Source organism: Streptomyces sp. NPDC003038 (assembly GCF_040611115.1).
In the GTDB taxonomy this organism is placed as follows: domain Bacteria; phylum Actinomycetota; class Actinomycetes; order Streptomycetales; family Streptomycetaceae; genus Streptomyces.
On the sequence record NZ_JBEXNN010000007.1, the window covers coordinates 169,661 to 226,650 of the forward strand.

Annotated in this window: 53 protein-coding genes and 3 pseudogenes (2 of these 56 running past the window's edge); 31 read left to right on the forward strand and 25 right to left on the reverse strand. The window is 70.4% G+C overall.

Annotated elements, in window-relative coordinates:
• Positions 1-524, forward strand: partial view of a creatininase family protein gene (locus ABZX75_RS11790; protein WP_355410002.1) — the 3' portion only. It extends 187 nt beyond the left edge of the window; 524 of the gene's 711 nt are visible here — the last part of the coding sequence; its start codon lies beyond the left edge, outside the window; the stop codon is at positions 522-524.
• A gap of 439 nt (positions 525-963) precedes the next feature.
• Here the strand turns inward: ABZX75_RS11790 and ABZX75_RS11795 are convergent, their stop codons facing one another.
• From ABZX75_RS11795 to ABZX75_RS11840, 10 genes are all read right to left on the reverse strand, one after another.
• Positions 964-2,700 carry a TraM recognition domain-containing protein gene (locus tag ABZX75_RS11795; RefSeq protein WP_355410003.1) on the reverse strand — a complete coding sequence of 579 codons (1,737 nt, stop codon included), beginning with the start codon at positions 2,698-2,700 and terminating at the stop codon, positions 964-966.
• A 2-nt stretch (positions 2,701-2,702) separates the two neighbouring features.
• Complete coding sequence (locus ABZX75_RS11800; RefSeq protein ID WP_355410004.1) at positions 2,703-4,166, reverse strand: PQQ-binding-like beta-propeller repeat protein; 1,464 nt, start codon at positions 4,164-4,166, stop codon at positions 2,703-2,705.
• Between the two features lie 15 nt (positions 4,167-4,181).
• Positions 4,182-6,293: a peptidoglycan DD-metalloendopeptidase family protein gene (locus ABZX75_RS11805; RefSeq protein WP_355410005.1), complete on the reverse strand. Its 2,112-nt coding sequence runs from the start codon at positions 6,291-6,293 to the stop codon at positions 4,182-4,184.
• A gap of 6 nt (positions 6,294-6,299) precedes the next feature.
• On the reverse strand, positions 6,300-6,980 hold the full coding sequence (locus tag ABZX75_RS11810) for a hypothetical protein (protein WP_355410006.1): 681 nt from the start codon (positions 6,978-6,980) through the stop codon (positions 6,300-6,302).
• 193 nt (positions 6,981-7,173) lie between these two features.
• The gene (locus tag ABZX75_RS11815; protein ID WP_355410007.1) at positions 7,174-7,563 is read right to left on the reverse strand and encodes a DUF4913 domain-containing protein; all 390 of its coding nucleotides are present in this window, start codon (positions 7,561-7,563) and stop codon (positions 7,174-7,176) included.
• Between the two features lie 91 nt (positions 7,564-7,654).
• On the reverse strand, positions 7,655-8,674 hold the full coding sequence (locus ABZX75_RS11820) for a hypothetical protein (RefSeq protein WP_355410008.1): 1,020 nt from the start codon (positions 8,672-8,674) through the stop codon (positions 7,655-7,657).
• Entirely contained in the window at positions 8,671-9,300 is a 630-nt protein-coding gene (locus ABZX75_RS11825) for a hypothetical protein (RefSeq protein WP_355410009.1), read from the reverse strand. The genes ABZX75_RS11820 and ABZX75_RS11825 overlap by 4 nt, the downstream gene beginning before the upstream one ends.
• Positions 9,301-9,359: 59 nt before the next feature.
• A complete protein-coding gene (locus ABZX75_RS11830; protein WP_355410010.1) occupies positions 9,360-10,085 on the reverse strand; it encodes a hypothetical protein in 726 nt (241 codons plus the stop codon).
• A 284-nt stretch (positions 10,086-10,369) separates the two neighbouring features.
• Positions 10,370-10,993 carry a hypothetical protein gene (locus ABZX75_RS11835; RefSeq protein ID WP_355410011.1) on the reverse strand — a complete coding sequence of 208 codons (624 nt, stop codon included), beginning with the start codon at positions 10,991-10,993 and terminating at the stop codon, positions 10,370-10,372.
• A 49-nt stretch (positions 10,994-11,042) separates the two neighbouring features.
• Entirely contained in the window at positions 11,043-11,471 is a 429-nt protein-coding gene (locus ABZX75_RS11840; RefSeq protein ID WP_355410012.1) for a hypothetical protein, read from the reverse strand.
• Positions 11,472-11,738: 267 nt separating this feature from the next.
• Here ABZX75_RS11840 and ABZX75_RS11845 point away from each other — a divergent pair, with 267 nt between their 5' ends.
• The 13 genes and pseudogenes from ABZX75_RS11845 (at position 11,739) to ABZX75_RS11905 (ending at position 25,258) form a co-directional block, all read left to right on the forward strand.
• On the forward strand, positions 11,739-13,514 hold the full coding sequence (locus tag ABZX75_RS11845) for a conjugal transfer protein (RefSeq protein ID WP_355410013.1): 1,776 nt from the start codon (positions 11,739-11,741) through the stop codon (positions 13,512-13,514).
• 58 nt (positions 13,515-13,572) lie between these two features.
• Complete coding sequence (locus ABZX75_RS11850; protein WP_355410014.1) at positions 13,573-13,842, forward strand: hypothetical protein; 270 nt, start codon at positions 13,573-13,575, stop codon at positions 13,840-13,842.
• 81 nt (positions 13,843-13,923) lie between these two features.
• Complete coding sequence (locus ABZX75_RS11855) at positions 13,924-14,547, forward strand: hypothetical protein (protein WP_355410015.1); 624 nt, start codon at positions 13,924-13,926, stop codon at positions 14,545-14,547.
• A 7-nt stretch (positions 14,548-14,554) separates the two neighbouring features.
• Positions 14,555-17,530: an ATP-binding protein gene (locus tag ABZX75_RS11860; RefSeq protein ID WP_355410016.1), complete on the forward strand. Its 2,976-nt coding sequence runs from the start codon at positions 14,555-14,557 to the stop codon at positions 17,528-17,530.
• Between the two features lie 53 nt (positions 17,531-17,583).
• On the forward strand, positions 17,584-18,114 hold the full coding sequence (locus tag ABZX75_RS11865) for a hypothetical protein (RefSeq protein WP_355410017.1): 531 nt from the start codon (positions 17,584-17,586) through the stop codon (positions 18,112-18,114).
• A 113-nt stretch (positions 18,115-18,227) separates the two neighbouring features.
• On the forward strand, positions 18,228-20,462 hold the full coding sequence (locus tag ABZX75_RS11870; RefSeq protein ID WP_355410018.1) for a hypothetical protein: 2,235 nt from the start codon (positions 18,228-18,230) through the stop codon (positions 20,460-20,462).
• A gap of 12 nt (positions 20,463-20,474) precedes the next feature.
• On the forward strand, positions 20,475-21,113 hold the full coding sequence (locus tag ABZX75_RS11875; RefSeq protein WP_355410019.1) for a hypothetical protein: 639 nt from the start codon (positions 20,475-20,477) through the stop codon (positions 21,111-21,113).
• Positions 21,110-21,760: a hypothetical protein gene (locus ABZX75_RS11880; protein WP_355410020.1), complete on the forward strand. Its 651-nt coding sequence runs from the start codon at positions 21,110-21,112 to the stop codon at positions 21,758-21,760. Before ABZX75_RS11875 ends, ABZX75_RS11880 begins: the two co-directional genes overlap by 4 nt.
• A 2-nt stretch (positions 21,761-21,762) precedes the next feature.
• A complete protein-coding gene (locus tag ABZX75_RS11885) occupies positions 21,763-22,818 on the forward strand; it encodes a hypothetical protein (RefSeq protein WP_355410021.1) in 1,056 nt (351 codons plus the stop codon).
• Positions 22,815-23,429 carry a hypothetical protein gene (locus ABZX75_RS11890; RefSeq protein WP_355410022.1) on the forward strand — a complete coding sequence of 205 codons (615 nt, stop codon included), beginning with the start codon at positions 22,815-22,817 and terminating at the stop codon, positions 23,427-23,429. Before ABZX75_RS11885 ends, ABZX75_RS11890 begins: the two co-directional genes overlap by 4 nt.
• Positions 23,430-23,555: 126 nt before the next feature.
• Positions 23,556-23,831: pseudogene (locus ABZX75_RS11895) on the forward strand (hypothetical protein); the annotation flags it as partial.
• A 282-nt stretch (positions 23,832-24,113) separates the two neighbouring features.
• Complete coding sequence (locus ABZX75_RS11900) at positions 24,114-24,998, forward strand: hypothetical protein (RefSeq protein ID WP_355410129.1); 885 nt, start codon at positions 24,114-24,116, stop codon at positions 24,996-24,998.
• Between the two features lie 11 nt (positions 24,999-25,009).
• On the forward strand, positions 25,010-25,258 hold the full coding sequence (locus ABZX75_RS11905) for a hypothetical protein (RefSeq protein ID WP_355410023.1): 249 nt from the start codon (positions 25,010-25,012) through the stop codon (positions 25,256-25,258).
• Positions 25,259-25,440: 182 nt separating this feature from the next.
• Here ABZX75_RS11905 and ABZX75_RS11910 read toward each other — a convergent pair whose 3' ends face one another.
• Both ABZX75_RS11910 and ABZX75_RS11915 read right to left on the reverse strand, forming a co-directional pair.
• Positions 25,441-25,641 (reverse strand): Imm49 family immunity protein, encoded by a 201-nt coding sequence (locus tag ABZX75_RS11910; protein WP_355410126.1) that lies wholly within the window; start codon positions 25,639-25,641, stop codon positions 25,441-25,443.
• A gap of 64 nt (positions 25,642-25,705) precedes the next feature.
• Positions 25,706-26,116 (reverse strand): annotated as a pseudogene (locus ABZX75_RS11915) (immunity 49 family protein); the annotation flags it as partial.
• Between ABZX75_RS11915 and ABZX75_RS11920 the strand changes: the two are divergent.
• Positions 26,022-26,276 carry a hypothetical protein gene (locus ABZX75_RS11920; protein ID WP_355410024.1) on the forward strand — a complete coding sequence of 85 codons (255 nt, stop codon included), beginning with the start codon at positions 26,022-26,024 and terminating at the stop codon, positions 26,274-26,276. The pseudogene ABZX75_RS11915 and the gene ABZX75_RS11920 sit on opposite strands and share 95 nt — an antisense overlap.
• 49 nt (positions 26,277-26,325) lie before the next feature.
• Here ABZX75_RS11920 and ABZX75_RS11925 read toward each other — a convergent pair whose 3' ends face one another.
• The 8 genes from ABZX75_RS11925 to ABZX75_RS11960 all read right to left on the reverse strand — a co-directional run bounded on the left by ABZX75_RS11925 (position 26,326) and on the right by ABZX75_RS11960 (position 32,580).
• Complete coding sequence (locus tag ABZX75_RS11925) at positions 26,326-27,177, reverse strand: immunity 49 family protein (RefSeq protein ID WP_355410025.1); 852 nt, start codon at positions 27,175-27,177, stop codon at positions 26,326-26,328.
• A gap of 87 nt (positions 27,178-27,264) precedes the next feature.
• Positions 27,265-28,116, reverse strand: coding sequence for an immunity 49 family protein (locus ABZX75_RS11930; RefSeq protein ID WP_355410026.1), 852 nt, complete (start codon positions 28,114-28,116; stop codon positions 27,265-27,267).
• Between the two features lie 272 nt (positions 28,117-28,388).
• A complete protein-coding gene (locus ABZX75_RS11935) occupies positions 28,389-28,559 on the reverse strand; it encodes a hypothetical protein (RefSeq protein WP_355410027.1) in 171 nt (56 codons plus the stop codon).
• A 65-nt stretch (positions 28,560-28,624) separates the two neighbouring features.
• Entirely contained in the window at positions 28,625-28,996 is a 372-nt protein-coding gene (locus ABZX75_RS11940; RefSeq protein WP_355410028.1) for a hypothetical protein, read from the reverse strand.
• A complete protein-coding gene (locus ABZX75_RS11945; protein ID WP_355410029.1) occupies positions 28,996-31,584 on the reverse strand; it encodes a hypothetical protein in 2,589 nt (862 codons plus the stop codon). Before ABZX75_RS11945 ends, ABZX75_RS11940 begins: the two co-directional genes overlap by 1 nt.
• Entirely contained in the window at positions 31,581-31,823 is a 243-nt protein-coding gene (locus ABZX75_RS11950) for a DUF6507 family protein (RefSeq protein WP_355410030.1), read from the reverse strand. The genes ABZX75_RS11945 and ABZX75_RS11950 overlap by 4 nt, the downstream gene beginning before the upstream one ends.
• A gap of 54 nt (positions 31,824-31,877) precedes the next feature.
• On the reverse strand, positions 31,878-32,108 hold the full coding sequence (locus ABZX75_RS11955; RefSeq protein WP_355410031.1) for a hypothetical protein: 231 nt from the start codon (positions 32,106-32,108) through the stop codon (positions 31,878-31,880).
• A gap of 7 nt (positions 32,109-32,115) precedes the next feature.
• Positions 32,116-32,580 carry a hypothetical protein gene (locus ABZX75_RS11960; RefSeq protein WP_355410032.1) on the reverse strand — a complete coding sequence of 155 codons (465 nt, stop codon included), beginning with the start codon at positions 32,578-32,580 and terminating at the stop codon, positions 32,116-32,118.
• Positions 32,581-32,771: 191 nt separating this feature from the next.
• Here ABZX75_RS11960 and ABZX75_RS11965 point away from each other — a divergent pair, with 191 nt between their 5' ends.
• The 3 genes from ABZX75_RS11965 (at position 32,772) to ABZX75_RS11975 (ending at position 35,256) form a co-directional block, all read left to right on the forward strand.
• On the forward strand, positions 32,772-33,296 hold the full coding sequence (locus ABZX75_RS11965; protein ID WP_355410033.1) for a GNAT family N-acetyltransferase: 525 nt from the start codon (positions 32,772-32,774) through the stop codon (positions 33,294-33,296).
• Between the two features lie 77 nt (positions 33,297-33,373).
• Complete coding sequence (locus tag ABZX75_RS11970; protein ID WP_355410034.1) at positions 33,374-33,901, forward strand: SigE family RNA polymerase sigma factor; 528 nt, start codon at positions 33,374-33,376, stop codon at positions 33,899-33,901.
• Positions 33,902-33,987: 86 nt separating this feature from the next.
• The gene (locus ABZX75_RS11975) at positions 33,988-35,256 is read left to right on the forward strand and encodes a hypothetical protein (protein WP_355410035.1); all 1,269 of its coding nucleotides are present in this window, start codon (positions 33,988-33,990) and stop codon (positions 35,254-35,256) included.
• A gap of 118 nt (positions 35,257-35,374) precedes the next feature.
• Here ABZX75_RS11975 and ABZX75_RS11980 read toward each other — a convergent pair whose 3' ends face one another.
• Both ABZX75_RS11980 and ABZX75_RS11985 read right to left on the reverse strand, forming a co-directional pair.
• Complete coding sequence (locus ABZX75_RS11980) at positions 35,375-37,051, reverse strand: bifunctional 3'-5' exonuclease/DNA polymerase (RefSeq protein WP_355410036.1); 1,677 nt, start codon at positions 37,049-37,051, stop codon at positions 35,375-35,377.
• A gap of 372 nt (positions 37,052-37,423) precedes the next feature.
• Entirely contained in the window at positions 37,424-38,227 is an 804-nt protein-coding gene (locus ABZX75_RS11985) for an NAD(P)H-binding protein (protein ID WP_355410037.1), read from the reverse strand.
• Between the two features lie 91 nt (positions 38,228-38,318).
• Between ABZX75_RS11985 and ABZX75_RS11990 the strand changes: the two genes are divergently transcribed.
• The 4 genes from ABZX75_RS11990 (at position 38,319) to ABZX75_RS12005 (ending at position 42,793) form a co-directional block, all read left to right on the forward strand.
• Entirely contained in the window at positions 38,319-38,798 is a 480-nt protein-coding gene (locus ABZX75_RS11990; RefSeq protein ID WP_355410038.1) for a helix-turn-helix domain-containing protein, read from the forward strand.
• 5 nt (positions 38,799-38,803) lie between these two features.
• Entirely contained in the window at positions 38,804-39,988 is a 1,185-nt protein-coding gene (locus ABZX75_RS11995) for a DUF2786 domain-containing protein (protein ID WP_355410039.1), read from the forward strand.
• Between the two features lie 406 nt (positions 39,989-40,394).
• Positions 40,395-42,440: an FUSC family protein gene (locus ABZX75_RS12000; protein WP_355410040.1), complete on the forward strand. Its 2,046-nt coding sequence runs from the start codon at positions 40,395-40,397 to the stop codon at positions 42,438-42,440.
• Positions 42,441-42,547: 107 nt separating this feature from the next.
• Complete coding sequence (locus tag ABZX75_RS12005) at positions 42,548-42,793, forward strand: DUF397 domain-containing protein (protein WP_355410041.1); 246 nt, start codon at positions 42,548-42,550, stop codon at positions 42,791-42,793.
• A 99-nt stretch (positions 42,794-42,892) separates the two neighbouring features.
• On the opposite strand, the gene ABZX75_RS12010 is transcribed toward ABZX75_RS12005, so the two are convergent.
• Complete coding sequence (locus ABZX75_RS12010) at positions 42,893-43,402, reverse strand: ATP-binding protein (RefSeq protein ID WP_355410042.1); 510 nt, start codon at positions 43,400-43,402, stop codon at positions 42,893-42,895.
• 319 nt (positions 43,403-43,721) lie between these two features.
• Here ABZX75_RS12010 and ABZX75_RS12015 point away from each other — a divergent pair, with 319 nt between their 5' ends.
• The 6 genes and pseudogenes from ABZX75_RS12015 to ABZX75_RS12040 all read left to right on the forward strand — a co-directional run bounded on the left by ABZX75_RS12015 (position 43,722) and on the right by ABZX75_RS12040 (position 50,650).
• Complete coding sequence (locus tag ABZX75_RS12015; RefSeq protein ID WP_355410043.1) at positions 43,722-44,600, forward strand: helix-turn-helix transcriptional regulator; 879 nt, start codon at positions 43,722-43,724, stop codon at positions 44,598-44,600.
• Positions 44,601-44,689: 89 nt separating this feature from the next.
• Positions 44,690-46,147 carry an aldehyde dehydrogenase family protein gene (locus ABZX75_RS12020; RefSeq protein ID WP_355410044.1) on the forward strand — a complete coding sequence of 486 codons (1,458 nt, stop codon included), beginning with the start codon at positions 44,690-44,692 and terminating at the stop codon, positions 46,145-46,147.
• A 73-nt stretch (positions 46,148-46,220) separates the two neighbouring features.
• Positions 46,221-48,302: pseudogene (mrdA, locus tag ABZX75_RS12025) on the forward strand (penicillin-binding protein 2); the annotation flags it as partial.
• A 108-nt stretch (positions 48,303-48,410) separates the two neighbouring features.
• Complete coding sequence (locus ABZX75_RS12030; protein ID WP_355410045.1) at positions 48,411-48,917, forward strand: DinB family protein; 507 nt, start codon at positions 48,411-48,413, stop codon at positions 48,915-48,917.
• A gap of 131 nt (positions 48,918-49,048) precedes the next feature.
• A complete protein-coding gene (locus ABZX75_RS12035) occupies positions 49,049-49,807 on the forward strand; it encodes a MerR family transcriptional regulator (protein ID WP_355410046.1) in 759 nt (252 codons plus the stop codon).
• 129 nt (positions 49,808-49,936) lie between these two features.
• On the forward strand, positions 49,937-50,650 hold the full coding sequence (locus ABZX75_RS12040) for a VTT domain-containing protein (RefSeq protein ID WP_355410047.1): 714 nt from the start codon (positions 49,937-49,939) through the stop codon (positions 50,648-50,650).
• A 123-nt stretch (positions 50,651-50,773) separates the two neighbouring features.
• Here the strand turns inward: ABZX75_RS12040 and ABZX75_RS12045 are convergent, their stop codons facing one another.
• Positions 50,774-52,414, reverse strand: coding sequence for a threonine/serine exporter family protein (locus tag ABZX75_RS12045; RefSeq protein WP_355410048.1), 1,641 nt, complete (start codon positions 52,412-52,414; stop codon positions 50,774-50,776).
• Positions 52,415-52,661: 247 nt separating this feature from the next.
• Positions 52,662-53,156: an inorganic diphosphatase gene (locus ABZX75_RS12050; protein ID WP_008742522.1), complete on the reverse strand. Its 495-nt coding sequence runs from the start codon at positions 53,154-53,156 to the stop codon at positions 52,662-52,664.
• A 163-nt stretch (positions 53,157-53,319) separates the two neighbouring features.
• Between ABZX75_RS12050 and dacB the strand changes: the two genes are divergently transcribed.
• The 3 genes from dacB to tilS all read left to right on the forward strand — a co-directional run.
• On the forward strand, positions 53,320-54,744 hold the full coding sequence (gene dacB / locus ABZX75_RS12055) for a D-alanyl-D-alanine carboxypeptidase/D-alanyl-D-alanine-endopeptidase (protein ID WP_355410049.1): 1,425 nt from the start codon (positions 53,320-53,322) through the stop codon (positions 54,742-54,744).
• 102 nt (positions 54,745-54,846) lie between these two features.
• Complete coding sequence (locus ABZX75_RS12060) at positions 54,847-55,992, forward strand: zinc-dependent metalloprotease (protein WP_355410050.1); 1,146 nt, start codon at positions 54,847-54,849, stop codon at positions 55,990-55,992.
• Between the two features lie 302 nt (positions 55,993-56,294).
• Positions 56,295-56,990 carry the 5' portion of a tRNA lysidine(34) synthetase TilS gene (gene tilS / locus ABZX75_RS12065; RefSeq protein WP_355410051.1) on the forward strand. Its footprint extends 405 nt past the window's final position, so the window shows 696 of its 1,101 coding nt (coding positions 1-696); the start codon lies at positions 56,295-56,297; its stop codon lies off the right edge, out of view.

Sequence of the window (56,990 nt, forward strand, 5' to 3'; positions counted from 1 at the left end):
GCATCGCGTGCAGCCATGAGCACGGCACGTGGGCCGGGACCGTCAGCATCAGCGCACGCACGCTTCACGCGGTGGTCACCGACGTTGCCGCTTCGCTGGAGGCGTCAGGGGTGCGGAAGCTCGTCCTCGTCAACGCCCACGGGGGCAACTACGTGCTCTCGAACATCGTGCAGGAAGCCAACCTCGTCGAGCCGCGCATGAGTCTCTTCCCGCAGAGCAAGGAGTGGAACCGGGCGCGCGAGCACGCTGGCCTGAGCAGCAACGCACATGACGATATGCACGCCGGAGAGATCGAAACCTCGATCCTCCTTCACGCGGAACCGTCTCTGGTCCGCCCGGGCTACGAGACCGCTGACCACGACGCGAGCGACCGGCCGTTCCTGCTCACGCTCGGCATGAAGGCGTACACGACGACTGGGGTCATTGGGTTCCCCTCCCACGCTACGGCGGAGAAGGGCAAGGCCGTGCTGGAGAGCCTGACGACCAGCTTTGCGGATCACCTCGCGGCACTGGGGGAGGGCTGAGCCCGGTCTCAATCGTGGGCTCAGTAGCTCAGGATTCCGTGGTTGTCCGTGGCCGGTTGGTGACGTGCGAAACCTGCTCTGACCTGCTCCGCTGCGCTTGAGGAGGACGCCAGCGGACGGCTGTGGAGCAAGATCGGACAACTCGTAATGCGTAGGTCTCGGGTTCGAATCCCGAAGGCGGCTCTGTAGAAGCCCCAGGACTCACTCGCCGTGACCTGGGGCTTTTGCTATTTTCCGGTCGCCGCACCGGGCGTTGGGCCGGGCGGCCGCAATAAGCGTGCCGCGGACGGCCAACCCGCAGAATCGTCGGCGGTCTCGGTCGCGGTCTCGGACGACGGCGACCGCTGGCTATGCGAGGACGGGACCTGCTCCGGCCGGACGACCCGGTCCACCCGGGCCCGGTCGTCCGGCCGGGCGCTGCGGGGCCGCAGCGCCGTCGTCAGGCGCGGGCGCCCGGGTCGTGCCTGCTCAGGGACGCCTTGACCGCGCGGGCGTACGGGCCCTCCCACCACGGGATCGTCTCCACCAGGACCGGCTTGGTGCCGGAGGCCAGGACGAGCGCCCGGCCGGGGGGCATCGCGCCCAGGTCGGAGACCTTCAGAACGCGGTCGTGGCGTACGGACTCGTTCATGGTGCGGTTGCCGGACCAGCCGCCGGTCTCCGACTCCCGGGTCGTGGTGAACTCGCGCAGCTGGTACTCGCCCGCCAGCTCGGACAGGTCGCCGAGGAAGCGGGTGTCGGAGACGCCGCCGCCGTAGACCCGCACGTTCGCGGCCGACCAGAGCTTCTCCATGCCGCGCTCGCCCCACACTTCGATGCCCTGGGCCCAGGACTGGAGGATCGTCATCAGAATGATGCCGCGCGAGCCGTAGTGCGAGTAGAGGTCGGGCAGGGCGCGCCAGCGGCAGACGTTCGCCGCCTCGTCCAGGACACCGACCAGCGGGCGCGACAGCCGGCCGCCGCGCTGGGTGGTGGCGTACTCCTCGGCGGCCTCGACGACGGCCACGGTCAGGGCGGTCACCAGCGGGCCCGCCGAGTCGCTGCCCTCGCGGGAGAGGGAGTAGAGGGTGGAGTCGCTGCGGACGAAGGCGCGGGGGTCGAACTCCGGACGGTCGTCGTCGGGGGAGGCCGGCGTCACCCACCGGTTGACCTCCGGGTTGATCAGGCAGGACGCCATCTGCTGGGCGACGCCGTAGATGCCGCTGCGCTGCTTGTCCGGGGCGGTGATCACGCCGGCCAGGGAATCGGCCGGCATGAGGTGGCCCGCGGCGCGCAGGATGCGCTCCGGGGTGTCGTCCTTCGGGTTGGCCAGCCAGGTGTAGATCTGGGTGATCGAGGACTTGGCGGTGGCCGCCGCGAGCAGGAGGTTGGCGAGCAGGTCCTGTCCGGCCGGGTCGAAGAACGCGTCGGTGGAGGCATCGGCGTCCCGCGAGCCCGACGCGAAGTGGTCGGCCAGTTTGCGGGCCTTGGCGACATCGGTCACGTACGACAGCGGATTCCACCACCACGCGGGCGGCTCCTGCGCCACCTGCTGCGGGTCGAAGACCCAGACTTGACCGCGCTCCTGGCGCGGGCCGCGGGTGGCATCGACGATGTCCCGCTTGTTGGAGGTGACGAGCACCGCGCCGGGGGCGGCGAGGATCGCGGGGATGGCGCGCCGGGTCGTCTTGCCGGTACGGGGGCCCCAGATGTCGACGTGCATGTCCTCGAAGGAGCCGAACAGCGGTTGCCGTCCCCGCAGCGAACGGCCGATGAAGACGCCGGGCACGTTGCTGTCCACCCCGAGTCGCTCGGCGGTCGCGGCGGCGCCCTTCATGGTGAGCTTGCCGAGCTCCTCGCCCTGGGCGAGATGGCGGGCCGCGCCGTCGACGTCGGGCTTGTTGCGCATGCGCTGGCGGATCCGGTACACGGCGGTCGCGGCCGCGGCGAGCAGCAGCGCCTCAGCGGCCGCGACGGCGTTCGCCGCACCGTGCGGCCACGGGTAGTCGCCCTTGACCAGGGCCACGGCGAAGGAGAAGGGGTTGCCCGGCGGGGCCGGTTCGCCCCCGAAGGACGCACCGAGCCGGGCGGCGAGCCAGGCGCCGCAGAGGAGGGCCAGGACCGAGCCGACGAGGAGGACGATCTCGATCGTCCAGTCCTCGTCGGAGCGGGGCTTCTTCTGCTGTTGGACGGTCATGGTCAGGACTTTCCTTCCGCTGGAGCGGGTGTGGCACGGAAGACGAAGAGACCCTTGTCGTCCCGGAGGATTCCGTATCCGTTGCTGGTGAACTCCGGGATGTCGTCGTACGGAGAGAGGAGCGCCCCGGTACGGGCGTTCAGCGCCTGCCTGCCGTCCGTCTCCGCGTACAGCACCCCGCCGGGCGACTGAGCCATCGGGCGCAGGCTCTTGTCGTCCGTCCTGCGCCACAGTTCGCGTCCGGTCTCCGTGTCCCAGGCCACGACCCCTTCGCCGAACTGGCTGACCGCGGTCTTCCCGTCCGGGGACACGGCGGTGCGGTCCTCGTCCCGAGTGATGTTGAGCGTGATCGAGGGGCCTTCGGTCAGGCGCCGTCCGGTGGCCAGGTCGACGACGGTGATGACCGCCTCGTCGGAGCTGGAGGGGTTCCACAGGAGGATGGCCCGGTCGCCGCTCAGCGGCCGCAGCTGGGCGGTGGCGTGCGTGCCCGGCCGGTTCGCCGCCGCGACCGCCGAGGGTGGTGTCATCTCCCGTGTCGACCAGGCCGTCTTGCCGGTACGGCGGTCGGTGACCACGAGGTAGCCGCCCTTGCCGTCGTAGTCGTCCTTGGTCCCGGTGGCATATCCGAAGCCCGGACCGACCGGCTTCTCGTACGCGTCGGCCTTCGCCACCTCGATGTCGGTGCCGCCACCGATCGGGGCGTACGCGAGCTTCTCGCCCCGGGCGGGGAGCTGGACGAGGCCGTCCAGGACGGGCCGGCGCAGGTGCGCCTCGCCCTTGACGACGGAGCTGCCCAGCTTCTCGCCGGTCGGGCTGTACATCGTGTACACGGCGGCGGACAGATCCTGCTCGCCCGACGCTCCCGTCCCCTTCTGGAGGGAGCGGATCAGCAGGGCGGGGGAGCCGTTCTTCCAGCGGCCGACCGCCGAGGGTTCACCGGTCCCCTCGCCGGTCCCCTCGCCGGAGCCGGAGCCCCCGGAGGCCGAGCCGGAGCTGTTGCCCGAGCCCGAGCCCCCGGACGGGCGCGTCGTGGGCATGACGCTCTCGTACTCCGCGCGCTGCTCGCCCGTCGCCGCATCGAGGAGACGGGTCACGAACCGGCGGGTATCGGCGTCGTCGCTCGCGCCGCGGTGCGGCACTTCCTCCGTGAGCACCACGGCGTCGCCGACCACGCAGCGGACCGCCGCGCCGGACGCGGCCGTACTCTCCGCCGCGCCGGGGCAGTTCGCCGGTGCGTCCCCGCTCGTGTCGCGGGCCCACACGGGCTGCCCGACAAGTCCCGGGTCCGCCTTGCCCCCGTAGACCGGGCCCTTCGCCGGGGCGGAAGTCGTGGGCTCGGCCCCCTCCGGCGCGCGCCCGGAGGGGCCCTTCTCCTCCGGGCCCCCGCAGCCCGTGGCCAGCCCCAGGGCCAGCACGGCGCCGCTCGCGAGCGCGAGCGCGCTGCGCCTGTGCCTGTGCCTGTCCATCAACGTCGCTCTCCTCTACGCATGCTTGTGGCTGCCGTCGCCCTCACCCGCATCGGTGCCCGGAGGGATCGGCACCCGGTACACGCCGGTGATCTCGCCCTGCACGTCCCAGGTGCTGAACTCGACGTTCTTGCCGGCGCGGGGGGCGTGGAGGATCTTCTTGCCGGCCGGGTCCCACACGACGCCCACGTGCTCGGAACCCCTGTTGCTGGGACGGAAGAAGATGATGTCGCCGGGCTGTGCCTTGCTCAGATCGACCTTGGACGCACGGAGCTTGTCCTCCTGGTCGTAGGTGACCGCACCGATGTTGATCTTGCCGCCGCTGGCCTGGTAGTAGATCCACTGCGTATAGCTGGAGCAGTCGAAGGAGACGGGACTGTCGCCCTGCAGTCGCGGGGCACCCCAGACGTACGGCTGACCGATGCCGCGCTGCGCCCAGCGGAGCGCCGCCCGCACCACCGGGTCGTCGGCTCCCGGCAGTACGCCGGTCACGGTGCCGTCCGGGGGAACCGCGGTGCCCTTGCCGTTCTTGGCGCAGTTGGCGTACTCGACGTCTTTGCCCGCGCTGCCGTCGCCGCCGGGAACGGTGCCGTAGTCGGGGTTGGCCGAGACCTTGCCGTTCAGCCAGCCCTCCGGGTCGACCATGCCGGGACCGTTGTCCTGGCCGGGGACGAAGGGGTTGTCGACGCCGGGGATCCGTACCTCCCAGTGGAGGTGCGGGCCGCTCGAATTGCCCGTGCTGCCGACCGTGCCGATCTGGTCGCCTCGCTTGACGCTGCTGCCCTGGGAGACCGAGACGGTGGTCTGGTGCGCGTACAGGGTGATGACGCCGTTCGCGTGCTCGAGGTGCGTTTCGTTTCCGTACGAGCCGCCGCTGCTGACCTTCACCACCTTGCCGTCGGCGGGAGCGTAGATCGGGGTACCGCTTGAAGCCGTCAGGTCGAGCCCGGTGTGGTATCCGAGACTCCAACTGGAACCGGTCTGGCGGTATTTGGCGCCGACCTGATAGGTGCCTTTCTTCAGCGGCCACTGCCAGTCCTTGCCGCCCGCGGGCTGCGGGTCGTCGGGCCTGAGCGGACGGGAGAAGGCGACCGGTTGCAGGCTCGATTGCAGGTTCGGTTGCAGCTTCGGGTGCGTCTTCGGCTGCGCCTGGTTCGACGCGGCCTGGGTCCGCTCGGTGTCGCCACCGTAGGGCGGCGTGGACCAGGGGCGGGGCGAGGACGCCTTGATGCTCAACGCCTCCGTCGGCTGTGCGTCGTTGCCGACGGGAGCGGGAATGTCCGACTGCTTCCCGAGGGTGGGGAAGCCGGGGTTCTTGTCGACGGTCGCCTTCAGGTGCGCGTACCAGCCCTCGATCAGGCTCTTCTCGCCGGTGAGGTTGCCGCGGTACCGGGCCGCCTGCGTGAGGACCACCCGGGGGTAGACGGTGTTGTCCCTCTTCGAACCGGAGTAGTTCAGCAGGGCGTCCCAGGGCTTCGTCTCGACCTTCTTCGCGTGGAGGAAGTTGGCGGCGGCGAACGCCGCGTCGTCGATGTTGTAGAGGTCCTTCTTGCCGTCGTTGTTGCCGTCGTCGCCGTAGTCGTGCCAGGCGTCGTTGCCGAACTGGAGCAGGCCCATGTAGCCCGCGCTGTTCTTGCCGCCGGGCGCGGCGGAGGGGTCCTGGCCGTACTTGGTCTCCTGGTACATCTGCCCGGCGATGATCGTCCAGTCGAGCCCCTCGTAGCGGGCGGCGGCCCGCATCGCGGCCAGCATCATCCGCGGAGGTATCTCGTTGCGGGCCGTCTCGCTGGGCATGTACACCTTGCCGGCCGGCATGATCGGATTGGTGGCCGCCTTGTCGCTGGTGTTGCCCTCGGCCGCGTTCTGGCCGTAGTTACCGCAGGCCGCCTGCGCGGCTCCGCTGCCGAGGCCGCCCACCAGCGCGCTGATCATGATGATGGCGAGGAAGCCGATACCGCCGATCGGCAGCAGGCCGCCGGCGCCGAGGATCAACAGCCATTTGCCGTTGCCCTTCTTCTTGCCACCACCGCCGCCGCCCTGGCCGCCTGCCAACTGAGCGGCCATCTTGGCCGACTTCGCCACCTTGGCAGCCTTTGAAGCGGCCGCCAGTACGGCAGGAGCCACCATCGAGTCTCACTCCCCCGCTTTGTCGGACGCGCCCACGTTGCCCAGGCCGTACAGGTCGAACGCCGAGACCTTCCACGCCCCGCCGTCCTTGCGGGCGCTCACCAGCCAGGAGTTGGTCTCCGTACGCGTCTGCTTGCCGTCCTCTGAACGGACCGCGGTCAGCGAGACCACGCTGGATATCATCCGGCCGCTGCCGCGGACGAGGTCGTCGGCGATCATCGCGTCACGGACCACGGTCGCCTTCCCCACGGACGAGCAGCGGACGGCCTGACAGGTGGCCCAGTCCTTGCCCGTGGGAAGCGCGGTCTGCTGCTTCATCTGCTCGCCCCCGACGGTCAGCGCGATCAGCGGCTGCGCCCAGGCGGCGGTCTGGTCGGTGTGCTTGTACGTGCTCAGGCCCCCCATGTAGGCGGCCATCGCCCGGTGGGCTTCGGCCAGTTCCTCCGGCGTGACGATGGGGGCCACGGAGTCGGAGGCACCTGTCTGCTGCGCGCCGCCACCGCCACCGCGGGGCGTGCCGGCGCCCTTGTCCTGCGCGGCTGTCGCAGGGGCCTTGCCGTCGGACGGGTCCTCGGTGTCGTCGTCTTCGTCGAAGACGGTGAATACCACCAGGGCGCCGATCAGCAGAACGCCCAGTATCGCCAGGGCAAGTACCGCACTTCGCTTGTTCTCGGCAGGTGATTCCACCGTCCCGGGCCTCCCTCAGTCAGGTCGCCCGGACACGTTAGGGGGCGGGAAAGCCGATGGCGCACGCCTTTTCCTCGCGAGGAAAGGCGAGGAAAGCGTGAGGAAACATCCGGGCGATCCAGCCGGGCCCGCTGAGCGAAGCCCGTGCGGAGGGTCGGTGAAGAGGCTTCCTGAAAGCCCTCACCGATCCTGCTCACGCGGAAGGCGCGGCGGGGTCGTACGGATCGACGGGCAGCGGCTCGAAGGGGTAGGCCGTATGCCCGCCCTTGGGCGAACAGGATGCGAACGGACCCATGTCCGCGTCCAGCAGCACCCGCAGATGCGGGTCGGCGTGGTGGAGCCACCAGGTGGACATGCCCAGTGCCGGGTCGTGACGCAGGTGCTCCCAGGCCAACCAGAGCGCGGAGAGCCGGGCGCCCGCCTCGGGGTGCTCCCACCAGCGCGGACACCAGGTGGCGGTCGAGCCGTTCAGGCGGCGCCGCACCATCTGCGACAGGTATTGGGAAACGAAGACGAAGACGTCGGCGAAGTAGAACTCCACCTCTTCGTCGGACGCCTGCTGTGCCTCGGCGCTTGTACTCATGGGTGAGTCCTCCATGCGGGACTGTCGTTCATTGCCAATGGGTGCCGGGTGCCGGGTGCCGGGTGCCCGGTGGCCGGGTGTCGTCAGTTGGTCAGTGCTCGATGCCGACGGCCTTCGGCGCCACCTCGGCGGCCACGGGATTGCTCACGCCGTGGGTGGAGGGACCGCGGGGGGCGGGCAGTGCGGCGGTGGGCCGAACGGTCACACCGGGCAGGAAGGCACTGGCCCGGGCGGGCAGGGTGTGCTGTTTCGGCTCAGGAGCGGCCGGTGCGGTCAGCTCGTCGTAGCTATTGGCCGAGGAGAGCCGGGAGAGCGCGGACGTGTGCGCCTCCCGCAGGTTCTCGGGCACGTCGAGGGCGCCGAGCTTCGCGGCGAAGTCCTTCGGCGAGGTGTTCTGCGCGTCGTAGTCCTCCATCCGCACCTGGCAGCGCAGGGACGCGTTGGCTATCAACGAGTCCACCTCGGGCGGCAGGTGCTCGTGGCGGGGCGCGGGCAGCGGGAACCCGACGTTCTCCTTGCCCACCTTCTCGTGCGCGAGCAGCCGCGGCAGCTCGTCCTTCCCGAGGATGGAGCCGGCCCCGATGTCGGCGCAGAAGGCGACCACCGGCCCTTCGGCCGCTTCGGCGTAGCGCCCCGAAATGGTGGCCCACACCTCCGGGGCAAGGGCGTCGACTTCCGCCGCGTCCAGGGCGAAGTCGTTGACCAGGGCCGCCTTCACGGAGGGCTCCCACAGCTGGTACGAGTCCAGTTGCCGCCCCGCGGGGCTGTCCTCCAGCACCTGGTACGACCGGCTCTCGCCGCAGGCCTGCGCCAGGAAACGGTGGTCCACGACCTGGGGCGCGCCCTCGGGCTGGGACTTCCACGACCAGAACGCACGCGTGATGCCGCGGTCCTGGTTGGTGACGGACCGGTTTGCGGCGACGTCCCGGATGAACGAGGCGATGTCCGGGGTGGCGCGGCCCTCGGCGTGCGCCGTCCGCCAGTCCGCGTAGATGCGGGCGGTCACCGCCTCGGCCTCGGCCGCGGTACGCGGTTTGCCCGCGTGGTCCGCCTCCTGGAGGGAGATCGCGCGGGTGATCTCCTCAAGGGTCGGGGGTGTCGAGTCCGTCATCCAAGGGCTCGCAGGACTTCGACGGGCGGGCGGACCTCCAGGGAGATCGCCGACGCGCCCGGCATGTCCGCGGCCCAGGTGGGGAACGCGATGGACTGGCTCAGCACGACGAACGGCTCGGCCGCACCACCGCTACCCGTGCCGCCCCAGTACGCGAACCGGTACGGGCGGCGGCTCTTCAACCGGAATTCCCGCTCGGGCCAGTAGCCGGGAGCGGGAGGTTCCGGGAAGTCCGCGGTGTCCCAGGAACCGGCCCACGCGGGCGCGTTGAGGACCCCGGTGGCCGCTGCCACGTACTCCGGCCAGGTCTCGGCGGCCAGGTCGAGCACGGCGGGGTTCTCCTCCGCGGCGCCGGCCTTCACCTGCCACCCGTAGTGGGACACGCTCTCGACCGGGTTCCAGAAGCCACCGGACTCGAAGGTCAGCCGGCCGCCCGTGGCCGTGCGAACCACCAGCTGGCGGTCGAACGTCTGCGGCTCCCAGCCGTAGCGCTCGCACCACGCACGGAACCCCGGAGAACCGCCCTGCGGCGGCCCCGCCCATACCGAGGCCCAGTCCACCCGCCGGAGACCCTCCAGCTCGGCGGCCAGGTCCTGGGCGGTGCGGCCGGTCGTCTCGGTCAGCATCCTTTTCTGCTCCTTGCTCGGTACATGGGTGCGCGTCCGCATCGTGGCAGATCCGGTGGTCAGTGCTCGATTCCGGCGGGCTTCGGGGCGATGTGTGGGGCCACCGGCTCGATCGCTCCGTGGCTGGTGAGGCTGGTGCGGGACGCGGGGATGACGCCGTGGCTCACGTTCACGCCGGGAAGGAAGGAATTGGTACGCGCACTCTGCCGCTTCCCCTCGGGGGTCGCTGGGTTCACCTCCTTGTAGCTGTTGGCATTCGACAGCCGGTCCACGATTTGCTTGTGCGCCTCCTTCTGGTCCTCCGGGACGTCGATGGCGTGCAGCTTCATGGCGAATTCCTTAGGGGTCTTCGTGGGGTCGTAGTCCCCCATGAGCAGCTGGCAGCGGACGGGGTCGTTGGCGATGAACGCATCGATATCAGGGGGCAGGTGTTCGTGCCGGGGCATAGGTGTGGCGAACTTGATGCCGTCCTTGCCGACGTTGGACTTCTGGAGGAGCTTCGGCATTTCGGTCTTGCCGAGTACCGAGTCCTCGGTGATGTCGGCGGCGAAGCCGATCACCAGGCCTTCGGTCTCCTCGGCATATCGGTCGGAGAGCGTGTCCCATGCCTGCACGTGGGTGGTGTCGAGTTCCTCCGGTTCGAAGCCGAAGTGTTGGGCGAGGGCGTCCACCACGAATTCGTTGCCGAGGAAGTAACCATTGAGCTGGTGCCCAGCGGGAGTGTCCTCCAGTACTTGGAGGCCGCGCGACTCTCCACAAGCTCGTGCCAGAAAGCGGTTGGGCACGGGCTTGTCCACGCCGTCGAGCTGGGACCGAAAGGACCAGAAGGCACGGTGGGGGCCACGGTCCTCATTGGTGACCGAGTTTGCCCCCGCAAGATTCTCGATGTACTTCAGAAGACCCGGCCCCGGCCCGACCTCGTTCGGTGGGAGCGTCGACAAGTAGTCCCTGTAGAGCCTGCCGGCTATCTCGGCCCCGGCTTGCTGGTCGCCCGGTTCCGCCTCGGCATGTTCCTGCTGGAAGGCAAAGGCCCTGGCTATCTCTTCCGGGGAGGGGGGAGCGTCAGGTCTCACAGCTTTCTCCGTGAGCCTTCGGGGGCGTTCACGGTCAGCCGGATCCGTGAGCCGCCCGGGGTGTCAGTGGTCCACGCTGCGAACGACACCGACTGCACCAGCACGATGAAGGCCTGCCCGGGGTGGTCACCCACCGGCTTCCAGTACGCCATCCGGTAGGGGGTGCGGGTCTCCAGGCGGTATTCACGGTTCTCCCAGAACCCCGGCTCCGGCGGTTCCGGGAAGTCCGGTGCATCCCAGGGACCGTTCCAGACTGCCGGTCCCAGCACGCCTTCGGCTGCCCTGACGAACCCCGGCCACTCTTCGGCCGCGCGGGCCAGGAGACCGGGGTTCTGGGACGCCTCGTCGGCCTTGAGGTGCCACGCCCAGTGGGTCAGCCGCCTGACCGGATCCCAGTTTCCACCTGCTTCGAACGTCCACCTGCCCCCGCCGCGGCTGTGCACCACCAGGTTGCGCTCGGCTGTCTGCGGCTCCCAGCCGTAGCGTTCACACCACTTGCGGAACTCCGGAGAGCCACCCTGGGGCGGGCCTGCCCATACGGAGGCCCAGTCGACTCCGCGCAGGCCTTCCAGCTCGGCGGCCAGGTCCTCGGCGGTGCGGCCCGTCGTCTCCGTCAGCATCGTCTTCAGCTCCTTGATCGGTACGTGCGTTCGTCTCGTGGCAGACGCTTCAGGACAGGATGATCCCGAGGATCAGCAGGCCGACCACCACCGCGCCCATGATGAAGCGGACCTTCGGGTCCTCCCGCTCCCACAGTTCGTGGACCACGGCCCAGCCCGTCATCCGGGCGGCGCGGCCGTCGTGGATGCTCGTGCTCTGGGCCGGATCCTGGCCACCTTGCGGCTCGTCTTCGTCCGGGTCGGGCATCCCGGTCGTCCCCTGCTGGGCCTGGGCCACCAGGACCAGCCCCTCCAGCAGCTCGGGCATCGTGTGCGGGGTGAGGGGGTACGAGACGGTGCCCTGCGGGGTCTGCAGGCAGAGCTTCGACTGCCAGGGGTTGCCGGGCTCGTAGCCGTCGATCCACGCGTGCTGGGCCTCGATCATGGGGCCGGGCACCGCGTCGGCGGGCGCCTGGGGGAGGGCGTACTGGTCGCTCAACTCTCGTCCTTCGCAGGGTCGGGGACGGCTCGGCGCCCGTTGCCCGGGCACAACCGCTCATTCTGGCGGAGCGCCGGGCGGTCCGGCCCGTTCCTGGGCCCCGGGACTCCCGTCCGAGGATTCCTCACTCTTTCCCCGGCTTTCCTCACTCTTTCCCGAAGGGGAAAAGGGCAGAGGCGTTGTCGTCTTCATTTGCCACACTGCCGTTCCGCACCTGGCCTCACCAGGGGCCCGCCAACCGGTCGGCCGGCGGAGGGGATCACACGCGTGGGAGAGACGGACTCGATGACGGACCACAACAGCTCTGCTGGCGGGGTCGGCGGGGGCCAGCCTTCCGGGCAGCGAGGGCAGTTCGGCCCCGCCGGGCACGCCGACGCGCAGCCGCAGCCGCCGCAGCCGCCGCAGGCGCAACAGGCGCAGCCACCGCAGGTGCAGCAGACTCCGCAGTTCCAGCAGCAGGTGTCCGCTCCCTACGGCTATCCGGACGGCCCCGCCGCGCCGCCGCAGCAGTCGCAGCAGTCCTCGGACGCGGCGCGCGCGCAGGTGGCCGCGGCCTGGGTGCGCACCGCCCGGCCCGGCACCGTACCGCCGGGCGAAGCCGCCGTGCCGGTTCTGCCGCCGCGCGTGAACCAGCTGGCCCGCGACTCGAAGAAAGACAGGCGGGACCAGGCGAAGGCCGAGCGCCAGGCCGCTCAGGAAGCCAAGCGGGCCGGACGCAAGGCCGCGTACGAGCAGAAGAAGGCCGAGCGCGAGAACCGCAAGCAAGGCGGCGGCGGCAGCAGGGGCTCCGCGCCCCTGCCCGCCCAGTCCACGGGTGTCCCCACGGCCGCTCAGCCCGCCCCCGCCTCCGCCTCCGCCGCCACCCCGCTCACCGCGGCCGCGCAGCCCAAGACCCCCGTACGCGCCGGTGCCGACGCCGGATTCGACGTGCCGCGCCCCGGCGGGCGGCTGCCCGCCCAGGGCCGGCGTACGCATGTGGCCCTCCGCGCGACGCTGCTGATCACCACGTGCGCCCTCGCGCTGGGTTCCTGTGGCGTCGCGGGCCTGGTCATCGGCAAGTCGTCCACCGCGGTGCAGAGCGCCGACCTCAACGACGAGGACGTTCAGCGGTACCGGCTGACCGAATTTCCGACCCAGGCCGCGGCGACCTTCGCGGAGGAGTACGTGACGCTCTGCATGACGTACTCGCCGCAGACCGCCGACAAGCGCCGTGAGGCCTTGACCCGCTACACCTCGGCGGGCGTGGACCGCGACTGCGGCGTCAGCGGCCAGGGCAGCCAGGGCGTCCGCGAGGCCCAATGGGACGGGACCCTTGAGGAACTCCCCGAGTACGGAGCGAACGGGCGCTACCTGGGCATCCAGGTCAAGCTCTCGACCGGTCGCACCACCACCCTCTCCGTACCGGTGTACGTGAAGGACCTGGCCACCGGGTCGGGCCTGCGCATCGCGGGCAACGTCGGCGAGATGCCGCTGCCTTCGCGCGGGACCGTGCCCGCGGTGAAGCAGGACGAGGAGGTCGTCGACCAGCCGCTCTCCGACCAGCTCAAGGGAAAGGTCCTGCCCGGTTACTTCAAGGCCTGGGCCGCTTCCGACGCGACGGGGCTCACCCGCTTCACCAGCACCGACGCGACCCTGTCGGCGACCACGGGACTGGCCGGCGCACTGGCCGCGCCCGAGGTCCAGGAGGTCGTGGCCCTCGCCCCGGCCGGCAGCGAAAGCGGCAAGCCCGTCACGTACGGGGTGGGCCAGACGGTACTGGCGCGGGTGACGGTCGTCTGGGGCAGCGGCGCGACGCCCGCCGCGCAGGGGACCGGCACCACCCCGGGTCCCACCCCCGCCCCCACCGTGAAGCGCTCCTACCGGGTGACGGTGGTGAACACCGCCCAGGGCTGGTTCATCAAGGACATCCGCGGCGGTGTCCTCGACCCGACGGGCGGAAGCGCGGACGCCGGAGCGACCGGACCCGCCGCCCCGGCCCCGGCCCCCGAGGCGAGTACGCCGGCCGCCGGCCCCGGCGCCCCCGGCGCGGTCAAGACTCCCTGACCGCGACCGACCCATCGACGTATCCCTCCCCACGCACCCTCAGCGAAAGGACAACGCCATGTACCTGGCGGCTACCACCCTCAACGGCATGTTCGGAGAGATCCAGAAGATCCTCCTGGGCATCGGCACCACCGTGGCGATCTGCTCCCTGCTCATCCTCGGCATCCGGATGCTGCTGTCGATGAAGCGCGGCGACGGCATGCGCGAGGCCTTCCAGGGCTTCGGCATCATCGCGCTGGCCGCTCTGATCATCGGCGGCGCGACCGGCCTCGCCGGTCTGCTCATCGACCTGGGCAGCCAGATCGGTGGCGGCGGCGGCAAGAGCTGAGCCCGGGAGCGGCCGGCGCAGACGTCCGGCCCGCACCCGTAACTCACTGCCCGCAACCACGTCAGAGAGGGGGACTGGCTGATGGCACAGGACACACCGGACGGACCCGAGCCGATGGTCGCCTACGACCACACGGATCTGCTCAACCGGCCCAAGCGCATCTGGAACTGGGGCAACATCCCGCTCCCCGGCCTGCTGCTGCCCGCACTGGGCGCGGCCTTCGGCTTCGGTGTCCTGTGGCTGGTGACGCTGCTCTCGCTCTCCGCCTTCCTGCCCTTCCTGGGCATATCGATGCTGACGTCGGTGCTCTACATCGGGCCGCCGGTCGGCGTGTACTTCGTATGGGGGCGGCCGCTGCCCTCCGCCCTCACCCTCAGCCAGCAGCTGGTGGTCTGGGGCGACTACTGGCTCCAGCCCAAGCGCCTGCAGGGGCTGGCCGCCGACCGGGAACCCGAGGAACTGCACTGGCAGGTGATCCTCTGGCAGCCGGGTTCGCAGCGCTGGCAGCGGCAGTACGACGAGGCCCTCGCGATGGCGTCCCGGCACGGTTCCTCGTACGCGGGGCAGCCGTACGCCGCCCAGCCGTACGCAGCGCAGCCGTACGCGGCGCACTCCGGAACCACACACCGTGCAACCGCAGACTCCGCACCCGCTCACTCCGCACCCGCTCACCCCGCACCCGCACACTCCGAGACCGCAGGATGACTCCTTCATGATCATGATGATCCTTCTGGGCGGGGCGGTCGCCTTCTTCGTGATCGCCATGATCATTGCCGCCGCCGGCTCCAAGAAGTCCAAGGGCGGCCAGGGTTCCGGTGGTACGCGGAGCTCGGGCGCCTCCCGGAACCAGGCCCAGGCCGCGCGCCGCGAAGAGATGCGGCTGCCCTACCGCTACGCCGACGACATGATCTTCGTGCACGGCGAGTCGGTGTGGACCGGGCTCGTCCTGCCCACCGCCATCGACGAGTACCTCAACGCCACCGAGCTCCAGGCGATGGCCGAGGGCCCCGCCCGCGGGCTGCTCAACCTCGCCCGCGGTGACCGCAACGTCGAGTGCCACTACCGCAAGGTGTACCGGCCGATCACCGCCCTCGAATGGGCCGACCAGCTCAACACGCTGGCCTGGGACCCGACCGAGAACTACAAGGCGTACAACCTCCGCAAGGCGGAGTACCAGGAGCGCATCGGAGCGACGCGCGAGCGCAACATCCTGCTGGTCAAGCTGGGCTCGCTGAAGCGCGGCTCGAACGGCAGCGGGGTCCTGCCCGGCGGCGACGACCCGGTCGAGGAGCCGGACCTGACCCGCGCCCTGCGCGGCACCGCCGACAAGGCTGCCGCGGGCGCCACCGGCGTTCACGACGAGTACCTGTCGCCGGGCGTACTGGCCCAGTGGACCCAGGTCGCGCGGGAGGTCCACGAGAGCCTGGAGGGTCTGAACGGCGCGCCGCTGGCCCGTGAGGAGCTCGTCTGGCTGATCCGCAAGCCGCTCCACGGCGACCTCGCCGTGCCGCCCGAGCCGGTGCTCGGGTCCCGCTCCTGGGGGCCCGACCAGTTCGACCTGGTCGTCGACTTCTCCGGCGAGAACCACAAGACCCACATCGTGCTGCACCAGTACGACGAGGTCACCGGCGAGCAGCACACCAGCTACACGACGACGCTGGTGGCCGCCAGCTGGCCCACCGAGACCCGCTTCCGGCAGTCCACCGCCTGGGCACGCTACACATCGCAGCACGTCGACTTCCCGGTGGAGATCGACATGCGGTTCACCCTGATCCCGTACCTGAAGTTCAAGGACCGGGCGAAGAAGATCAGCGGCAACCTCGTCGACGAGATGAACGACATGGCCAACTCCGGCCGTTCTCCCGGCACCCAGCTCGCCAACCAGGTCACGCGTGCCCAGAACCTCCTCGACGACGTGGAGGAGCACAAGATGCCGGGCATGGAGGCGCAGATCCGCTTCACCATCTCCGCGCCCGACATCGCCGAACTGGAACGCCGGCGCCGCGTCCTTGAGATGCAGTTCAAGCAGGACCTGAAGGTCACCCTGCTGCGGCCGACCCGCCAGCAGTGGCGGCTGCTCCAGTCCCAGCTGCCGGGCGACGCGCCCAAGCTGCCGATCGCACCGTACCTGCGGCTTCAGGAGGTCGAGCAGCTCGGCGCCGGGCTGCCCACGGCGGGCACCGAGCTCGGTGACAACCCCGAACACCGGTCGGGCAAGCAGCTCGGCTGGGTGGGCAACCTCGTCGGCTGGGCCGGCAAGATGCCCGTCCACTACTCCCTGCACGTCGGCCCGGCCCGCAACGACGGCGGTGGACTCGCCATCGTCGGCGCGTCCGGCGGTGGCAAGTCCTCGCTCGCGCTGCAGAAGTTCTACGAGGAGTCGGAGTCGGGCGTGCGCTGCCTGGTCATCGACCCCAAGACCGACTTCGCGCAGCTCTGCTACTACCTGGCCTTCGGCTCCCAGGTGAACGATCCGGCCTTCGCGCACGACGCGGACACGGGCCTGCTCGGCACCGAGCACAGCCGCTTCCAGCCGGTCAACCCGGAGTTCTGGGCGGAGACCGAGGTCGTCGACCTCCTCAAGGGCCAGGCCGGCGTGCTCGACCCGTGGGTGGTCGCCCGCGACGTCCCCTCGGGCCGGCTGCTCGCCGAGTCGATGCTCCGCGGCTTCCTCGGCGACGAGGACTACCAGCGCGTACGTCTGCCCGTCATCGAGGCGATGGCCACCGTCGTCGGCTGGTACAACTCCGCGATGCGGCAGGCCACCGAACAGGGGCTGACCGCCCGGGAAGCCGAGCTGAAGGTGCCGCGGCCGACGCTGTGGCAGGTCGTCGACGAGGTCGTGAACGCCTACGAGCACGCGGTGTCCAGCGGCGACCGCGAGGCCGTCAAGGAGCTCAAGCTCGCCCAGATGCTCCTCACCGAGCTGCGGACCCTGCCGTACGCGCGACTCGCCTTCGCCGAGAACCCGCAGACGCTGTCCGCGATGCGCAAGCGCCGTACGGTCATCACCCTGCGCGGATTCCAGTCCCCGTCCTCCTCGGACCCGCGCAACTGGAACCCGGCGGAGCGCCTCGCCGCCACCGCGCTGATGGCGGTCGTGGAGCTGGGCAGCCAGATGCTCGACGTCGGCTACGAGAAGAACCCGGTGACGGGGGAGATCGGGCTGCGGCCCAAGGCGCTCTTCGTCGACGAGGCGTACGTCGTCACCGCGACCGAGAGCGGCCGCGACCTGATGCGGCGCGCGCTGAAGCAGGGCCGCTCGTACCTGGCGGTCACCGTCCTGATCACCCAGCAGGCCATCGACCTCGTCCAGATCGAGGACTCCGAGGCCCGCAGCGGTGGCGCCAACCAGATCCACACGGTCTTCGCCTTCAAGCAGAAGTCCGCCCAGGAGGCCTCGCTGGTGGCACCGCTGCTCGGCCGCCCCGAGAACGACGCCAAGGTCATCTCGGCGCTTCAGGAGCTCCGTACCGGCGTCTGCCTGCAGCGTGATGTCGACAAGCGGGTCGGCACGGTCGCCGTGGACCTGGTCTTCAAGGAGATCCTCGCCGCCACGGACACCAACGGCACCACCCGCCCCGCCCGGCAGGGGATCGACCCGCCGCTCAGCGTGTGGGACTGGACCTTCATGCAGGAGGCGGGCCAGGCGGCGGAGGCGGCGGCCGCGGCGGCTTCCGCGACCTGACGCCGCCGCCGCACCCCGAGACCCGTTCCGCACGCCGTACCGAAGGAGACACCATGCGCCTGTCCAGGACCCTCACCGCCGGAGCCGCTCTCGTAGCGCTCGTTTCCCTGACCGGCTGCGGGGGTGGCGGCGATGGCGCGACCGACGACCTCGGCCTGCCGTCTGCCGGTGACATCGCCTCGATCGAAAAGCTCGTCAACCAGTACGCGACGTGCGACAACCTGCGGCCCAGGGATGAGAAGGAAGATCGCTGGGGGACCTTGGCAAAGGACCCTGCCTGGGCCATCAAGGAGCGCGCCCGCTGTGATGACGACAGCAACCAGAACATCACGCTGTTGGCGATCTCCGACATGGCGAAGTTCCAGGCCGCTAACCGCAAGGCGTCTGAGGGCGGCAAGAACAACGAGGCACTGATCGGAAAGAACTTCGCAATCGTGGCGGAGGGCGACGAGACCGGTCAGGCGCTGATGAAGGCCAAGATGCTCATCCTGACCTGCTCGGGCGACTACCCGATCCCGGGCGGTTACAAGCAGCACAAGGGGCTGGCCGAGGGCTGCGTCCTGACCGACTACAACCGCTCGTAGTCACCGACTCCCCACAGCCCCTGTCGCGGAACTCCAGAAGGAAGCCGATGTCCGTGCGCCGTAGCGCAAAGCCACGTGGATCCACCTCCCAAGCCCCGTCTCCACTCGACCGGGTGCGGCGCGCCGGACGCGCCGTCCGGACCGGTGCGTTCCTCGTGCTCGCGCTGCTCGCACTGTCGTTCGCCGTTCCCAACTCGGCGCACGCCATCGACTTCTCCTGCGATTTCACCGGAGACGACACCTACATCCATGACAACCCGGGTGCCAGCGGTGAATCGATCATGCCTGCCGTCAACCAATGGGAAGACAAGGCGAAACGCGCCAAGAACCTCAACGACACGACCGGCATGGTCACCGGCGCGGTCAGGATGCCGGAGGCCCCCGAGCGATACACCTTCTACGAGCTCAACGCCATGCGCGGCCTGAACTGGACCATGACCCACAGGGGCAGGGGTAACGCCTCTGACACCAACGGGACATCGGGCAGCGGCGCCGACCACTGCTCGGTCATGGACCTCGTCAACAACGGCATGGCCAACATGGTGTTCAACGGCACCAAGATCCTCACCCGTACGTCCATCTCGATCAAGGAGCTGGCGTCCAATCCGAGCCCGCTGAGCGGTCTTTACGCGGGTCGCGACAACGTAGTGACGACACTGAAGGACAACGTCTTCATTCCCGCCGTACCGGTCATGATCACGCTCACCGGTCTCTGGGTCTTCACCAAGTGGCGGAAGAACGAAATGCGCGAGGCCTGGTCGGGTGTCGGTTGGGCGTCCCTGACGACCGTTGCCGTCGTCGTACTCCTGACTGGCGGCAACTACGGCAAGGTCATCACCGAGGCGGACACCGGCATCGGCAACTTCAACTCGCTGCTTACCGAGGCGGTGCTCTCGGGGACCGCGGGCCAGATGCAGTCGCCTTGTGATCTGCCCCCGGAGGTCAAGCACAACCGCGGTCTTCGAATATCAAGCTGTGCGATGTACGACACCCTGGCCTTCCGTCCTTGGGCCTTGGGTCAGTTCGGCGAACACGGCACGAACTGCATCTTCAAGAATGGTGCCGGCGAGATCAAGGACGGCGCGTGCGTGCCGAAGAGCGCCGGCACCGACTGCAGCTACGGCAAGGGCGCGCGCTGCGAGGACGTCCGGGTCAAACAGGCGGTGTCGCAGTCCACGACCAACATGGACGAGTTCCCCAGAAAGGGCGAGAAGAAGGAGATCAACAAGGAGGAGGCCGAGTGGATGCCCATCCGCATAGACATGGCGGGAGGAGAGGGCAAGGGCTACCCCGACCGCGACGAATCGGTCGCGGACAAGCACGTCTATCCGGTCGCCTTCGGCGAATGGGCGGGGCAGAACGCCGGGGGCCGCGTCGGGCTCGCCTTCTACTCGTTGATAGCTGCGCTGATCGTCGGCTTGATGGTGATCGTCCTCAGCGCGCTCACCCTGCTGTGGCACGCCGTGACCCTGATCATGATCATCCTGCTGCCATTGGTGGCCACGCTGGGCATCCATCCGTCCCAGCAGAAACTGCTCAAGGGGTGGCTGGAGACGTTCATCCACAGCTTCGTGCTGCGGGCCGGCTTCGGCATCATCCTCAGCGTGCTGCTCGTGCTGTACCAGATGATCCTGCCCGCGAAGATCTCCTTGGGTATGCAGCTGCTGATGCTGCTGTTGGTGACCGTGGCAGTCGTGATGATGCTGAAGAAGCTGCTCTCGGGTAGCTACAGCCCGAAGATCGCGGGCGCGGAGGACGCGCTGGGCGTGGGCGACATGGCGAACTCGGTGAGCAGCAAGCTGGGTGCGCAGGGCCAGCGCCTTGCGGGCAATGCCGCCGCAGGCGCGGGCCGGATGGCGGGGCGGACCGCCGGGCGGATCGGCGGGAACGTCGGCCGGGGCATGGACAAGGTCGTGCTCGGCGGGAAGCTGCAGAAGGGCGGCTGGATCGCTCCGAGCAACACCAAGCGGGGGCAGCGCAAGAGCCAGCAGATGTCGGCGGCTCTCCAGAAGGACCAATACGACAAGCTGCAAGAGCAGTCGGCCGAAGGGGCTGGGGAGCCCGCCGAGAAGGCATCCGCGCCCCGCCGCAGCGGGCGGGTCAGTGCCTCCAACGCACCCGTGCCGCAGCAGGGAACCCCTCCCGCACCTGCGCCGCAGCCCGCCCCCGCGCCTCACCCGGCACCGGCCCCGGCGCCTCAGCCGGCGCCGCGTCCGACCGGGCGGGTCAGCGGTGACGGCGGGCCCCCGCCGCGGGGGGCCGACCCGCGTACCCCGCAGTCGCCGACGCCGCCCACCCCGCCCCACCAGCCTCCGCCGCCGCGCAACGGCGACCGGATGCCCCGCTAGGAGACGCCGACCGTGGCAAGCGTCATCACCGACCACCCACCGCAGGAGCTCGCCGCCGAGCTGGGGGCTCTCCTGCGCGTGGATTGGCGCACGGTATGGGCCGGGAAGCCGGAGGGCGAGGCCGGGCTTGCCGACTGGTGCGCGGGCTTCGGCTGGAAGCCGCTGTGGCTCCAGTCGGGCCTGTGGGTGCGTACGCCCGGAGGCGGCCGCCTGCACCTGGCTTCCTCCGGTGGCCCCGGCCGGCCGGTGACCCGCGCGTCGTACGCCGCCTGGAGGGTCAGGGCGGACTCGACGTCCGAGGACACGGGCGTCATGGCGGTCGCCCTCGACCGTTACGCGACCCACCTCGCCCAGATGACCACCGCGTTGGGCCCGCCCGGCTGGGAGGGCGCCTGGGACAGCCCCGACTTCCCGGCGCCGCCCGCTCCCGGCCGGTGGGGTGACGCCGAGGAACGGCTGGAGCGCAGGGCCCCGTATCGGCTCGCCCAGTGGAAATACTCCAACCCGCTCGCCCCGGTGATCGTGCTCGATCTGTACTGCCGGGCGATGGGCCCGGGCCCGGTCCCGGGCCCGGGTGGTGGGACGATCACTCTGACCTTCCACGGCCCGGCCGATCCCGATCCGGTCGGCGGCCCCGGCTGGCGGCTGTGACGTACGAGACGCGAGAGAGAGACAGCCACATGTCCTTTGAACCGCCGGTGAACCGGACTCCGCAGGAACTGATCACCGAGCTGCGCGGGCTGGCCGACGTGCACTGGGAAACCGTCTGGAACGGCCCGCCCCTGCCCGGAAAGGGCCTGGACATGTGGTGCGCCCAGTTCGGCTGGACGCCCACCCAGTTCGAGTACGTCCTCAATGTCCTCACCGAGACCGGCGGGGTGCTGACGCTGAACGCCAGGGGCGGCAGCTGGGCCCCTGTGCAGAGTGTCCGCCACTGGGTGTGGAGCGATTCGGCAGTCGGCGGCCCGGAAGGTAATCCCCGGCTACTGGCCGAGGCTGATGACGTCTGGCCCATCTACCGCGATGCCGTGTCCTCGGTGCTCGGTGAACCGGCCTGGGACGGCGGCTGGGACTCGGCTGATTTCCCTGACGAGCTCGGGGAGCTTGCCGTTCCGAAGCTAGAGACCCGACTCACACAGAAGCGCCCCTATCGCATCGCCTACTGGGAGCTTGCCGCTCCGGACGGCGCCCTCGCCAGCCTGACCATCACCCCTGCCACGGGTACCGCTGACGGGTCCCGTCACGGAGTGGTCAACATGAGCCTCCGCGTGTATCCGCGTCCTCTGAAGGTCAACTGACAGTGAGCGCGGAACCGATTCCGAAGCACATAGAGGAAGGCGCCCTGCGCCGGGCGCAGGCCCGGGACACGGCATCCAAGGACGCCGCAGGTGACCCGGACTCCGTGACGGCACGCATCACGGCCGCCGCCGAGGCGGCAGGACTGAAGGACAAGCTGGCGAAGGACGGCAAGCTCCTGGAGTCGAAGGAGAAGCAGTACATCGACATGCTGGCCGAGGACAAGGCGAAGCTCACTCCGCCCGACGGGACGAAGCCGATCAGCGCCTTCTGGTCGTACGGCATCGAGCACCCGGACGCGCCGCTGAACGAGTGGGGCGACCCGTTCCTGTCCCAGCGCTTCATCGCGGAAGAGTGGGCGGCCGAGCAGAACGAGACCCATCCAGGTGCGGCACAGACGCTGGAGACGACCCAAGGCGGTCGTGAGCTCGACGACATGTTCCTCTGGGAAGAGGAAGTCATCGAGGCCCTCGGTGGTGAGGGCGCGGGCTTCCAGCCGGGCTATGCCAAGGCCACCTGGGCCAAGATCTCCGAAACATACGCCGGGCTGGCCGAAGGCCGAGTCATCGTGTTCGGGCAGAGCGCCGACACCCGGTCGATCCTCCACCAGCAAGAACTGGGCGCACTCTGTAACAACCCCAACGTCGGCCTGCACAACATCCACTTCGCCTACGAGCCGGATCAGACGTGGCCGGAGGTGACCCGGGCCGAGGCCGGGACCGACGCGGTGCGTGCCGTCGCGCAGTTCGACAACCCGACCCTTCCCCGGTACATCGACCCGAAGGCCTTCGCGGCCGAGGCCCCCGAGGTGCGAAAGGCGCAGATCGACAAGATCACGGAAGTCTTCGCCCCGGGGCAGGCCGAGGCCGAGGCCGTCAAGGCGCCCGAGCTGCAGGCCCCGCCGAAGAGCGTGAGCACCCCGCTCTGGCAGGTGGGCTTCAAGGTCACGCCCACCGCGGCCCAGCCCGCATCCCCCGCACCGGGCGCCGGTACCAGTCCCGCAGCCGCTCCGGCCCTCGCACCCCGCCCCCTCGCCACAGGTATGGACGGTCCGGCATGACCCCTCGCCCTTCCCTCGACTCCGTCCGTCGCTTCCTCCGCCAGGAGCGCGACGACGCGTGGGCCGTGCGGCTGCTCCGCCGGATCGTCTTCGGCCTGGCCGGCGGCTACACCATCTTCGCGCTCGCCTCGACCAGCATGTCCTCGTTCGTCACGATATTCGCGATGCTGGTCCTCGCAGCGCTGCTGTGGCTGCTGCGCCGCCGCGGGCAGTTGCTGCTCGCGCTCGCCTCGACGATCGTCACCGCCGCGGTCGCCGGATACTTCGCGGCCGCGGCCGAGATCGCCACTGGCGGGGCGAGCGGCCTGCTCAGCGGACAGGCCGTGTTCGGGTACTGGGCGCTCGCCGCGATGGCCTTGCTCGGGACCTGGATGGTCAAGGACCACCCCGGCCGCCGCGGCGTCACCGTGGTGATCGCCGACCTCGTCCTCCTCGTGACTTCCGGTGTGGGAACGGTTCTCCCTGCCGCCTCCGTCCCTCTCGGATTCCTCGGCCTGATCCTGGTGCTGGCGGCCCGTGGGGGCGGAATCGCCTCAGCCCGGCGGCGTACCAGGTGGCTGAAGCGCCGTTTCGTGCGACGCGCCGTATCGACTGCCGACACGAACCGTTAGTTGTCTGATGAACCATCACTCCTGCCGCCGACCAGGCACATTACGTCTTTTGAGACAACTTTGCCGTTGCCAACTCGCCTGCTCTAAGGTCCCCGTGAGTCTTGATCGCCTCGGGGGAGTTCTTTTATGGTCACGACAATTCACAGAACGCCGGCGACGTCCGTTCAGGCGGCCAGCGCCTCCACCCTTCTGCCATGCCAGCGACGGCCGGACATCTTCGGTCAGCCGCTGCTCACCAACCCGCCGGCCAGCGTGACCGGCCCCCCGCTCCAGACGCGGAGGCGCCAGGCCCTCACCCACGCGGCCCGGCAGCTCTGCTCCTCCTGCCCCCTGTGGGCTGAATGCCTGCGGGACTCCGTCACCCGGTCCGATCCCGGTGGCTACGCGGCGGCCACCACCCGGCAGGACCGGCGGTGGATGCGCCGACGGATCGGAATCGGCGACGCGGAGGGACGGCTGGCCCCTTGGCCGGACGATGGGGACAGTTCCGTGGACATCGATGTCGTGCTCGACGCGTTCGATGCCCTTCAGGAGCACTGGGCGAGCCGGCCCGCTCTTGCGGCGGCGGCCACGGGGACGCGGGCGGGTCCACGGGTTGACCCCCGAAAAGACAAGGCACACCGCGTCGCGGCAAGTGGACAGCCGTACGTCGGTCAACAGCGAGTCAACACACACGAGGTATCGATGGCGGCCGCGGCAGGCGAACGGATCACTTTCTCGCTCGATGATCCGGCCCGCGCCATACAGAAGGCCGTACTCGGCCCGCTGGTGCGCTCCATGCTGCCCACCCTCGAAGTCACCGAGCAGATCGCGGCGATGCTGGTCCGCATGCCCTCCACGGGGCTCAGGCCCCGCCTCCTCGACGCTTTCCGGGAGGCGCGCCGGTGCCTGGAGGCGTGGCATGCGGCGTCGGGGGACGAAGTCGCGTACCGCGCGGCGGGCAGTGGACTCACCGGATCGGTGAGTGTCGAGCTCGCGACCAGCGACCCGCTCACCGCGCTGCAGCAGGACATTTTCGAGCCCCTGCTGCACCGGCTTGCTGAATCGATTCGCCGCATCGAGGTGCTCACGGCGGTGCTGAGTGCCGCCCCGGACGACAACGCCTCGGACGACAACGCCCCGGGCGGCGAAGCCACAGGCGGCCGTGCCCCGCACGGGCCGGAACTGGCCGCCGTGCACACCGCGCTGTGTGAACTCGGCCTCCACATCGAGCAGTACGACGCCGTCGCGCCGCGGGCTCGGGTCCACGCCTGGCCCCACGACGCCGCTCGGCGTGACACGCCGCTGAGGTCCGTACCCGACACCACTTCCGGGAGCGCGCTCCCGCCTGCCGCGTGGAGCACGCAGAGTCTTCGGCGAGCCGTGGAGCAGGCAGTGACCTCTTTTCCGGGGCCCTTCACCGGCCGGGACGTCCTGCTGGCGCTGCCCCCAGGGGCGTACCACGATCCGGCGAAGTCGGTCAGCAACGCCCTGTCCGCCATGGCCAAGTCCGGCCGCCTCCTGCGCATATCCCGCGGCACGTACGCCGTGGCCTCCCCGCCCTCCGACGTACTCGCCGCGAGTTCCTGAAGGGATCCGCCATGCATCCCACGCATCCCACGCACCCGGTCGCCGAAGTCCGTGTCTTCTCTCACAGCGCGGGCCTGATCGACGGCGTACCCGTGACCGCTCCGCCCTTCGTCGACATTCAGGAGGTCGTCATCGCGATCCTCCAGCAGCGCGCCCAGCAAATGGGCGGCCCGGCCTCGGCGACGATCAGTGACGACCGCTTCGGGGGCGCGATCCGCCTCCTGATCCACCCGGACGGAACCACCGAATCGGCGGAGTGAGAACCGCTCGCCGGCCGCCGGCCGCCGAGCGCCGGGCCCCGCTCCACCGGGCCCGGCCCTCGGTCGTACTCCCGCGTCGCAGTCGGCTCCCGCGTCGTGGTCGGCTCCGGCGTTGTGCCGTGCCGCGGTTGGCCGTCTTCCTCTGCCTTCCCCGCGTGTCGGCCGTGGCGGAGACGAACGGCCTACGCGTCGGACTCGCCCCTCCAGGCGAAATCGAGCAGGGACTCGGGAAGGTAACCGGACTGGGCCTCGACCGGGACGCCGTTGGCCTTCGCCAGGCAGGGGACCGCCAGCGGAGCAATAGCCACGACGCCCTGGATGTTCTGGGTGCGGTCCTCGTCCGCGGTCCAGTACTCCTTGTGCCAGCGCAGGGCGTCGGCCAGGGCCTCGTTTGAAGCCGGCGGGGTCGTTGCGCAGGTAGCGGTAGAGCATCGTGATCGGCGGGTACCGGAGCTTGGTCATCGTCTGCGCGTCGAGGACTCGGGCCTGCTCAGGAGCGCTCAGGTCCACGGCGCGCACCAGGTGCGTGCGCAGGTCGTCGCGGCGGAACCAGAAGCTCTGGAGGGTCTCCACCCAGGCATAGGCGTACTCGTCCAGCGTGCCGCCAAAGTCGCGCAGCAGGGACACCGGGATCCGCACCAGCATGTCGAAGCGGGCCGTTTCCCGGCAGATCAGCGCGAGGCAGAAGGCATCGACCCAGGTACTGGCGTTCAGGTAAAACTGCGGCCCGGTGGTGGCCAGCCGGCGCTCCTCCTGACGGATCTTGCAGGTCACCGTCTCCTGGTCGGTGGAAGCGGCCGCGAAGACCGCCGAGTGCACCTGCATGGCCAGCAGCCAGGATTCCCAGGTCTCCAGCATCACCGCATCCGGGTCCCCGATGCAGCGGACGCGTGCCACGTTCAAGGACGTCGTCAGCGACGCACTCCTGGCGCCGGGCGAGGTCTCGACGGTCTACAGCGAATCGGCCAGGGACTTCTCCATGACGGGAACGACTGTCTCCGTCCCAGCCGTCGGGTAGCTGCCGGGAGACGTTCACGCGGCCTCGATCCACGCGGAGGCGGAGCTCGTCACGTGGGGAATTCGCCGCACCAATTGCGGGTCACGAAGACGGTGGGCAGGTAGTCGGACTCGACCTCGATCGGGATGCCCGCGTCGTGAGCGAAGCAGGTCATGGCGAGCGGCGCGAGGGCGACGAGACCAGAGATCAGCTCCGACCGCCCCTCCTGGGTCCAGTACTCCTGGTGCCACTGCAGGGCGGCCGTGAGGGCACGGTTGAAGCCCGCGTGGTCATCGCGAATGATTCGGTGGAACATTTCCATCGGCGGGTAGAACAGCCGGCCCACCGTCTCCGGGTCCGAAGCGGTTTCGGGGTCGGTCCCGTCGATCGCGGTCACCAGCTTCTGGCCCAGGTCGGGGCCACCGAGCCAGTAGGTTTGGAGGGTGTCGATCCAGGCGTACTCGAACTCCTGGGAGACGCCGCCGTTCTCCCGCAGTAGCGACAGCGGCACCCGGCACAGGGCGGTGATCCGGTCCCGCTCCCGGCACACCACGGCCAGATAGAACGCGGTAAGCCAGGCCGCTGGGGTCACGTAGGGCTGTGGACCAGTGGCTTCGAGCGTGCGGTCCTTGTGTGCGATGCGGCACTGGACGTGGGTCTCGGTCGTGGTCGCCGCGGCGAAAACCGCGGAGCCGACCTGCATCGCGGTCACCCAGGCGTCCCAGGTGCGATAGATCGCACCTCTCGGATCCATCAGGCAGCGCGCCTGGGCAACGATGAACGTACTGTCCAGGGCCTCACCGAGAGCCGTGGAGCGTCCGTCCAGACGGCCGATCCACGCCTCCGCGCTCTCCTCGAGAAAGGCGAGGCCGGCTTCCGCGTTCCCTGTGGGAAAGGGGTGACGGGGGATGATCGCGACCAAAGCATTTCTCCTATAGACCATGCCGGTCGACTATCACGGTCACGGACGGTTCGGTATCCGCTTCTACTGCCTTCTCGCTCTGTGGCATCACGTGTCGAACTCGCCCAGCCAACCACGGGTAAGCAGGTGATGTGGCAGGTAGCCCGATTCCACCTCGATCGGCATTTTGCCGTCGTAGGCGAGGCAGGCGATGGCCAGCGGGGCCAGAGCGAGGTGGCCGGCAGGGTCCGCGGCACGCTTCTCATCGGCGGTCCAGTAGGCCTTGTGGAGTTCCAACGCTTGGACGAGTGCCTCGTTGAAGCCGTCCCGGTTGTGCGTGACGAACCGGTAGAAGAGCTGGATCGGCGGGGCGAGCACGGTCTGCAGGAGACCGCGCGGTGCGATGGCGACATCCGGGTGCGACGTCTCGACGGTCAGGGTCAACTTCTCTACGAGGTCGGGCCCTTGGAGCCAGTACGTCTGGACCGTGTCCACCCAGTGCCGAACGAACTCGTCGTATCCGCTGGATGCGATGCGGTCGAGCGGGACCTGGCACAGTTCGGTCATCCGCTTCTGGTCCCGGCACACCACGGCAAGCCAGAACGTGGTCAGCCACGTTCCGAGGTCGGCGTAGCTCGCCGGTCCGGCGGTCGGCAGGGTGCGCATCTCGCGGTTGATGCGGCACTCCACCGTGCCCTCGTCGATACCCGTGACGGCGAAGACGGCCGAACCCACCTGCAGCGTGTTGACCACCGCCTCCCAGGTCTCCAGATTCGCTGCCTGCTGGTCGACGGTGCATCGCGCTCCCAGATGGAACAGCGCGTTCTTGAAGACCATGGGAAGCGAGTGCGGGTACTGCTCGAGGTCCTGGATGTCCTCGACCAGATCACGGCCGAGTTCCTCAGCCCATTGCTCTTCCTTGAGTCCGGCAGAGTAGTGGCGAGGGACGGTTGTGGTCACGGCAGAGTCCCCTTGGAGATATCGAACCGCTTGTAGTGGTACCCATTCTACTTGAACCCGTTTTGGTCGCCCTTGACGACTACGTGCTCTAGTTTGCCCTGCTTCCAGGCACTGAAAAGCTCCCTGGCCAATCTTGCTCGGAATGTCCTTACCTCGTGACTTCATCTACTCGATCATGTCGAGGAAGTATTCCTGTGAGCCCTGGGACGCTCTGCGCCCGTCTGCGAGGTTGCGGGCGCCGAGCTTTGTGGTAACGCTGCTCTTTGCCTCGACTACGACATAAATCCCATCGGGGCGGCGCCACACCTGATCGAACTGGTCCTGGCGAGGTCTTTCTGGATACCCGACGCCAGCATGTCCGCCACGCTGCTCTTGGTGTCGACGACGAAAACCTTGACGTCGGCACCGGAGTCCGCGAGCTGCCCGATGTTCTGCCACTCCAAGTTCGTGCCCTCGTGCCCGTTATGCGCTCAGCCCTGCCCGACGTTGGAACAGTCGCAGTGTCCCTTCAGCCTTCCGTGAGCGTCCAGGCTCTTGTGGGGCGGCCCGTCTCATCCCACTCATACTCCTCCTTGAGGACGAGCCCGGAATCATCGAAAATCTGCCTCGATTTCAGCACTCCATTGGGATGCCATTCCATAAATTCGCCTCGCGGCCGACCTCGCCGCACGGTCCCTTCAGAGCGCAAGGTCCCGTCCTTGTACCATTCACGCGAAAGGCCGTCCTGGAGACCTGAGACATAGCTGTCCTGACTCACAAGGACCCCGCTCAGGTATTCTATGACTTCACCTGTGTACAACTCTCCCCGGTAAAGCAGGCGCTGTGCGTCATCCATGTCCACGTCGGGGTCATCTACATCGATCTTTCTCAAGGCATCCATCAGGGGATCAAATTCTCCTCACTCGGCGGATATCCCGTAAACCGCTTATTGCTGCTTTCGACCCCCAATAGCATACGGTGACAGTTCGCACAGAACGGCGCAGGGCGTCCGGGAAGGCCTGTCACCTTGTGTGCCGCGAAGGGGAACTCAACCGAGGCCCTCATCTCCGCGAGGACATCGGGGCCATCGGGCAGTCCCTGCCTCGTCCGCATCCACAGTAGCTCGTTCGTCGCCTTGACCTCCGCATGCCCCAGCGGATGGTCCATATCAGGGTGTACCGGGTTGGCCACCAGATCGTCGTACCGGGATTTCAGCGTGGGGTGGAGTTTGTCGAGTGGGATGACGACGTTGGACTTCCCGTTGATTCCCTCGATGACCGTGCCGGTGCGCAAGTCCATGACGGCACCGACACAGGCGCCTGTCTGCTTCCGCGCGAATTTGCCGCTTTCCTTGGCTGCCAAATAAGCGGAAGAGCGTTCCCTGGCGAGGTCGCCGAGGTAATCGGCGACCGGCCTGCCGTCGACATGGGTGATGACATCGCCGGCCTTCGTCACGCGCGGCCCATCGGCGTCGATCTGTTCCAACAGTTTCTGACCACGACCGGGCAGCGGCGCGGTTCCGTTCTCTCCGACATGTGTGTCGGGAGAGAGTGCTTCATGTGGGGTGGCCGCCGAACCTGGCGAATTGTGGTCTGCGGCGGTACGCGGACCTTCATGAATACCGACTTGCTCACCTTGGTGGGGGATGCCCGGCCCGTCATGACCACCGGAGGAGGTGTCGCCGTGGCCGCCGCCACCCGTGGACGGGGTGTCCGTGTGAGTGGGACTACCTGTGGTGGTGGGGTCGGTGTGGCTGTTGTGGATGCCGTTGTCGGCGGTGCCACCGATCGGGTTCCTGTGGCCGGTCGTGGACGGGGTTTCCGTGTGTCCACCGCCGTGGGGGGTGTTGTCCACGCTGTTGCGCGGCATGTTGTCCGGGGCGTGGCCGCCGGGGGTGGTGTCCGGGCGGGCTCCGGGGGTGTGGTCGCTGACGTGGACGGGGTCGGAGATGTCGCTGTCGATGCGGGTGATGTCGTCGCCGCCTCGGCCGCCGACGCCTGCCAGTTCGTGCGCCGGGGCCTTGACCGGGGCGGGGGTGTCCGCCTTCGGGACGTCCGCCTTCGGGGTGTCCACGATGTCGGTCTTGGCGTCCTTGGCGTGCTGGGTGATCGATCCGTTGTGGTCGTAGATGTTGCCCTTGGGGTCCATGAACTGCGACGGGCCGTCCACCGGCAGTTTGACCGTGCCGGGCGGGAAGGTCGTCGTGCCCTCGGGGAGTTTGATGTTGCCGTCGGAGAGCTTGAGCGCGCCCTCCGGGACCACCGCGCCTGAGGGGAGGTGGATCGTCCCGTCGGGCAGTATCTTCCCGCCGTCCGGGAGGGCGATCGCACCGTCCACGTTGATGTTGGGGATCTCGATGTTGCCCAGGCCCTTCAGGCCGGCCATCACATCACCGATCTTCGTGATGCTCGCGCCCGCGCCCTTGAGGATGTACGTCATGGGGTCGACGACCCTGCCGGTCTTGCCCGCCACCGACAGTGCCTTCGCCACCGCGTCGGCCTTGCCCGCACCCGAGACCGCACCGGCCGTGCCACCCGTGGTGATGGTGGTGATCACGTTGAAGGTGACCGCGCCCGCCGCGCGGCCCGGGTTCGAGCCCCACTGGTCCCACGCGAGGAGCGCCTTGCCGGTCTCCTTCATCGCCGTACGGGATTCCCGCAGCCAGGAGGGCAGCTTGTCGGCCGGGGCGGCCATGAACAGCGCTCCCGCGCCCGGGACCGACATGATGGCAAGACCCGTGGCGAGCTTGGCCAGGCCGGTCCAGGACTGCTTGAAGGTGTCCCAGCCCTGGAATCCGACCAGGCCGCCGAGGCCCTTGAGGGTGCCCCACACGCCGTCGACGAAGAAACCCTTGGTGAACTCCCAGGCGTGTTCCCACACCTGCCAGGCAGGAATGGACTCCTCCACCGCGTCGCCCCACGGCAGGGACTTGGACTGCTTGAGCGTCTCGGCGTCGTAGCCGTACATGCCCTCGCCGTGGGAGCCGTCGTCCGTCTTCAGGGGCGTGCCGCCCACCAGGGCGACGATCTTGGCGTGAGCGGCCTTCTCCACGTCCTGGAACTGGGTCCAGACCTCGGCGATCTTGTTGCGGCGCTCGAGGTTCTCATCGATCAGATCGCCGTCCTCACGCCACTTCTCGTCCTTCGCAACCTTCGAACGAAACGTTTCCGCTTCCTTCTTCAGCTGATCCAGCTTCTTCGCGATCGGCTCCGCGTCCCGTGCGTACGTCCCCAGCGCACCCGCGATCGTGCACATGTCCGAGCTCAGCTTCAGACCCAGGTCCGACACCGGCTTCGTCGTCGCGAACAGCTGGTCCGCCTCCGGCGCCTGGTAGAACGCCTGGAGCCCGCCGAAACTGGAGTGGACGTCCGAGGCCACGGTCGAGATCTTCGCCCCGCCCGCCGAGATCGCCTTCACCTTCGCGTCCAGCAACGGGAAGTCCCCCGTGAACACCGGCACCTCAGCCGGATCGACCGGCGCGTCGCTCACTTCTTGCCCCCCGGCTGCTCACGCAGAACTTCAAGGTTCACGGCCCGGGCAGCGTCCTGAGCCGCCTTGGCCTGCTCCAGATCGCCTTCCAGGTACTCGTTGGTCGCCTTCACGGCACCGAGGATGCAGGCCTCGATCCGCTCCGTCATCGACTTGAGTTCCTTCTCCGGCCTTCTCCCGCCGCGCGGTGGACCTGGCGGGCCGCTGAGCCTCCCGGCTGGCGGTTGGCGGCCCGCCACGCCCCGGAAGGCGGCGGCCGCATGCTGTCCGCCGGGACATCGCAGGCCACTCTTCTAGCGGAGGCCCTTCTCCCTTCGGGTGATCCAGGATTGCCACGCCCAGCGGGTGAGTGCTCCGACGGCGACGGACGTGAGGATCGCGCCCCAGTCGATGACGTGGGGCAGGCCGGGGAAGAAGGCGAAGAAGGCGAAGGACGCGGCCGTGCCCGTGACGAACGCGGCGATGCCGGCGCGGCGGCGCCTGGCTTCCCAGGCCGCGTCTTCTTGGGTGTTCTTCGTGGTCATGTGCGGCTCACTTTGTGATGTGGTGGCACTGGCTGACCCGGCGCACGCCGTTGATGTTGAGGTGCGCGCATGCCTTGCCGTAGCGGGGCAGTTTCTGAGGTGCGTTGTCACGCATTGGATTGATCTTGCACTCGGTGTGGGTCTTGCCTCGGGAGGTCCGGTAGGTCTTGCTGTCGGTGTCCGCGTAGGTGAAGTCGATGCGCCAATTGCAGAAACCCGAGTTGAGGGCGCCGACGAAGCCGCAGTCAACGCCGGCGTTCTGGTAGGTGATGTTCTTTCCCTCGCCGCGGATGATGTGGGTGAACATGCAGCCCGTCGGGACCTTCATGGTGACTCCTCCGACCTGGTAGTCGAAGGTGGCGACCGGTGTGGAGCCGATGGCACTGGCGTGCGCCTGACCCGGAGCGAGGAGGCAGAGAACGCCCGTCGTGGCGAGCGCAGTGATGATCCGGGCGGTGAAGCGTGTGCCCATGTCCGTCCCCCTCTGGCGAAGTATCTGTGCAGAACGGAACTGCCGATGCGGACGTGTGGTTGTGGGCAGGAGCACTGTCCACTACGAAGAGTGATCAAGGTCGGCATGCTGACCAGCCCGGTCCGGCGTCGGGTGCGGGGCCTCGTCCACAATGGTCTTCGGCGCGCGGGTGGACGAAGGAGACGGGCTGTATGACGTACGCGAGTGGCAGTGATCGGGTGACGGCGGCGCGGGAGTCGGACGGGTCCCGGGAGCGGGACGGGTCCCGGGTCGTGGTGCGCGTCGCCGGTGAGGCGGACCTCGAGACGGCGGCCGCGCTGTTCCGCGGGTATCTCGACTTCTACGGCGTGGCCGTCGAGGACGCCGACCGTCCGCGCGCCTTCCTGGCGGAGCGGATCGCGAACGGAGAGTCCCTCGTCCTGCTCGCCGACGTGCCGGAGGCCGGGACGGTCGGTTTCGCGCAGGTCTACCGGACCTTCTCCTCCCTCTCCATGCGGCCCGCCTGGATCCTCAACGACCTGTACGTCGCCCCCTCCGGCCGCCGCACCGGCGCCGGCCGGGCGCTGCTGCGCGAGGTGCTGCGCCTGGCCCGCGAGGCCGGGGTGGCGGGCGTGCAGCTGGAGACGGCGTACGACAACCACGTCGCGCAGGGGCTGTACGAGGCGGAGGGGTTCGTCCGCGAGGAGTTCCACCCCTACTTCCACGACCTCGGCTGAAACCGCTTCCCGCCGGGGTGAAACATTCCCGCACCGCCGTCGCGTCAATGGGGTGAGACGGACGCGAGGGGGAGCACATGCGGCAGGGGCGCAGGGACGGGTTCCGTGAGTTCGCGGCGGGCCGGTCGGGGCACCTGTACCGGTCGGCGTGTCTGCTGGCGAGCGGGGACACGCACCTTGCGGAGGACCTGGTGCAGGAGACCCTGGGCCGGATGTACCTGCTCTGGGGGCGGATCTCCCGTATCGACAATCCGGCGGCCTACGCGCAGACGGTGCTGGTTCGGGTCTTCCTCACGCACCAGCGCCGCCGGTCGGCGGGGGAGCGTCCGGTCGGGAAGCTCCCCGACGGTCCGCGGGCGATGTCGGCCCGGGACACCGGAGCGGCCGATCCGGCGCTGCGGCTGACGCTGCTCGATGCGCTGGGCCGGCTGGCCCCGAAGGACCGGGCGGTGCTGGTGCTGCGGTACTGGGAGGACCGCAGCGTCGAGGAGACCGCCGACGCGATGAACGCCAGCTCGGCGGCGGTCCGCACCCGCTGCTCGCGGGCGCTGGCCCGGCTGCGCGAGCAACTGGGCGGCACCCTGGCCGAGTACGCGGAAATCTGACGCCTCCCACCCTTCCCGGCGGGGTCTTCGTCCTCCCGCTCCGTCCTGCCCTTTCCTCAACCATTCAGCGGAAGGTCTGGTTCCCCATGCCCTTTGAAGATGAGCTCGGTGAAGCCCTCCGGCGCGCGGGGGACGGTTTCACGGCCGACCGGCACGCCCTCGCGGACGCCGGTGAACAGCGCGGACGGCGGCTGGTGGCCCGCCGCCGGGCCGCTGTCGTCGGCGGATCGGTGCTGGCCCTCGCCGTGATCGGCACGGTCGGCGTCCATGCCGGCGGCCTGCTCGACGGCGCGGGCGGCTCCGGCGAGGTCAACGTCGCGGCGCCGCCCCCGCTGCCGACCGGCGGCGACGACCCGAAGAAGCCGCGTACGGGCACGGGCGCCGTCTCCGCCGACCAACTGATCGCCGTGTACAAGGAGCTGCTGCCGCGCGGGAAGGTCTCCGAAGCGGAGGCGCGCGGCACGGGCGACCGGCCGGGCCCGATGGTGCACGGCGTGTACGACGACGGGAAGGGCAAGGCGGCCATCGGCGTCGGCCTCTCGCGCACCGACCCGGACGGCACGAACGCCCGGCAGATGCTGCAGTGCCCCGACGAGAACCTCCAGCAGTTCGACGGCTGCACCGTGGAGACGCTGACGGACGGCTCGAAGCTGCTGGTCTACCAGGGCTACGAGTACCCCGACCGGCGCGAGCCCACCAAGCTGTGGCGGGCCACCCTGGTGACGCGGGAGGGCTTCCAGGTCGACGTACAGGAATGGAACGCTCCGGCCGAGAAGGGCGCGCAGGTCTCCCGGCCCCAGCCGCCGCTGACCCCGGCGCAGTTGAAGGCGTTCGCCGTCTCCCCTCTGTGGCACCCGGCACTGAACGACCTGCCGGCCGCGGAGCCGGAGGCGCCCGTTCCCCCTTCTTCGGGACCGGCGGGCGCTGCGGCCGTGGACACGCTGGAGGGGCTGCTGCGCCCGTACGGGATCCCGGTCGCCGCCAAGGGCGGTGAAGGGCCGCGCGGTTACGTCGTACTGGACGACGGCAAGGGGAAGTCGCTGGTCGAGCTGGAGATCCAGACCCGCGCGGGTGGCGGTGACGGAGCCGTGGCCGCTTACCTCACGGCGGACCCGGCCACCGTCACGCTGCCCGACGGCACCAAGATGCTGGCCGGCCAGCGGCCCGGTGAGAAGGGCGGCGCGGGCGTGGTCTGGTGGAGCGTGGACACGCTGCGGCCGAACGGCGTGCGGGTGATCGTCTCGGCGTTCAACGCGAAGAACCAGCAGAGCGCGGCGGCGCGTACGGCGCCCGCGCTGACGATGGAGCAGCTCAAGGCCATCGCGACGCACGGGATGTGGAAGGACTACCAGTAGGTACGGGTAGGGGTACGGGTACGAGAGCAGGCACGGGAGCGGGAGCCGGGCTGTCGGCAGGACGTCCGGAAGGAGGCGGAGCCGGAGCCGGAGCGGGAGCCGGAGCCGGAGCCGGAAGTCATTTGGCGTCCGCGTAGCACTCCACCACCGCCGTGGTGAACGGGAACCGGACCGGGGTGTCGCCGAAGGCGATCCGGCCGGCCCGGTCACCGGCGGCGCGGATCGCCTCCGCGACCGCCTCGGCCTCCTCGGCCGGGCAGTGCACGATCACCTCGTCGTGCTGGAAGAACACCAGCTCGGCCCGCATCCCGGCGGTGGCCTGCCGCAGCGCCGCGAGCAGCAGCAGAGTCCAGTCCGCGGCGCTGCCCTGGACGACGAAGTTACGGGTGAACCGGCCGCGGGCCCGGGTGTTGGTCGAGGCGTAGCTCGGGGTCCAGCCCTCGTCCTGCTGGGGCGCGGGGATGCCCGCCTCCCCGTCGTCGGACTCGCCGGAGGTGACGGGCGGCGGGCAGGTGCGGCCCAACCAGGTCCGTACGAGCCGGCCTTCCTCCCCGGCCCTGGCCGCGTCGTCCACGTACGCGACGGCCCGGGGGAAGCGGCGGCGCAGCGCGGCCAGGTTCTTCAGGCCGTCCCCGGAGGTCTGCCCGTACACGGCGCCCAGAACGGCGAGCTTCGCCTTGTCCCGGTCGCCGGCGAAGCCCTCGCGGGAGACGGCGGTGTAGAGGTCCTCGGGCCGCCCGGCCACCTCCATGAAGGCGGGGTCGCGGGAGATGGCGGCGAGCACGCGCGGCTCCATCTGGTCGGCGTCGGCGACGACGAGCCGCCAGCCGGGGTCGGCCACGACGGCCCGGCGGATCACCTTGGGGATCTGCAGGGCCCCGCCGCCGTTGGTGACCCAGCGGCCGGTGAGGGTGCCGCCCGGGATGAACTCGGGGCGGAACCGGCCGTCGTGGACCCAGTCGGCGAGCCAGCCCCAGCCGTGGGCGGTGTAGATCCGGTAGAGCTTCTTGTACTCGATCAGCGGCCGGACGGCCGGGTGGTCGAGCTCCTGGATCTCCCAGCGACGGGTGGACTTGAGCTTGATCCCGGCCTCCCCGAACGCCTTGATCACATCGGCGGGCAGCTCCGGGCGGACCCGCCGCCCGAACGCCGCCGACACCTGATCGGCCAGCTCGGCCAGTCGCCTGGGCTCCCCGCCGCCGGCATACCGCTCGCCCAGCAGCTCGGTGAGCAGCGCCCGGTGTACGTCGGCCCGCCAGGGCAGGCCCGCGCGGTTCATCTCGGCGGCCACGAGGAAGGCCGCGGACTCGGCGGCGGTGAGCAGCCGCATGCGGTCGGGGTGGGCGGTGGCGTCGAGCCGGCGGGCCTGGTCGGCGTGGACCGCGAGCAACGCCTCCAGGGGCAGCGGCGCGGGCTGCGGGTCGAAGAGCGAGGACTGGCTGCCGGGCTCGGCGGCGCGCTGCGGTGGATCGGCCGGTACGGGGCCACCGGTGAGCCGTGCCCACGCGGCGGCGGCGGAACGCGGTTCGCCGATGCGGCCCTCGTGCCCGAGCAGCAGGAGCTCGGCGTCCTCCACGTCGTAGCACCGCTCGACGCGGACGCCGGCCGCGAGCAGGCGGGGGTAGACGGCGGCGGTGGAGCGCCACACCCACCGCGTGCCGGCGGGCGCGGCGCGCACCGCCGTGGCCGGGTCGCGGACGGTGATCCGGGCGCCGCCCGCGGGGTCCACGGGGGCGGCATGCCACCACCCGTCGCCGTCCTCGGCGAGGGCCCACCGGGGGGTGCGGTCGCTCATGGGTGCGAGTGTCCCACCGGGGTCTGACAGGCCCTTGGCCTCGCCGCCGGTGGTGTGGCGTGCGGGTGGTGGCGTGCGGGTGCGGGGGTGCTCCGGCGCGGCTTGCCCTCAAACGCCGGGCGGGCTGGAAGGCCTGGGGCTCCGCCCCGGGGCCCCGCGCCTCAAGCGCCGGCGGGGCTGGGCGGCCGGGCGGGCTGGAGGGCCCGGGGCTCCGCGCCTCAAGCGCCGGCGGGGCTGGGTGGCCGGGCGGGCTGGAGGGCCTGGGCTCCGCCCCGGGGCCCGCGTCTCAAACGCCGGGCTGGCTGGAAGAGATGGGGGTCCGTCTCCGACCTCGCGGCTCAGACGGCGGGCGGGGTTGGGTCAGGGTCAGGGTCAGGGAGAAATTGAATTCGCGTAGACCGCCAGGGCGGGACGCGGGGCGCGGCCCAGTAGCTGCGGGAGGGTGCCAGCGTCGGGGGTGGCGAGGAAGCCCGCCGCGATGGCCGAGTACGTGCCGACCAGCATGGGTATCTCGAAGGCCGTCGCCCCCGTGCCGGACAGGGCGGTACGGGCCTGCGCCAGGCTGCCCGGGGCGTAGCGGGCGCCGACCGCCGTGGCCAGGTCCGCCCCGCCCAGCGGGCGGTCGCCGACCAGCTCGTAGGTCCGCCCCGCGTGGGCGTCCGGCGCGAGGGACACCCGTACCGCCACCTCGGCGAGGTCCTCACGGGCGACCGCCGCGAGCCGCCCCCCGCCCAGCGGGGCGGTGATCAGTCCGTCCGGGCCCGGTGCGCCCAGCGCGGCCAGCAGCTCCGCGTACAGGCCGTTGCGCAGGACGGTCCAGGCGAGGGAGGAGGCGGCCAGGCGGCGTTCCGTCCAGCGGTGCGGCAGCGCGTAGGGCAGGTGGTCGCCCGCCTCCGTGAGGCTGGTGTAGACGATGTGGCCCACCCCGGCCCGCTCGGCCGCGGTGATCGCCGCCTCGTGCCGCGCGATGACCTGGTCGTCCTCCCCGTAACCGGCGGAGATCAGCAGCAGCGTGTCCACTGCGCGGAAGTCGAGGCTCTCCGGGTCGTCGAAGTCCACCCGTACCTGCCCGGGCCCGGTCGGCTCGCGGGTGCCGAAACGTACGCCCGGCCGGTCCGCCAGCCGCCGTGCGACCAGTGAGCCGAGTCCGCCGGAGGCGCCGGTGATCAAGAGCATGGGAAGTCCTTCGTCCGTGGGCCGGCCGTCGTGGTTGGGTTGCACGGCCATCATGTGCGGATCGGCGCACGGAGCGTAAGGAGGCACATTCATGTCAGTAGGGCACACCGGGATAACCGACCCGGGCCCCGACCCCGACGCCGACGCCGACGCCGTCCCGGGCCCCGACCCCGACCCCGAGCCGGGCCCCGACCCCACTCCCGCCCCCGTCTTGAGCTGCGACGACGACTGCGGCATCCGTGACGTCCTCGACCGGCTCGGCGACAAGTGGTCGGTCCTCGTCGTGGTCGAACTCACCGCCGGGGTCCAGCGGTTCAAGGAGCTCCAGCGCGCCGTGGACGGCATCTCGCAGCGGATGCTGACCCTCACCGTCCGCCGCCTGGAGCGCGACGGACTGGTCACCCGGACCGTGTACCCCACCGTGCCGCCGCAGGTCGAGTACGAGCTGACCGAGCTCGGCCGCAGCCTGAGCCGCGTCGTCCAGGGCCTCGCCGAGTGGTCGCTCGCGCACCGCCCGCAGATCGCGGCCGCCCGCCAGGAGTGGGACGCGAAGGCGGACATGCCAAGCTGAGAAGCGTGAGAGACCTTGCCGAAACCGTCGACCGAGCCTTCGCCGCCGCCCTCTACGCCCAGGACGACGCCGGCCTGGACACCGGCGCCTCGCTGCTCGTCGCCGAGCCGGGGCAGTGGGCCGGGGTCGGGCAGGAACTGCTGGCGCGCGGGGAGGCGTACGTACGGCAGGGCTGGGAGCGCGGCTGGCAGCCGGCCGATGTGCTGCGGCTGGTCCGCCGGGACCTCGACGAGCGGCACGTGCGGATCACCGGGGACCTGATCGCCGCCGAGGCGCGCCGCTACGCCCGGCTGCCCGACCGTTGGACCGGGGCCGAGGTGTGGTGGGACGAGGACACGACGTACGCCGACCGGCTCGCGCAGCGGGAACGGACGGACCGGTTCACGCTGGCCACCGCCGTTCTGGAGGTGCTGCGGCTGCTGATCCGGCTGCCCTCGATCGAACCGGTGGGGCCGCTTCCGGGCGACCCGGCCGAGATCGCGGGTCTTTCGGCGTCCGCGCACATCGAGCCGCGCATGCTGGGCCGGATCCGCGCCCTGCTCGCCAAGGCGGAGGCCACCACCTTCCCGGAGGAGGCGGAGGCGCTCAGCGCCAAGGCCCAGGAGCTGATGGCCCGGCACACGGTGGACGAGGCGCTGCTGGCGGCGCGCGGGGGCGGTTCGGCCCGGCCGCCCGGCGCCTGCCGGATCGGGGTCGAGCCGCCGTACGAGGAGGCCAAGGCGGTGCTGCTGGACGCGGTGGCGACGGCCAACCGCTGCCGGGCGGTGTGGAACAGCGGCTTCGAGTTCTCCACGGTGGTCGGCTTCGAGAGCGACCTGGAGGCGGTGGAGCTGCTGTACACCTCGCTGCTCGTGCAGGGCACGGCGGCGATGACCCGCGCGGAGGCCGCGCAGCGCTCCGGCGGACGCAAGCGGACGAAGACCTTCAGGCAGTCCTTCCTGCTCGCCTACGCCAGTCGGCTCGGTCAGCGGCTCGCCGAGACCGCCGAGCACACGGCGACCGAGGCCCCGGACAACCTGCCGGCCCTGGTGGCCCGCGACGTGGCGGTGACCTCGCGGGCGGAGGAGATGTTCCCGCGGACCACGACCACCCGGCTGCGGGGCGCGACCGACCACGCGGGCTGGGAGCACGGCACGGCCGCCGCCGACCGGGCGCGGATGGGCGGGGAGCGCCGCCGGCCGCTGCCGTAGCCCTGGCCGGGCGTTTGCGGCGGCCCCGGCCCCGGCCCCGGCGCCGGGCGGGCGCGGCGGCCCCGGTGTGGTGGGGTGCGGCGGCCCCGGCGCCGTGCGGTGGGGTGCGGCCGTGCGGGGCGGGTGCGGGTGCGGTGGGATGCGGGCCTCCGGCCCGACCCGACGGGGCTCCGCCCCCCGGGCCCCGCGCCTCAAACGCCGGCGGGGCTGGTTTGGGCGGGGCTCCGCCCCCCGGGCCCGCGCCTCAAACGCCGGCGGGGCTGGGTTTGCCCCCGGGCCCCGTGCCTCAAGCGCCGACGGGGCTGGAACCGCCCCCGCCGGGCCCGGCGGCCGGTTCGGGTGGGGCGGGGTGGCTCACGGCGGGGTAAATGGGGGCGTACCGGGCAGAGCGGATACGCTCGGCGTCATGAGCTGGCCCCGGGCGCTGAAGGACACCGCCCGGTCGGGCATGACGGTGGAGCGGGCTCGCCTGGAACCGCTCATCGCCCTGCGCGCCGCCGTCGGCCTCGCGATCGTCATCGCCGCCGGGCTCGCCCTCCTCGGGCCCGGCTCGGCCGCCAGTTCCGCCTTCGGTGCCTTCACGGCCGCCATCGCCACCTTCCAGAAGAGCTGGCGCCCGCGCCCCGTCCTGGCCCTGGCCTCCGGCCTGACCCTGGCCGTGTCCACCTTCGTCGGCTACCTCGTCGGGTCCTCGCACACCGCGCTCTTCCTCGCCCTGCTCGCCGTCTGGACCTTCGTGGCGAGCCTGATGTGGGCGGCCGGACCCACCGCCGGGATCATCGCCTCGGGCAACGTCGCGATCATGCTGGTCACCGTCACCCTGCCCACCTCCGTGCCCCAGGCCGCCGGGCACGCCGCGATGATCGCCGCCGGCGGGGTGGTCCAGGCCCTGCTCATCGTGGTCTTCCCGGTCCGCCGCTGGGGCGCGCAGCGCGACGCCCTCGCCGACGCGCTCGCCGCCGAGGCGGACTACGCCCGCCGCCTGCGCCACGACCCGGTCGCCCCCTTCGATCCGCAGCCCCTGATGACGGCCCGCGCGGCCGCCACCGTCACCCGCCGCCAGGCCCGCCGGCGCCCCGCCGAGCTGCACGGGGCGCGGGGGCTCGCGGAGCGGATCCGGCCCGTGCTGGCCTTGCTCGCCGACCCGGCCGTCGGGGCCCCCGCCGAGGGACCGGGCCGGGACCGGGTACGGGAACTGCTCGCCGCCGCCGGGTCGGTGCTGGACGCGGCCGCGCGGGTGATCCGGTGCGGGGAACCGGTACGCCTCCCCGCACCGGACCTGGCCGTCCTGAAGTCCCCCGACACTGCTGATCTCCTCACCGGCGCGCCACTTCGGGCCGCGCGCCGTCTCGCCGCCCTGCTGGACGACGTACTGGAGACGGCCGAGCCGGGCTCCGGCCGCACCGCCGATCCCGGTGAGTCGATGCTCCGGCCGACCCTGCCGGGGCTCGTACCGCTGGTCCTGCGAGCGGTGCGGGCCGAACTGCGCCCCGGATCCGCGATCCTTCGCCACGCCCTGCGCGTGACCGCCGTGGCCTGTGCCGGCTACCTGATCGGCCACGCGCTGCCGCTGGGGCACGCGTACTGGGCCCCGATGGCGGCCGTGATGGTGATGCGGCCGGACTTCACGCAGACCTACTCCCGCGCCGTCGCCCGCTTCGGCGGCACCCTCGTCGGGGTCGGCGTCGCCACCGGCATCGTGCAGCTCGCCCGGCCCGGCATGTACCTGTCCGGCTTTCTCGCCGTGGTCAGCGCGGGCCTGATGTACGTCCTGATGCGCACCGGTTACGCCGTCGCGCAGCTCTTCGTCTCCGCTTACGTCGTCTTCCTGCTCGGCATGGGCGGGGTCCGCTGGGAGCAGACCGCGCCCGACCGGGTCGCCCTCACGCTGGTCGGCGGGGTCCTCGCGATGATCGGGTACGCCCTCTACCCGGCCTGGGAGACCCCCCGCCTCCGGACCCGGCTGGCCGACTGGATCGCCGCCGACGGGCGGTACGCGGCTGCCGTGCTCAGCCAGTACGCCGACCCGGGCGGCGCCCGCCGCGCCGATGTACGGGAAGCCCTGCTGGCCGCGCGCGACGCCCGGGTCGCCTGGCAGGAGGCGGTCGACCGGGCCGCGGGGGAGCCGGTGCGCCACCGCGGGCTGTCCCGTGCGGCCGCGGAGGAGGCGGGCGACGCCCTGGCCGCGCTGGGCCGCGCGGCCATACTGCTGGAGGCCCATCTCCCCGACCGCGCGCAGGCCCCGGTGCCGGGCGCGGCCGAGCTGGCGCGGGCGCTGCGCGCCGCCACGGACGCGGGCGCGAAGGCGGTACGGGAGCGTCGCGTCCCGCGCTGGGACGGGGTGCGGGACCTGCTGTCCGACTGGGACGCCCCGGAGTCGGGCGTGCTGCGCGGGGCGGCGGAGCAGCTTCTCGACCCGCTTGACCAGGTGTCCGAGGCCCTTCGCCCCTGAGGGTGACCGGCACAGCACCGCGCGTGCACGTGCATCTGCCCATGCAGGCGCTGAGGAACACAGCTATGATCCGGTGCAGTTGACATCTGCACTATCGGGGGCTTCCTGTGGACCACGCGTACAACGGGATAGCAGCTGCAGAACTCGCTTCCTTGTATGAGCTGACCTGGCAGAAGAGCAGACACAGCAATTCGCAGGGGTCCTGTGTGGAGTTCGCGAAACTGCCCGGCGGCGACGTCGCCATGCGCAACTCGCGCTTTCCGGACGGTCCGGCGCTCGTCTACACGCCGGCCGAGATAGAAGCACTGCTCTTGGGCGTCAAGGACGGCGAGTTCGACCACTTGATCAGCTGATACATCAAGCCGTGCACGTGCACTGGCCGGTACCGATCGCCATGATCGGTACCGGCCAGTCCTCGTCCGTGCGCGCGTCCGGATTCCGCTCCGCGCCCCTCAGTCCTGGAGCAGGAACAGCGCCCAGACCACCTTGCCGGTCAGCCGCCCCGCCAGCGGGTGCCAGCCCCAGCTGTCGCTGTACGAGTCCACCAGGAACAGCCCGCGCCCGGACTCCAGGTCGAAGTTCTCCTCCGTGCGCTCCGGTGAGAAGGCCCCGCCGGGCCGGTCCTCGCTGGGGTCGCGCACCGCGCACACCAGCCGGGTGCTCCACCGCATCAGGTGCAGCCGTACCGGCGGCTCCGCCTCGCCGCCCGGACCCCGCGCGTCGTCCGGCAGGGCATGGCGCAGCGCGTTGGTGACGAGTTCGGAGACGACCAGCGACACGTCGTCGAAGCGTTCGTCGAGACCCCACTGGGCCAGCGTCGACCGGGTGAAGGCGCGTGCTCCGCGCACCGCCTCGAAGCGGGCGGGCAGAGCGCAGGACGCGGAGCCGGAGACAGCCGTGGGATCGACCGGGGGAAGCCCCTGCCGTAACGGCTCGAGCATGGTCGATCCATTCGTCCCCATGCGAGGCACTCCCGGGATTCGCGGACGAAGCGGCGGCTGCGTCCAAAGAGAACTGCGGGGTGGGTCCGGCGCCGGCGCGAACAGAACGCAGGTGCGCGGCACCATCGTTCCGAATGGCCGAGCCGGATGCAAGGGCAGATGCACGTGCACGCGTCGGACCTGTCCGCTCCCGTGATGGTTCTTGCTCATTTCTTCCTACGCATCCTTACGGACTTCTTTTCCCGAAGGCGGGATTCCGTTACAGAACGAGTACGAGCCAATGCGTTTTGGTGGCAGACTGCGGCCCCTGGGGTACGGGGGCCCCGCGCACACCATGGCGATGGGGAGGGCAGGACAAGTGACCGCAGAAGCGAGCGGTTCTGTGGTGCGCCGCATCCTCCTGGGTTCACAGCTCAGGCGATTGCGTGAATCCCGCGGCATCACCCGTGAGGCGGCCGGCTACTCGATCCGCGCATCAGAATCGAAGATCAGCCGCTTGGAGTTGGGAAGGGTGAGCTTCAAGTCCAGAGACGTCGAGGACCTCCTCACGCTCTACGGAGTCACGGACACCGCTGAGCGCGAGTCCCTGCTGGGACTGGTCCGGGAGGCCAACGCGACGGGCTGGTGGCACAGTTACGGTGACGTGCTGCCCGGATGGTTCCAGACGTACGTCGGCCTGGAGGGTGCGGCGTCGCTCATCCGGATCTACGAAGTGCAGTTCGTGCACGGACTGTTGCAGACGGAGGCGTACGCCCACGCCGTCGTGGCCCGCGGCATGGCCGGCGCCACCGCCGCCGAGATCGACCGCCGCGTCGCACTGCGCCTGGAGCGGCAGAAGGTGCTCGTCTCCGAGAGCGCGCCCGTCTTCCACGCCGTGCTCGACGAGGCGGCGCTGCGCCGCCCGTACGGCGACCGCGATGTCATGCGCGGCCAGCTGGAGCACCTCATCGAGGTCTCCCAGCGGCCCAATGTGCAGCTCCAGGTGATGCCGTTCTCCTTCGGCGGACACGCCGGTGAGAGCGGAGCCTTCACCCTGCTGCGCTTCCCCGAGTCGGACCTCCAGGACATCGTCTATCTGGAACAGCTCACCAGTGCCCTCTACCTGGACAAGGGCGAGGAAGTGGGGCAGTACGAGCGGGTGATGGAACGGCTCCAGGCCGACTGCCCCGACCCCGACCGGACGCGGGACCTTCTTCGCGGACTGCTCCAACTGTCTTGATTCCCACGTAGTATGACGTCCGATCAGTGCATGACGACCGATCGGTCTCCGGTGCAGCGCAGGGGTGCGCGCTCGCAGTAAGGGATGGCATGTCCATATTCACCGACCTGGCTCACCAGTACATCGACGGCGAATGGCTGGCCGGCACCGGTTCGTGGGACATCATCGACGTCAACCCGTACAACGGGGAGAAGCTCGCGGCCATCACCGTGGCCACCGTCGAGCAGGTGGACCGGGCCTACCGCGCCGCCGAGCGCGCGCAGAAGGAATGGGCCGCCACCAGCCCCTACATGAGACGCGCGGTCCTGGAACGCGCCCTTCGGATCACCGAGGAGCGCGGTAAGGAGATCGTCGAGGCGATGATCGACGAGCTCGGCGGGACGCGTCCCAAGGCCGAGTACGAGGTCTACCTCGCCATGGAGTTCATCCGCGAGGCGATCCAGCTCGCCGTCCGCCCCGAGGGCCGCATCCTGCCCTCGCCGGTCGAGGGCAAGGAGAACAGGGTCCAGCGGCTCCCGGTCGGGGTCGTCGCCGTGATCAGCCCCTTCAACTTCCCCTTCCTGGTCACCCTGAAATCGGTCGCCCCCGCCCTGGCGCTGGGCAACGCGGTCGTGATCAAGCCGAACCAGAACGCCCCCGTCGTCGGCGGCGGGGTCATCGCCAAGATCTTCGAGGACGCGGGCCTCCCGGCAGGCCTCCTGAACGTCCTGGTCACCGACATCGCCGAGATAGGCGACGCGCTCCTGACCCATCCCGTACCCAAGGTCATCTCCTTCGCCGGCTCGGACCGGGTCGGCCGGCACGTCGGCGCGGTCGCCGCCCGCCACTTCAAGCGGACGGTCCTGGAGCTCAGCGGCAACAGCGCGCTGGTCGTCCTCGACGACGCCGACCTCGACTACGCGGTGGACGCGGCCGTCTTCAGCCGCTTCGTCTACCAGGGCCAGGTCTGTATGGCCGCCAACCGGATCCTGGTCGACGCCGCGGTCGCCGAGGAGTTCACCGAGAAGTTCACCGCCCGCGTGCGGGCCCTGAAGACGGGCGACCCCCACGACGCCGACACCCAGATCGGCCCGCTGATCAACTCCTTCCAGGCCGACGCCCTGACCGCGCTCGTGGACCGGGCCGTGGAGGGCGGCGCGCAAGCGCTCGTACGGGGATCTACGCGCGGCAACCTCGTGGAGCCGACCGTCCTGGCCGGGCTCCCGGAGGACTCCCCGCTCCTGGGCCAGGAGATCTTCGGGCCCGTCGCCCTGCTGCTGGTCTTCGACGGCGAGGACGAGGCCGTACGGCTGACCAACGCGACTCCCTATGGTCTGAGCGGCGCGGTCCACACGCGGGACGTGGAACGCGGTGTCCGCTTCGCGCAGCGGATCGAGACCGGGATGATCCACGTCAACGACTCCACGATCGGGGACGAGCCCCTCCCGGCCTTCGGCGGCGAGAAGGCCTCCGGCCTGGGCCGGCTGAACGGCGAGGCCACGGTCGAGGCCTTCACCACGCAGAAGTGGATCTCGGTACAGCACGGCCGGACGCGCTTCCCGTTCTGACCGCGACCGGCTCTACGGGGCAGCCTCTAGACTCGGCCGGGCGAGTACGGCAGCCGCCCGGGGGAGATCAGAGTTGAGCAACATACCGGAGACCGGCCGGACCCCTCGGGTCCAGAACCGGCTCGTCGTCATCCAGATCGTGGTCTTCTCCCTGCTGCTCACTCTGGGCGGCCGGCTCTGGTACCTCCAGATACGCAATGGCCAGGAGTACACGGACGAGGCCAAGAACAACCACGTCCAGCAGGTCGTCCAGCCCGCCGTGCGCGGCTCGATCCTGGACGCGCGCGGGGTCCCGCTCGCCGACAACGCGACCCACCTGGTGGTCTCCGCCAACCGCACCGAGCTGCTCACCATGAAGGACCGCGGCAAGGGCGTCCTCACCCGCCTCGCCGGAGTCCTCGGTCTGAACCCCCAGGACGTCATCGACAAGGTCCGGCTCTGCGACGCCAAGACCCCGCAGCCCTGCTGGAACGGCTCGCCGTACCAGCCCATCCCGGTCAGCGACGAGGCCACCACCGAGCAGGCCCTGCACCTACGCGAGCACGCCGAGGACTTCCCCGGCATCACCGCCGAGCCGACCGCCCTGCGGCGCTACGCGGCGCCCGACCAGGCCAACACCTCCCAGGTGCTCGGCTACCTCTCGCCGGTCACCGACGAGGAGATCGCCAAGGCGAAGAACTCCGACTCGCCCTACCTGCGGTCCGACCAGGTGGGCCGCTCGGGCCTGGAGCGCACCTACGACAAGGAGCTGCGCGGCAAGGCGGGCGTCACGCGGTACGAGGTGGACAACCTCGGCCGCGTCATCGGGCAGGCCCGGAGCGACAAGGCCCAGGCCGGCTCGAACGTCGTGACGTCGATCGACTCCCGCGTGCAGGCGGTCGCCGAGCGCGAGCTGAACAACGCGATGATCGACGCGCGCAAGGTCTACGACAAGAACACGCACCGGAACTACGAGGCGGACTCGGGCGCGGTCGTGGTGATGGAGTCCAAGACCGGCCGCGTCGTCGCGATGGCCTCGAACCCCACCTACGACCCGAACGCCTGGGTGGGCGGTATCTCCGCCAAGGACTACGCGGCCCTCACCGACAAGGGTTCCAACTATCCGCTGCTGAACCGGGCGATCCAGGCCCAGGCGGCTCCCGGGTCCATCTTCAAGGTGGTCACCTCGACCGCCGCGGTGAATGCCGGCTACCCCTTCAACGCCCGCTACCCCTGCCCCAGTTCGTACACGGTCGGCAATCAGACCTTCACGAACTTCGAGTCGCAGGGCTACGGCGACATCACCATCGGCCGGGCCCTGGAAGTCTCCTGCGACACCGTCTACTACAACCTCGCGGACAGGGAGTGGAAGAAGGACGGTGGCATCAACCCGAAGAAGAACCCCTCCGACTGGTTCTTCAAGACCGCCCACGAATTCGGGCTCGGCAAGCGCACCGGCATCGACCTGCCGAACGAGGTGCCCGGCCGGGTCCCGGACCGCCAGTGGAAGCAGGACTTCTTCGAGGCGAACAAGGCGGCGTGGTGCCGGGACGGCAAGAAGAACGGCACCTTCGCCGAGAAGATCGCGTACGAGAACTGCCGCCAGGGCAACCAGCTGCGTGAGGGCGACGCGATCAACTACTCGATCGGGCAGGGCGACACGCTCGTCACGCCGATCCAGATGGCCTCCGTCTACGCGGCGATAGCCAACGGCGGCACGCTCCACCAGCCCAGCGTCGGCAAGGCGGTCGTCAGCGCCGACGGCACCTCGGTCCGCGAGATCGCCCCGAAGGTGCAGGGCAGGCTGCCGATGGACGCCAAGACGCGCGACGACATCGACGGCGCCCTCGCCTCGGTCGCCACCACGGGCAGCGCCGCCTGGCGCTTCGGCGGCTGGCCGCACCAGCAGATCCCGATGCACGCCAAGACGGGCACGGCCGAGGTCCAGGGCAAGCAGACCACCTCGTGGTTCGCCTCCTACACCGCGGAGTACACGATCGTCATGACGATCTCTCAGGGCGGCACCGGCTCCGGCGCGTCCGGGCCGGCGGTGCGCAAGATCTACGAGGCGATGTACGGGCTCGACGCGACGGGCAAGCAGGACCTCTCCAAGGCCCTCCTGCCGAAGCCCGCCACCGCACTGCCCGCGATCCGCCCGGACGGAGAGATCGCCGCTGATTGAGGACAGGAGCTGACCGCAAGCCTCCGTAGCGTGGTGGTCGTCAGCAGGGGAGAAACCCCCGGCGACGCTCCGAGGAAACCCACACAGCGAAGGCGGCCGGTCATGGCTCAGATTTCCGCAGAGGTCCCCGGTGACGAGCGGGGCACGCTCCTCGCCTTCGTCGAGGCCCAGCGCACGGCGATCCGCGAATCGCTGCTCGGGCTGAGCGAGGAACAGGCGGCGAGCCGTCCCAGTGTCAGCGAACTCTCGCTGTCGGGGCTGCTCAAGCACGCGGCGGAGGTCGAGCTCGGCTGGCTGCGGATGGCTCAGCAGCGGCCCAATGAGCATCAGCGGACCGAGCAGACCTGGGAGGAGGGCTTCCGCCTGGCCGAGGGCGAGTCCATCCCGGCCCTGCTGGACGGGGTCGCCGAGCAGACGGCGGCCTTCATCGCCGCCGTCCCCAGCCTCGACGAGACGTTCCCGCTGCCCCCGGCGCCCTGGTTCCCGGAGAACGGCAAGGTCTCGATGCGCTGGATGCTCCTGCACTTGGTGGAGGAGTTCGCGCGGCACGCGGGCCACGCGGACATCGTCCGCGAATCCCTGGACGGCACCCGCGCCATGGCCGCATAGCCTGGCCCGGTGGGCGAGCTGACGGAGGCGGGCGGCGCGGATCGCTCCGGCTTTCCGCGCTGGCGACTTGCACCTCACGCCACGTGAGGGACCACAGTGAGGGGCGTACCCGAGCAGAGGAGCGGAAGGCGATGAGCTACTCCGTGGGCCAGGTCGCCGGATTCGCCGGAGTCACGGTGCGCACGCTGCACCACTACGACGAGATCGGACTGCTCTCCCCGAGCGGCCGCAGCCACGCAGGACACCGGCGGTACGACGACGCCGACCTGGACCGGCTGCAGCGGATCCTGTTCTACCGGGAGCTCGGCTTCCCCCTCGACGAGGTCGCGGTCCTGCTGGACGACCCGCGATCGGATCCACAGGAGCATCTGCGCCGGCAGCATGCCCTGCTGTCCGACAAGATCACCCGGCTCCAGCAGATGGCCAAGGCCGTTGAGCACGCCATGGAGGCGAAGAAGATGGGCATCAACCTCACGCCCGAGGAAAAGTTCGAGGTCTTCGGGGAGTTCGACCCCGACGAGCACGCCGAGGAGGCCGAGCGGCGCTGGGGCGGCACGGACGCGTACGAGGAGTCCGCCCGCCGGGCCGCCGCTTACACGAAGGAGGACTGGAAGCGGATCCTCGCCGAGGCCGACGGGATCAACCGGCGGCTCGCCGCGCTGCTGGACTCCGGTGCGTCCCCGGAATCCGAGGAGGCCATGGACCTGGCCGAGGAGCACCGCGGCTGGATCGACCAGAACCACTACACGTGCTCGTACGAGATGCACACCTGCCTCGGTGAGATGTACGTCGCGGACGAGCGTTTCGCGGCCTACTACGACGCCGTGAGGCCGGGCCTGGCGGTGTTCCTGCGGGACGCGATCATCGCCAACGCCGTCCGCAAGGCGTAGCGGCGGAGTTCCGCGAACGGCCCCCTCCGGTACCTGGAACCGGGTGGGGGTCGTGTGCGTTGATAATTGAGACCGCTCGCACCGCCCAGCACACAGACACATCACCCCGATCCAGGAGAGTCCGGACACGTGAACACGATTGCGCTCGGCCCTGAGTGGCTGACCCCGGACTATCTGATCTCACACTTCGGATTGATCGGCATCCTGGTCATCGTCTTCGCGGAGTCGGGACTGTTCGCCTTCCTGCCGGGCGACTCCCTGCTCTTCACGGCGGGTCTGCTCGTCGCGGACGGCCAGTACATCAAGCAGCCGCTGTGGCTGGTCTGCACCCTGATCGTGGCGGCCGCGATCATCGGTGACCAGGTCGGGTACATGATCGGCAAGTTCTTCGGGCCGAAGATCTTCAACCGGCCGAAGTCCAAGCTCTTCAAGCGGGAGAACCTCGACAAGGCGCACGAGTTCATGGACCGGCACGGTCCGAAGGCCATCGTGCTCGCCCGCTTCGTGCCGATCATCCGCACCTTCGCCCCGATGGTCGCGGGCGCGGGCTCGATGAAGTACCGCACCTTCCTCACGTACAACATCATCGGCGGCATCGGCTGGGGCGCGGGTGTCACGATCGCGGGCTACTGGCTCGGCCAGATCGAGTTCATCAAGACCAATATCGAGCCGATCCTGGTGGGTATCGTCCTCGTCTCGGTCATCCCGGTGGTCTTCGAGGTCGTCAAGGCGCGCAAGGAGAGCAAGGCCAACGCGGCCCTCGCCGCGGCCGAGGCCCTCGCTGAGGACGGCCCCGCCGGCCCGCAGGCCGCGGGCCAGCGCGGCCGCCACGCCAAGCGCTAGCACCGCCCCGGCCGCACCACGGGCACCACCCGTACCCGCCCGTACCGCCCCGGAGACTCGCGAGAGTCCCGGGGCGTACGTGTACCCGTACGCGGCCGCCGTAGGCCCCGGTACGCCCGCGGCCTAGAAGCCGCGGGTCCGCTTCGCCGCCCGGCGTTTGGCGGCGCTCGCGGCTCCCGGGATCCGCATGAACAGCCGCGAGGTCTCCGAGCCCAGGTTGACCCCGATCGCGATGGCGAGGGCGATGGCGGCGGCGTTCGTCAGCGAGCCCAGCCCCTCGTTCAGCCGGTTCTCGGCGATCAGCAGCAGCCCGTAGTACGTCGCCGAGCCGGGCAGCAGCGGGCCGATGGCCGCCGTCACGTACGGCAGGGCGGAGGCGAAGCGGTAGCGGGAGAAGAGCTGCCCGAAGAGGCCCACCAGGCCCGCCGCGACGGCCGTGGAGGGCACGGGCGGGATGCCTCCCGCGTAGTGCAGGGCCCCGAAGGTCACCCAGGCGACCGCGCCGTTCAGGGTCACGATCCACACGGTCGAGCGCTCCTGCTGGAGCAGGATCGCGAAGGTGAACACCAGCACCATCGAGGCCGCGATCTGGATCAGCGGCCGCTGCGTGATCTGGAGGACCTCCTCGGGCCTCGGGGAGGCGTCGAACTGGAGCCCGATGTAGAGCACGACCAGCACGCCCATGATGATCCCGATGAAGAGGTACATGACCTCCAGCAGCCGGGCCGAGGCGGTGATGTAGTAGCCGGTCAGGCCGTCCTGCACGGCCGCGACCAGGGCGCGCCCGGGCAGCAGCGCGAACAGCCCGCCGGTGATCACGGCGGAGGCGCGGACGTCGATCCCCGTCATGTTCAGCGCCACCCCGATCGCGGCCGGCGGCATGGCGGCGACCACGAACTGGTAGAACTCCGGCAGCCCGCGCCCGGCGCACAGCCATGCCAGCCGGTCGCCGAGCACGGCCCCGAGGGCCGCCGCGAAGAAGACGAGCACCCCGCCGCCGACGAGGGTGGAGGCGGCCCCGGCGAGCAGCCCGGCGGAGGCGGTGAGCATCCAGCCGGGGTACGGGTGCCGGTTGCGGCGGATCTCGGCGAGGCGCCGGTAGGCCTCCTCCAGCGAGACGTCGATCTCGTGCGCGCTGATGTCGTCCACGAGCCGGTACACCGCCGACAGGCGGTTGTAGTCGGTGCCACGGCGGCGCACGGTCCGGTTCGCCGAGACGGGGTCGTCCACCAGCGAGGGCTGGTGGGTGATCGACAGCATGGTGAAGGTGACGGTGGGCTCGCAGCGGTCCAGCCCGTAGGAGCGGGCCACGGCGAACATCGCGGCCTCCACGTCCTCGGCGCCCTCGCCGCCCGCGAGCAGCAGCTCGCCGATGCGCAGGGTCAGGTCGAGTACGCGGCCGACGGAGGGCCCGGTCTCGCTCGTCCTCTGCACGGCCTCCGGGACGGGCCGGACGTCGACCGGCATGCGCAGCATCGTGCGCATGCGGTCCTGCCAGGGGGATTCCTTCATCCGGGCGACGGGGAAGCCCTGGCTCGGGGTGTAGGCGGGCGGGGAGTGCTGGGCGCGGTAGGTGGCCGGTGCGGCGAAGGCGGAGCCCTCGGGCTCGGCCGCGTGGGCCTCCATGCCGACGGGGACGGAGAACTCCGAGGTCGGCTGGTCCTCCTCCGGCGCCTCCGGTTCCATTCCGGGCGGAGGTGTGAAGGCGCTGTGCGCCTCGTCGGACGTGGGCTTCCTGTCCTCTGCCCCGTCGGCCTCCGCCACGCGTCCTCCAGTCCCTGATCACCTGCGGTATCAGTATGCGGAACCGTTTCCTCCCCGTCGAAACCGAGTCGCCGGAACCGTGCCGTACCGGTGCGGCGCCGCACCGGTAGCGGAGCCCGGGAACCGCCCCGCAGGCAGCACCGGCAGGGTCGGGGAACGACAGCGGGCGGCGCCCCCGGATGGGGGTGCCGCCCGCTGTCGAAGCCCAGGGCCGGGGGGGATCCCCCGACCCGCTCACCGGCGGAGCCTAGTGGTGGCCGCCCTGCGCCTCCAGGCGCTTGTACGAGGCCTCGATCTCGGCCTCGGCCTCGGTGCGGCCGACCCAGTTCGCGCCCTCGACCGACTTGCCCGGCTCCAGGTCCTTGTAGACCTCGAAGAAGTGCTGGATCTCCAGGCGGTCGAACTCGGACACGTGGTGGATGTCGCGCAGGTGCTCGACACGCGGGTCGGAGGCCGGCACGCACAGCAGCTTGTCGTCGCCGCCCGCCTCGTCCGTCATGCGGAACATGCCGATGGCGCGGCACTTGATCAGGCAGCCCGGGAAGGTCGGCTCGTCAAGGATGACCAGCGCGTCCAGCGGGTCGCCGTCCTCACCGAGGGTGTTCTCGACGAAGCCGTAGTCGGCCGGGTAGCTGGTCGAGGTGAAGAGGCGACGGTCCAGACGGATCCGGCCGGTCTCGTGGTCCACCTCGTACTTGTTCCGCGAACCCTTGGGGATCTCGATGGTGACGTCGAACTCCACGTCCTGCTCCTCCATGATCAGCTTCATTGCTTTGAGCCTGCGTTGATCCAAAAACGTGCGCGTCCGGCCCAGCCCTGCCGGGTGGGGTGCCATGCTCGCGGCAAGACGCAGTGGTTAAGTGTCCCTCACGCATATGTGTGATCGCGAAAGGGGCTGGTCCGAGGTGCCATTGGTCAAGACGTGGCAGCTCATCGCGGGGTCGGCCGTGGCCGGCCTCGCCCTGTCGGTGGCAGCGGTGGCCGCCGCCGGTCCTTGGGACTCCGGCCAGCGTAAGGCCGAGCGGGACAGGGTCGCCTCCTGGGGCCGTGCGGGTGGCGCAGATCACGGCGCCGGGCCCCTGCCGCAGGCCGCGCCCAGCGCCCCCGGAGTGCTCGGCGGCATCGGCCCCGGTGGCACCGGCAAGCAGGCCGCCGCCGCCCCGGAGAGCCTCGCCGCCGCACTGAGGCCGCTGCTCGCCGACCCCGCGCTCGGCAGCGTCCGTACCGCCTCGGTCATCGACACGGCCACCGGCCGGGTGCTGTACGAGTCCGGGGCGCGCGACGCGATGACCCCGGCCTCCACCATCAAGATCGCCACCGCGGCCGCCGCGCTGGCCGCCCTGGGCCCCGAGCACCGGATCCGGACCACGGTGACGCCCGGCGCCACCCCCGGGCAGATCCTTCTCGTCGGCGGGGGAGACCCCTCCCTCACCGCGAAGAAGAAGAGCCCCGCCGGATCAGGCGGCAGCCTCGTCGCGCTGGCGGCCGACACCGCGCGGGCACTCAAGGCCGCCGGCACGCAGAGCGTGACCCTCGGCTACGACGACACCCTCTACACCGGCCCGGCCCGCCACCCGATCGGCGTCAACCCCAACATCGCGTTGGTGACCGCCCTGATGGCCGACGAGGGCCGCCCCGACGACTCGGCCTCCGGCCCCGTCGAGCGGGCCGAGGACCCGTCCGGGGAGACCGCCCGCGCCTTCGCCGCCCTGTTGGCCGAACGCGGCATCAAGGTCACCGGCGAGCCCGCCAGGGCCAAGGCCGCCGCAGACGCCCAGCCGCTGGCCACCACCCACTCCACCCCGCTGGCCGGCCTCGTCGAGCGCATGCTGACCAACAGCGACAACGACATCGCCGAGGCCCTGGCCCGACAGACCGCCCTCGCCTCCGGGCAGCCCGCCAGCTTCGAAGGCGCCGAGAAGGCCGTCACCGCCCGCCTCGCCGGCCTCGGCGTCGACATCGCGGGCTCCCGCTTCGCCGACGGCAGCGGCCTGAGCCGGGCGGACAAGGTCAGCGCCGGCCTCCTGACCGGCCTCCTCGCGAAAGCCGCCGATCCCCAGCGGCCGGAGCTGCGGCCCGTCCTCACCGGACTGCCCGTCGCCGGATTCACCGGGACCCTGCGCTCCCGCAACTCCGCCGGCTCCCCGGTCGCGGGCCTGATCCGGGCCAAGACGGGCACCCTGACCGGCGTGAACTCCCTCGCCGGGACGGTCGTCGACTCCTCCGGCCGGCTCCTCGCCTTCGCCTTCCTGACCGCGAACAGCCCCGGCCAGGAGGGCGCCGAGAAGGCCCTCGACAAGGTGGCGGCGGCCGTCGCCGGCACCTCGTAGGCAAGGCCCGCCACGCAGCGCCGGGCACGGCGGGGTGGGCGGGGAGCGGCAGACCCGGCCGTGGGGGGTCCGTCGCCGGGCCGGTCCACGTACGGTTGACGCATGACGAGCATCGGTGGTGCGGAGATGGTCGACTGGAACCTCGCGGTGGCGACCGCGACCCGGCTTGTGCGGCCCGGCCCGGAGGTCAGCCGGGACGAGGCCCGGGCCGTCGTCGCGGAGCTGCGCGGGCATGCCAGGACCTCGGAACGACACGTACGCGAGTTCACCCGGATGATCCCCGAAGGCGCGCCCTTCCAGGACACCCCCGTGCTCGTCGTCGACCGGACCGGCTGGATCAGGGCCAATGTGGCCGGCTTCCGGGAACTGCTGGCGCCCCTCCTGGGCAAGTTGCAGGAGCGACGCGGCGCCATCCCGGGCGGGGCGGTGTTCAGCGCGGTCGGCGGCAAGATTACCGGCGTCGAGCTGGGCATGCTGCTGAGCTTCCTGTCCTCCCGCGTCCTGGGCCAGTACGAGACCTTCGCCCCGGTCAGCCGTGACCTGCCGGGCTCCGCCGCCGGCGGCGGACGGCTGCTCCTCGTCGCCCCCAACATCGTGCACGTCGAGCGCGAGCTGGACGTGCACCCGCACGACTTCCGGCTGTGGGTCTGTCTGCACGAGGAGACGCACCGTACGCAGTTCACCGCCGTTCCGTGGCTCCGCGACCACCTGGAGGGCGAAATCCAGACGTTCCTGGGCGCCACCGAAGTGGACCCGATGACGGTACTGGAGCGCCTCCGCGAGGCCGTCCAGTCCTATGCGGGCGCCCGCCCCGAGGCCGAGCAGGGCGAGGAGGGCCGGTCGCTGGTCGAGCTCGTGCAGAGCCCCGAGCAGCGGGAGGTGCTGAGCCGGCTCACCGCCGTCATGTCCCTGCTGGAGGGCCACGCCGACTTCGTGATGGACGGGGTGGGTCCCGAGGTGGTGCCCTCGGTCGCCGAGATCCGGGAGAAGTTCCAGCAGCGCCGGGCCAGCGGCGCGGGCCGCCTCGACCTCGCCCTGCGCAAGCTGCTCGGCCTCGACGCCAAGCTGCGCCAGTACCGCGACGGCGAGCGCTTCGTGCGCGCCGTCGTCGGCCAGGTCGGCATGGACGGCTTCAACCGCGTGTGGACCTCCCCGAACACACTGCCGACGAAGGCGGAGATCGCCAGGCCGGCGGACTGGGTGGCCCGAGTACACCGCAAGGGGAGCGAAGAGAGCGAAGAGGGGTGACGCAGGGGGCGTAAAGATGTCTCACTGGGGGAAGCAGCGTCACCCGTCCGAGGGACCGTGGGCCGCGCATGGCCGTGCGATGCTCAGGGAACGGCTCGGTTCTGTCACCATCGACGCACTCTGAGTGACAGTCCTCGTCCCGCGGGGGCTCCTCGCGGGACTCCTCGCGCGCGGACTCCTTCGCATGGGGAACCTGCGGGACACCGGGCAGCACCACCGAACGCGCTCCAGCAGCCGGCCACCCCGGCACGACACCCCCAAACGCCTTCGAGGCATCCGAACACCACCGAAGGGCACCGGACATGGGTCCCCATCCTGCGGTCGCGGCGATACGCCTGGCGGTCCGCCGCGTACTCCACGACATCCTCACCGAGCTCACCGACCCCCTGCCCCGGACTCCGTCCGGAGGGGCGGCCCGCACCGGCCCTCGCACCCCCCGGGGGTACCTCCCGGCGGCAGCCGGGGGAGACACCGCACCACTCGTGCTCGTCGCCTGCTCCGGTGGCGCCGACTCCATGGCGCTCGCCTCGGCCCTCGCCTTCGAGGCCCCCAAACTCGGCATTCGGGCCGGCGGCATCACCGTCGACCACGGGCTCCAGGCCGGATCCGACCTGCGCGCCGCCGAGGTCGTCTCCCGCATGACCGCGCTCCACCTCGACCCGGTGGAGTCCGTCGCCGTACGCGTCGGCCGCGACGGCGGACCCGAGGCCGCCGCCCGCGACGCCCGCTACGGCGCGCTGGACGAGGCCGCCGACCGGCTGGGCGCCGCCGCCGTGCTGCTCGGCCACACCCGCGACGACCAAGCCGAAACCGTCCTGCTGGGCCTCGCCCGCGGTTCCGGCATCCGCTCGCTCTCCGGCATGCCGGAGGTCTCCCGGGGTCCCGGGGGGTCCGGCCGCACCCACCGCTACCGCCGTCCCTTCCTCCAGCTGGACCGGCAGACCGCCCGCAAGGCCTGCATGGTCCAGTCCCTGGCCGTCTGGGACGACCCGCACAAC

Bases quoted from the DNA above. Each gene is read 5' to 3' on its own strand.
- ABZX75_RS11795 (WP_355410003.1), bottom strand. From the start codon at position 2,700: ATGACCGTCCAACAGCAGAAGAAGCCCCGCTCCGACGAGGACTGGACG.
- ABZX75_RS11800 (WP_355410004.1), bottom strand. From the start codon at position 4,166: ATGGACAGGCACAGGCACAGGCGCAGCGCGCTCGCGCTCGCGAGCGGC.
- ABZX75_RS11805 (WP_355410005.1), bottom strand. From the start codon at position 6,293: ATGGTGGCTCCTGCCGTACTGGCGGCCGCTTCAAAGGCTGCCAAGGTG.
- ABZX75_RS11815 (WP_355410007.1), bottom strand. From the start codon at position 7,563: ATGAGTACAAGCGCCGAGGCACAGCAGGCGTCCGACGAAGAGGTGGAG.
- ABZX75_RS11820 (WP_355410008.1), bottom strand. From the start codon at position 8,674: ATGACGGACTCGACACCCCCGACCCTTGAGGAGATCACCCGCGCGATC.
- ABZX75_RS11825 (WP_355410009.1), bottom strand. From the start codon at position 9,300: ATGCTGACCGAGACGACCGGCCGCACCGCCCAGGACCTGGCCGCCGAG.
- ABZX75_RS11835 (WP_355410011.1), bottom strand. From the start codon at position 10,993: ATGCTGACGGAGACGACGGGCCGCACCGCCGAGGACCTGGCCGCCGAG.
- ABZX75_RS11850 (WP_355410014.1), top strand. From the start codon at position 13,573: ATGTACCTGGCGGCTACCACCCTCAACGGCATGTTCGGAGAGATCCAG.
- ABZX75_RS11855 (WP_355410015.1), top strand. From the start codon at position 13,924: ATGGCACAGGACACACCGGACGGACCCGAGCCGATGGTCGCCTACGAC.
- ABZX75_RS11860 (WP_355410016.1), top strand. From the start codon at position 14,555: ATGATCATGATGATCCTTCTGGGCGGGGCGGTCGCCTTCTTCGTGATC.
- ABZX75_RS11865 (WP_355410017.1), top strand. From the start codon at position 17,584: ATGCGCCTGTCCAGGACCCTCACCGCCGGAGCCGCTCTCGTAGCGCTC.
- ABZX75_RS11890 (WP_355410022.1), top strand. From the start codon at position 22,815: ATGACCCCTCGCCCTTCCCTCGACTCCGTCCGTCGCTTCCTCCGCCAG.
- ABZX75_RS11900 (WP_355410129.1), top strand. From the start codon at position 24,114: ATGGCGGCCGCGGCAGGCGAACGGATCACTTTCTCGCTCGATGATCCG.
- ABZX75_RS11905 (WP_355410023.1), top strand. From the start codon at position 25,010: ATGCATCCCACGCATCCCACGCACCCGGTCGCCGAAGTCCGTGTCTTC.
- ABZX75_RS11940 (WP_355410028.1), bottom strand. From the start codon at position 28,996: ATGGATGCCTTGAGAAAGATCGATGTAGATGACCCCGACGTGGACATG.
- ABZX75_RS11955 (WP_355410031.1), bottom strand. From the start codon at position 32,108: ATGACCACGAAGAACACCCAAGAAGACGCGGCCTGGGAAGCCAGGCGC.
- ABZX75_RS11960 (WP_355410032.1), bottom strand. From the start codon at position 32,580: ATGGGCACACGCTTCACCGCCCGGATCATCACTGCGCTCGCCACGACG.
- ABZX75_RS11965 (WP_355410033.1), top strand. From the start codon at position 32,772: ATGACGTACGCGAGTGGCAGTGATCGGGTGACGGCGGCGCGGGAGTCG.
- ABZX75_RS11970 (WP_355410034.1), top strand. From the start codon at position 33,374: ATGCGGCAGGGGCGCAGGGACGGGTTCCGTGAGTTCGCGGCGGGCCGG.
- ABZX75_RS11975 (WP_355410035.1), top strand. From the start codon at position 33,988: ATGCCCTTTGAAGATGAGCTCGGTGAAGCCCTCCGGCGCGCGGGGGAC.
- ABZX75_RS11980 (WP_355410036.1), bottom strand. From the start codon at position 37,051: ATGAGCGACCGCACCCCCCGGTGGGCCCTCGCCGAGGACGGCGACGGG.
- ABZX75_RS11985 (WP_355410037.1), bottom strand. From the start codon at position 38,227: ATGCTCTTGATCACCGGCGCCTCCGGCGGACTCGGCTCACTGGTCGCA.
- ABZX75_RS11990 (WP_355410038.1), top strand. From the start codon at position 38,319: ATGTCAGTAGGGCACACCGGGATAACCGACCCGGGCCCCGACCCCGAC.
- ABZX75_RS12000 (WP_355410040.1), top strand. From the start codon at position 40,395: ATGAGCTGGCCCCGGGCGCTGAAGGACACCGCCCGGTCGGGCATGACG.
- ABZX75_RS12010 (WP_355410042.1), bottom strand. From the start codon at position 43,402: ATGGGGACGAATGGATCGACCATGCTCGAGCCGTTACGGCAGGGGCTT.
- ABZX75_RS12015 (WP_355410043.1), top strand. From the start codon at position 43,722: ATGGGGAGGGCAGGACAAGTGACCGCAGAAGCGAGCGGTTCTGTGGTG.
- ABZX75_RS12020 (WP_355410044.1), top strand. From the start codon at position 44,690: ATGTCCATATTCACCGACCTGGCTCACCAGTACATCGACGGCGAATGG.
- ABZX75_RS12030 (WP_355410045.1), top strand. From the start codon at position 48,411: ATGGCTCAGATTTCCGCAGAGGTCCCCGGTGACGAGCGGGGCACGCTC.
- ABZX75_RS12035 (WP_355410046.1), top strand. From the start codon at position 49,049: ATGAGCTACTCCGTGGGCCAGGTCGCCGGATTCGCCGGAGTCACGGTG.
- ABZX75_RS12060 (WP_355410050.1), top strand. From the start codon at position 54,847: ATGACGAGCATCGGTGGTGCGGAGATGGTCGACTGGAACCTCGCGGTG.